51 protein-coding genes and 1 tRNA gene (1 of these 52 cut by a window edge) are annotated in these 53,844 nt (G+C 54.1%); 50 read left to right on the top strand and 2 right to left on the bottom strand.

Annotated features, from left to right (window positions below; all coding sequences use genetic code 11):
* The 26 genes from rplU to BLW59_RS04965 all read left to right on the top strand — a co-directional run.
* On the top strand, positions 1–289 hold the 3' portion of the coding sequence (gene rplU, locus BLW59_RS04845) for a 50S ribosomal protein L21 (protein ID WP_029545747.1). Its footprint begins 23 nt before the window's first position; 289 of the gene's 312 nt are visible here — the last part of the coding sequence; its start codon lies off the left edge, out of view; the stop codon is at positions 287–289.
* A 6-nt stretch (positions 290–295) separates the two neighbouring features.
* Positions 296–613: a ribosomal-processing cysteine protease Prp gene (locus tag BLW59_RS04850; RefSeq protein WP_029545746.1), complete on the top strand. Its 318-nt coding sequence runs from the start codon at positions 296–298 to the stop codon at positions 611–613.
* A 33-nt stretch (positions 614–646) separates the two neighbouring features.
* Positions 647–937 carry a 50S ribosomal protein L27 gene (gene rpmA, locus BLW59_RS04855; protein WP_029545744.1) on the top strand — a complete coding sequence of 97 codons (291 nt, stop codon included), beginning with the start codon at positions 647–649 and terminating at the stop codon, positions 935–937.
* Between the two features lie 162 nt (positions 938–1,099).
* The gene (obgE, locus tag BLW59_RS04860) at positions 1,100–2,380 is read left to right on the top strand and encodes a GTPase ObgE (RefSeq protein ID WP_074696687.1); all 1,281 of its coding nucleotides are present in this window, start codon (positions 1,100–1,102) and stop codon (positions 2,378–2,380) included.
* A gap of 28 nt (positions 2,381–2,408) precedes the next feature.
* Positions 2,409–2,714, top strand: coding sequence for a ribosome assembly RNA-binding protein YhbY (yhbY, locus tag BLW59_RS04865; protein WP_074696689.1), 306 nt, complete (start codon positions 2,409–2,411; stop codon positions 2,712–2,714).
* 267 nt (positions 2,715–2,981) lie between these two features.
* Entirely contained in the window at positions 2,982–4,118 is a 1,137-nt protein-coding gene (gene proB / locus BLW59_RS04870) for a glutamate 5-kinase (RefSeq protein WP_074696691.1), read from the top strand.
* A gap of 18 nt (positions 4,119–4,136) precedes the next feature.
* Complete coding sequence (locus BLW59_RS04875) at positions 4,137–5,402, top strand: glutamate-5-semialdehyde dehydrogenase (RefSeq protein WP_074696693.1); 1,266 nt, start codon at positions 4,137–4,139, stop codon at positions 5,400–5,402.
* The gene (locus BLW59_RS17685) at positions 5,399–5,545 is read left to right on the top strand and encodes a hypothetical protein (RefSeq protein ID WP_175463358.1); all 147 of its coding nucleotides are present in this window, start codon (positions 5,399–5,401) and stop codon (positions 5,543–5,545) included. The genes BLW59_RS04875 and BLW59_RS17685 overlap by 4 nt, the downstream gene beginning before the upstream one ends.
* 4 nt (positions 5,546–5,549) lie before the next feature.
* Positions 5,550–6,158 carry a nicotinate-nucleotide adenylyltransferase gene (gene nadD / locus BLW59_RS04880; RefSeq protein ID WP_029545737.1) on the top strand — a complete coding sequence of 203 codons (609 nt, stop codon included), beginning with the start codon at positions 5,550–5,552 and terminating at the stop codon, positions 6,156–6,158.
* Positions 6,159–6,166: 8 nt separating this feature from the next.
* A complete protein-coding gene (gene yqeK / locus BLW59_RS04885) occupies positions 6,167–6,760 on the top strand; it encodes a bis(5'-nucleosyl)-tetraphosphatase (symmetrical) YqeK (RefSeq protein ID WP_074696803.1) in 594 nt (197 codons plus the stop codon).
* Positions 6,760–7,872 carry an LCP family protein gene (locus tag BLW59_RS04890; RefSeq protein ID WP_051650424.1) on the top strand — a complete coding sequence of 371 codons (1,113 nt, stop codon included), beginning with the start codon at positions 6,760–6,762 and terminating at the stop codon, positions 7,870–7,872. Before yqeK ends, BLW59_RS04890 begins: the two co-directional genes overlap by 1 nt.
* A gap of 11 nt (positions 7,873–7,883) precedes the next feature.
* Positions 7,884–8,213 carry a ribosome silencing factor gene (rsfS, locus tag BLW59_RS04895; RefSeq protein WP_413778178.1) on the top strand — a complete coding sequence of 110 codons (330 nt, stop codon included), beginning with the start codon at positions 7,884–7,886 and terminating at the stop codon, positions 8,211–8,213.
* A gap of 2 nt (positions 8,214–8,215) precedes the next feature.
* Complete coding sequence (locus BLW59_RS04900) at positions 8,216–9,118, top strand: S1 RNA-binding domain-containing protein (protein ID WP_074696695.1); 903 nt, start codon at positions 8,216–8,218, stop codon at positions 9,116–9,118.
* A gap of 63 nt (positions 9,119–9,181) precedes the next feature.
* Positions 9,182–9,270, top strand: a tRNA-Ser gene (locus tag BLW59_RS04905).
* Positions 9,271–9,377: 107 nt separating this feature from the next.
* A complete protein-coding gene (locus BLW59_RS04910) occupies positions 9,378–10,061 on the top strand; it encodes a DNA alkylation repair protein (protein WP_074696805.1) in 684 nt (227 codons plus the stop codon).
* Positions 10,062–10,065: 4 nt separating this feature from the next.
* On the top strand, positions 10,066–12,864 hold the full coding sequence (locus BLW59_RS04915; protein ID WP_074696697.1) for a sigma 54-interacting transcriptional regulator: 2,799 nt from the start codon (positions 10,066–10,068) through the stop codon (positions 12,862–12,864).
* 344 nt (positions 12,865–13,208) lie between these two features.
* Positions 13,209–13,640, top strand: coding sequence for a PTS sugar transporter subunit IIA (locus BLW59_RS04920; RefSeq protein ID WP_029545724.1), 432 nt, complete (start codon positions 13,209–13,211; stop codon positions 13,638–13,640).
* A gap of 2 nt (positions 13,641–13,642) precedes the next feature.
* Positions 13,643–14,119, top strand: coding sequence for a mannose/fructose/sorbose PTS transporter subunit IIB (locus BLW59_RS04925; protein ID WP_029545721.1), 477 nt, complete (start codon positions 13,643–13,645; stop codon positions 14,117–14,119).
* Between the two features lie 268 nt (positions 14,120–14,387).
* Complete coding sequence (locus tag BLW59_RS04930; RefSeq protein ID WP_037377074.1) at positions 14,388–15,194, top strand: PTS mannose/fructose/sorbose transporter subunit IIC; 807 nt, start codon at positions 14,388–14,390, stop codon at positions 15,192–15,194.
* A gap of 18 nt (positions 15,195–15,212) precedes the next feature.
* Entirely contained in the window at positions 15,213–16,037 is an 825-nt protein-coding gene (gene manZ / locus BLW59_RS04935) for a PTS mannose transporter subunit IID (protein WP_029545718.1), read from the top strand.
* A 198-nt stretch (positions 16,038–16,235) separates the two neighbouring features.
* On the top strand, positions 16,236–17,201 hold the full coding sequence (gene pfkA, locus BLW59_RS04940) for a 6-phosphofructokinase (protein ID WP_029545716.1): 966 nt from the start codon (positions 16,236–16,238) through the stop codon (positions 17,199–17,201).
* A 315-nt stretch (positions 17,202–17,516) separates the two neighbouring features.
* Positions 17,517–18,185, top strand: a complete 669-nt coding sequence (locus BLW59_RS04945; RefSeq protein ID WP_051650423.1) for a hypothetical protein — start codon at positions 17,517–17,519, stop codon at positions 18,183–18,185.
* Positions 18,186–18,227: 42 nt separating this feature from the next.
* Entirely contained in the window at positions 18,228–19,061 is an 834-nt protein-coding gene (fliD, locus tag BLW59_RS04950; RefSeq protein WP_051650422.1) for a flagellar filament capping protein FliD, read from the top strand.
* A gap of 179 nt (positions 19,062–19,240) precedes the next feature.
* Positions 19,241–20,980: a sensor domain-containing diguanylate cyclase gene (locus BLW59_RS04955; protein ID WP_074696699.1), complete on the top strand. Its 1,740-nt coding sequence runs from the start codon at positions 19,241–19,243 to the stop codon at positions 20,978–20,980.
* Between the two features lie 143 nt (positions 20,981–21,123).
* Positions 21,124–22,188, top strand: coding sequence for an HD-GYP domain-containing protein (locus BLW59_RS04960; protein ID WP_318258334.1), 1,065 nt, complete (start codon positions 21,124–21,126; stop codon positions 22,186–22,188).
* 123 nt (positions 22,189–22,311) lie between these two features.
* A complete protein-coding gene (locus tag BLW59_RS04965; RefSeq protein WP_074696701.1) occupies positions 22,312–23,124 on the top strand; it encodes an amino acid ABC transporter substrate-binding protein in 813 nt (270 codons plus the stop codon).
* A 106-nt stretch (positions 23,125–23,230) separates the two neighbouring features.
* Here BLW59_RS04965 and BLW59_RS04970 read toward each other — a convergent pair whose 3' ends face one another.
* Positions 23,231–23,875 (bottom strand): YigZ family protein, encoded by a 645-nt coding sequence (locus tag BLW59_RS04970; RefSeq protein ID WP_074696703.1) that lies wholly within the window; start codon positions 23,873–23,875, stop codon positions 23,231–23,233.
* A gap of 231 nt (positions 23,876–24,106) precedes the next feature.
* Between BLW59_RS04970 and BLW59_RS04975 the strand changes: the two genes are divergently transcribed.
* On the top strand, positions 24,107–25,483 hold the full coding sequence (locus tag BLW59_RS04975; RefSeq protein ID WP_074696705.1) for an amino acid permease: 1,377 nt from the start codon (positions 24,107–24,109) through the stop codon (positions 25,481–25,483).
* A 66-nt stretch (positions 25,484–25,549) separates the two neighbouring features.
* Here the strand turns inward: BLW59_RS04975 and BLW59_RS04980 are convergent, their stop codons facing one another.
* Positions 25,550–26,236 carry a hypothetical protein gene (locus BLW59_RS04980; protein WP_074696707.1) on the bottom strand — a complete coding sequence of 229 codons (687 nt, stop codon included), beginning with the start codon at positions 26,234–26,236 and terminating at the stop codon, positions 25,550–25,552.
* 77 nt (positions 26,237–26,313) lie between these two features.
* Here BLW59_RS04980 and BLW59_RS04985 point away from each other — a divergent pair, with 77 nt between their 5' ends.
* From BLW59_RS04985 to BLW59_RS17690, 23 genes are all read left to right on the top strand, one after another.
* Entirely contained in the window at positions 26,314–28,023 is a 1,710-nt protein-coding gene (locus BLW59_RS04985; RefSeq protein WP_318258336.1) for an ABC transporter ATP-binding protein/permease, read from the top strand.
* Positions 28,024–28,172: 149 nt separating this feature from the next.
* A complete protein-coding gene (locus tag BLW59_RS04990) occupies positions 28,173–28,775 on the top strand; it encodes a peptidoglycan recognition family protein (RefSeq protein WP_074696711.1) in 603 nt (200 codons plus the stop codon).
* Positions 28,775–29,113, top strand: coding sequence for a hypothetical protein (locus tag BLW59_RS04995; RefSeq protein WP_029545696.1), 339 nt, complete (start codon positions 28,775–28,777; stop codon positions 29,111–29,113). Before BLW59_RS04990 ends, BLW59_RS04995 begins: the two co-directional genes overlap by 1 nt.
* Positions 29,114–29,460: 347 nt before the next feature.
* Complete coding sequence (locus BLW59_RS05000) at positions 29,461–30,615, top strand: glucose-1-phosphate adenylyltransferase (protein ID WP_029545694.1); 1,155 nt, start codon at positions 29,461–29,463, stop codon at positions 30,613–30,615.
* Between the two features lie 43 nt (positions 30,616–30,658).
* Positions 30,659–31,768 carry a glucose-1-phosphate adenylyltransferase subunit GlgD gene (gene glgD / locus BLW59_RS05005; protein ID WP_074696713.1) on the top strand — a complete coding sequence of 370 codons (1,110 nt, stop codon included), beginning with the start codon at positions 30,659–30,661 and terminating at the stop codon, positions 31,766–31,768.
* Between the two features lie 209 nt (positions 31,769–31,977).
* Complete coding sequence (locus BLW59_RS05010; RefSeq protein WP_081348393.1) at positions 31,978–34,452, top strand: glycogen/starch/alpha-glucan phosphorylase; 2,475 nt, start codon at positions 31,978–31,980, stop codon at positions 34,450–34,452.
* Positions 34,453–34,489: 37 nt separating this feature from the next.
* Positions 34,490–36,523 carry a 1,4-alpha-glucan branching protein GlgB gene (gene glgB / locus BLW59_RS05015; RefSeq protein WP_081348394.1) on the top strand — a complete coding sequence of 678 codons (2,034 nt, stop codon included), beginning with the start codon at positions 34,490–34,492 and terminating at the stop codon, positions 36,521–36,523.
* Between the two features lie 49 nt (positions 36,524–36,572).
* The gene (gene glgA / locus BLW59_RS05020) at positions 36,573–38,033 is read left to right on the top strand and encodes a glycogen synthase GlgA (protein WP_029545687.1); all 1,461 of its coding nucleotides are present in this window, start codon (positions 36,573–36,575) and stop codon (positions 38,031–38,033) included.
* A 94-nt stretch (positions 38,034–38,127) separates the two neighbouring features.
* On the top strand, positions 38,128–41,583 hold the full coding sequence (malQ, locus tag BLW59_RS05025; RefSeq protein WP_074696717.1) for a 4-alpha-glucanotransferase: 3,456 nt from the start codon (positions 38,128–38,130) through the stop codon (positions 41,581–41,583).
* A gap of 130 nt (positions 41,584–41,713) precedes the next feature.
* Complete coding sequence (locus tag BLW59_RS05030) at positions 41,714–42,409, top strand: DUF2225 domain-containing protein (RefSeq protein WP_029545683.1); 696 nt, start codon at positions 41,714–41,716, stop codon at positions 42,407–42,409.
* Positions 42,409–43,122, top strand: coding sequence for a hypothetical protein (locus BLW59_RS05035; protein ID WP_074696719.1), 714 nt, complete (start codon positions 42,409–42,411; stop codon positions 43,120–43,122). Before BLW59_RS05030 ends, BLW59_RS05035 begins: the two co-directional genes overlap by 1 nt.
* A 28-nt stretch (positions 43,123–43,150) precedes the next feature.
* Complete coding sequence (locus BLW59_RS05040; RefSeq protein WP_074696809.1) at positions 43,151–44,767, top strand: DUF4127 family protein; 1,617 nt, start codon at positions 43,151–43,153, stop codon at positions 44,765–44,767.
* A 184-nt stretch (positions 44,768–44,951) separates the two neighbouring features.
* Entirely contained in the window at positions 44,952–45,374 is a 423-nt protein-coding gene (flgB, locus tag BLW59_RS05045; protein ID WP_029545677.1) for a flagellar basal body rod protein FlgB, read from the top strand.
* 26 nt (positions 45,375–45,400) lie between these two features.
* Positions 45,401–45,847, top strand: coding sequence for a flagellar basal body rod protein FlgC (flgC, locus tag BLW59_RS05050; RefSeq protein WP_029545675.1), 447 nt, complete (start codon positions 45,401–45,403; stop codon positions 45,845–45,847).
* A 36-nt stretch (positions 45,848–45,883) separates the two neighbouring features.
* Complete coding sequence (gene fliE / locus BLW59_RS05055; protein ID WP_029545673.1) at positions 45,884–46,186, top strand: flagellar hook-basal body complex protein FliE; 303 nt, start codon at positions 45,884–45,886, stop codon at positions 46,184–46,186.
* A 42-nt stretch (positions 46,187–46,228) separates the two neighbouring features.
* Positions 46,229–47,818, top strand: coding sequence for a flagellar basal-body MS-ring/collar protein FliF (fliF, locus tag BLW59_RS05060; protein WP_074696721.1), 1,590 nt, complete (start codon positions 46,229–46,231; stop codon positions 47,816–47,818).
* Between the two features lie 15 nt (positions 47,819–47,833).
* Positions 47,834–48,853, top strand: a complete 1,020-nt coding sequence (fliG, locus tag BLW59_RS05065) for a flagellar motor switch protein FliG (protein WP_074696811.1) — start codon at positions 47,834–47,836, stop codon at positions 48,851–48,853.
* A complete protein-coding gene (locus BLW59_RS05070; protein ID WP_074696723.1) occupies positions 48,846–49,637 on the top strand; it encodes a FliH/SctL family protein in 792 nt (263 codons plus the stop codon). Before fliG ends, BLW59_RS05070 begins: the two co-directional genes overlap by 8 nt.
* A 25-nt stretch (positions 49,638–49,662) precedes the next feature.
* Positions 49,663–50,988, top strand: a complete 1,326-nt coding sequence (gene fliI, locus BLW59_RS05075; protein ID WP_074696725.1) for a flagellar protein export ATPase FliI — start codon at positions 49,663–49,665, stop codon at positions 50,986–50,988.
* Between the two features lie 6 nt (positions 50,989–50,994).
* A complete protein-coding gene (gene fliJ, locus BLW59_RS05080) occupies positions 50,995–51,459 on the top strand; it encodes a flagellar export protein FliJ (protein ID WP_074696727.1) in 465 nt (154 codons plus the stop codon).
* A 5-nt stretch (positions 51,460–51,464) separates the two neighbouring features.
* The gene (locus tag BLW59_RS05085; RefSeq protein WP_074696813.1) at positions 51,465–52,130 is read left to right on the top strand and encodes a lytic transglycosylase domain-containing protein; all 666 of its coding nucleotides are present in this window, start codon (positions 51,465–51,467) and stop codon (positions 52,128–52,130) included.
* A gap of 34 nt (positions 52,131–52,164) precedes the next feature.
* Positions 52,165–52,791, top strand: coding sequence for a magnesium transporter MgtE N-terminal domain-containing protein (locus tag BLW59_RS05090; RefSeq protein WP_074696815.1), 627 nt, complete (start codon positions 52,165–52,167; stop codon positions 52,789–52,791).
* A 99-nt stretch (positions 52,792–52,890) separates the two neighbouring features.
* Positions 52,891–53,844: hypothetical protein (locus tag BLW59_RS17690; protein WP_175463359.1), on the top strand; the 954-nt coding region annotated here is incomplete at its 3' end.

The following is a 53,844-nucleotide window of genomic DNA, read 5'->3' on the forward strand; positions in this document are numbered from 1 at the left end:
TGGCAAGCAGTACAAGGTTGCTGAGGGTGATGTCATCACCGTTGAGAAGCTGGCTCAGGCTGAGGGCGAAGCAGTTGTCTTCGACCAGGTTCTGGCAGTGGTGAACGATGGCGATGTCAAGGTCGGCAAGCCGGTTATTGAAGGTGCCAAGGTTACGGCTAAGGTCGAGGCTCAGGGCAAGGAGCGCAAGATTCTTGTCTTCAAGTACAAGGCGAAGTCCAACTATCGTCGTCGTCAGGGCCATCGTCAGCCGTTCACGAAGGTTGTCATCGAGAAGATCGAGGCTTAATCAAAATTGATTAAGGTAGAGATCTTTAAAAACGGAGAAGGGAAGATATCCGGCTACGAGGTCACCGGCCATAGCGGCACGGCGGCACACGGTGAGGATATTGTCTGTGCAGGGGTTTCGGCTCTGGCTCAGACCGCCCTGCTGGGCATAGGAAAGCATCTGCATCGCGAGACAGATTATGAGGTCGCGAGTGGTAAACTTTCGATGAAGCTCAAGGGCGCTCCCGATGATCTCACAGAGGCTGTATTACAGTCAATGCTTTTGGGGCTGAGGGAAATCGAGAAGCTCACTCCCAAGGCAGTTCGCATCAATGAAAGGCGATGAAAGTTGGCCTTTCACGCAATGGAGGTGAACTTGATGTTTACTTTTGACTTACAGCTGTTCGCTCATAAAAAGGGCGTTAGCTCCACCCGTAATGGTCGTGACAGTGAGTCCAAGCGCCTTGGCGTGAAGGAGCATGCTGGCACGATTGTGACCGCAGGCAGCATCCTGGTTCGTCAGCGCGGCACGCACTTCCATCCGGGTCATAACGTTGGCAGAGGCAAGGACGATACCCTCTTCGCAAAGGTCGCCGGCAAGGTGGCTATCGAGCGCAAGGGCCGTTACCAGCGCCAGATCAGCGTTTACACTGCTGAGGAAGCTATGTAATCTAAAAATATGGGGTACCTGCGCAGGGATACATCGGCGCAGGTATTCTTTATATTGTTGAAAAGAAGACGTTAGGTTGCGTTGTCAGGAATGAAAAGCCGGTGTTCATCGCAACGCCGGTTTTTCATTTTTGACAACGAGTTTAAGCTTGAAGGAGGAAATATGCAGTTCATTGACAGAACCAAGGTCATAGTCAAGGCCGGGGATGGCGGTCATGGCAAGAGTGCCTTCCGCCGGGAGAAATTCGTGCCCAAAGGGGGCCCCGCCGGCGGCGATGGCGGCCGGGGCGGTGACGTGATTTTCATCGTGGACCAGAATATGAATACCCTGCTGGACTTCCGCTATCACAGGAAGTTTGCGGCAGAAAACGGAGAGAACGGGGATATCAAGAACCAGTACGGTGCCAATGCCCCTGCCTGCTTCGTGAAAGTACCCCCCGGAACCATCGTCAAGGACGAAGCCACGGGAGAGGTGCTGGCAGACCTGACGGAAGTCGGCCAGCAGGCTGTGGTGGCCAAGGGCGGCCGCGGCGGCCGCGGCAATGCGAAATTCGCCAATTCTGCCAACCGTGCCCCGACTTTCGCCGAGTTTGGCGAGCCGGGTGAGAGCAAGCGCCTGATTTTGGAGCTGAAGCTCTTGGCTGATGTGGGACTGGTGGGCTATCCCAGTGTGGGCAAGTCCAGCCTGGTGGCCAGTTGCTCTGCGGCCCGTCCTGAGATTGCGGAGTATCACTTCACCACCATTACCCCTGTGCTGGGCGTGGTGAAGACTGATTATGAGAAGAGCTTCGTCATGGCTGATATTCCGGGCCTTATCGAAGGCGCTGCTGACGGCGTGGGCCTGGGCCACGACTTCCTGCGCCATGTGGAGCGCACGAAGCTGATCCTGCACATCGTGGATGCTTCCGGCCTGGAGGGCCGGGATCCTGTGGAGGATTATTACAAAATCAATGTGGAGCTGAAGAAGTACAGCGAGAAGATTGCCCGCCGTACCCAGATCCTGGTGGCCAACAAGATGGACCTGCCTGAAGCCCAGGAGAATCTGCCGCGCCTGAAGGAGCTGGCAGAGAAGGAAGGGCTGAAGCTCTTCGCCATTTCTGCTGCTACCCGGGAGGGGCTGACGGAGCTCATCTCCTATGTGGGCGAGTGGCTGGACAACTATGTGCCGGAAATCGAGACCGAGGAAGAGGTCAAGGTTTACGACGAGAACAAGGAAGATCCGGAGAAGATTACCATCAAGCGTGATATTTCCGGTGATTTCGTGGTGTCCGGCAAGGCTCTGGAGAAACTGGTGGCCATGACCAACTTCCTCAATGATGAGGCTCTGCGCCGCTTCCAGTACATCTGGCGCATCAAAGGCATTGATGAAAAGCTCAAGGCCCGGGGCATCAAAGAGGGCGACACGGTGCATATCGGCTCCATGGAGTTTGAGTGGAGAGAGTAATTTTCAATAGATATCGGAGGTAAGTTTTTTGATTCGCAATTCACTTACAGGCAAGCAGAAGAGTTTCCTGCGCTCCATGGGCATGAGTGAGGAGCCCATTGTGCAGATTGGCAAGGAAGGTGTCACCCCCACGGTGGTGCAGGCAGCCAGGGAAGCCATCAAGAAGAGGGAGCTCATCAAGGTGCGGGTGCTGCAGAATTCCCCGGATGAGCCGGCAGATGCCATCGAGCTGCTGGCAGAGCGGGCTGACGCCAACCTGGTACAGGTGATTGGGCGCAACGGGCTGCTCTTTAAGCGCAACTTTGAGAAGCCTAAAATAGAGCTGCCGAAGTAATTTATATGTGCTAAGGCGCTTGCGACTGATATTATGTCAACGCTCCGCAGGGAAAATTTGCTAAAAATATTTTTTGCTTTAATTAAGCCTTCAGGCTCCAAACAACGCACTTCGTTTGCGACACGAAGTTAGTCCCTTTAGGGGAACGAGTTTTCCGCCTAAAGGAAATGTGAAAGCAAAAAATATTTTCTTGACGCAAATTTTCCAAAGCTGCGCTTATGACATAATATCAGCCGCGCTTACGTTGGCGTTGCCGGGAGGGATTTGATGACTGCACGAGAAAGACTGCAAGAAGCAAAACGCATAGTAGTAAAGGTGGGCACCAGTTCCCTCACTCATAGCACGGGCCGTCTGAGCTATGAAAATATCGAGCGCCTGGTGCGCCAGATTGCTGACCTGCAGAATGCGGGCAAGGAAATGATACTGGTGACTTCCGGCGCTATGGCGGCGGGGCTGGGGCGCATGAATATGACGGAAAAGCCGGCGGAACTGCCCAAGAAGCAGGCGTTGGCTGCCGTGGGGCAGGGGGTGCTCATGCACATCTATGAGCGCTTCTTTGCCGAATATGGGCAGACGGCGGCCCAGGTTCTCTTGACCCGGGAGAATTCCCTGCGGCACAGCCAGTACACTCATTCCCGCAATGCCTTGCTGGCACTTATCCAGATGGGAGTTATCCCTGTCATCAATGAGAATGACGCCGTAGCGGTGGATGAGTTCAAGATTGGTGACAATGATACCCTGTCGGCGGTGGTGGCGGCGCTGGTGGATGCTGATGCCCTGATTATCCTGTCTGATATCGAAGGGGTCTACACAGCTAATCCCAATACAAACCCAGAGGCAAAGCTGATTTCGGAAATCAAGGAAATCACCCCGGAAATCGAGGCTCTGGCTGGGGGCGCTGGCACGAAGCTGGGCACCGGCGGCATGATGACGAAGATCGAGGCTGCCAAGATTGCCGGCGGTGCAGGCATTACCCTGGTGATTGCTCCCGGGGCACGTCAGCAAGTATTGCGGCAGGTGCTGGAGGGGGAGGAAATCGGCACGGTTTTCCCCGCCAAGGAGGAGCATCTGCGGGTGCGGAAGGGCTGGCTGGCCTTTGGCAAGCGGCTCTCAGGCGACATCACCGTGGACAAGGGCTGCGAGGCGGCCCTTTCCCGTGGCTCCAGTTTGCTGGCGGCAGGGGTTACCTCCTGCGAGGGGGATTTCGAGGCGGGCAGCAGTGTCCGGGTGCTTTCTGCCGACGGCAGGGAGATTGCCCGGGGACAGGTGAGCTATGGTTCGGAAATCCTCAGGAAGCTGGCAGGACACAGAAGCGAGGATTTCAAGGCGCTTTTGACGGATACTGACATTAAGGATTTACCTGAAGAAGTCATACACAGGGATAATCTTGTTTTGATGGTTTAAGAGGCAGGGGGAATCAGCATGTTGGCAGCAGGTATTGAGACAGTGGTAAAGAACAAGGCCAGGATGGCCAAGCAGGCAGCGGCAGCTCTGGGAATGCTTTCCAGCAGTGTGAAGGACAAGGCCCTGCTGGCTATGGCTGATGCTTTGCTCACGCACAGCGCGGAAATTCTGGAGGCTAATGCCAAGGATATGGAGGCAGCTAAAGCCAAGGGTACCAAGGCATCTTATCTCGACAGGCTCCAGCTTACGGAAGTCCGCATTGAGCAGATGGCAGAGGGCCTGCGCCAGACGGCTGCCCTGCCTGACCCGGTGGGGGAGTGCGAGTATGGCGCCCAGCGCCCCAATGGCCTGGAAATCCGCCGGGTGCGGGTGCCTTTGGGCCTTATCGGCATCATCTATGAGGCCCGTCCAAATGTGACGGCCGATGCGGCGGGGCTTTGCTTGAAGTCCGGCAATGCCGTGCTGCTGCGGGGCGGTTCCGAGGCCATCAATTCCAATACTGCCATCAGCAGGGTTCTGGCTGCCGCTGCCTATGAAGCCGGTATTCCCCAGGGGGTTTTGCAGTTCATTGAGGATACTGACCGGGAGGCAGTCACTGCCATGACCCATCTGAACGGCATCCTGGACGTGATCATCCCCCGGGGCGGGGCAGGGCTTATCCGCCATATTGTGGAGAACAGCTCCGTGCCTGTGATTGAGACTGGCACCGGGGTCTGCCATACCTTTGTGGACGAGTCTGCGGACCTTGACAAGGCCATAGCCATTGCCATCAACGCCAAGACCTCCCGTCCCTCTGTGTGCAATGCCATGGAAACCCTGCTGGTGCATCAGGCAGCAGCAGGGAAGTTCCTGCCCTTGCTGAAAGAGTCCATGGAAGCCAAGGGAGTTGAACTCAGAGGCTGCGAAAAGACTCTGGCCCTGCTGCCGGGGCTCAAGGCTGCCACGGAGGAGGACTGGAGCACGGAGTACGGCGATCTTATTCTCTCCGTCAAGGTGGTTGACAGCCTTGACGAAGCCATAGAGCATATCAACCGCTACAACACAGGCCATTCCGAGAGCATCGTCACGGAAAATCTGGTGAGTGCCCACCGCTTCCAGCAGGAAGTTGATGCGGCGGCGGTGTATGTGAATGCTTCCACCCGCTTTACCGATGGCTTTGAGTTCGGCTTCGGGGCGGAAATCGGCATCAGCACCCAGAAGCTTCATGCCCGTGGCCCCATGGGTCTCAGGGAGCTGACCAGCACGAAATACCTCATCTATGGGGAAGGACAGGTCAGAGGGTGATAAAGGGCTGGTACAGGGCCTTCCGGGAATATCTGGCCACCCCTAAAGGGGCCTTTGACTTCAAGGATTATGCCCGGGCTTTGCTGATGGTCATGCTGACCTGCGTTTTGCTGATTTTGCTTTTATACTGGGGAGGTGCATGAACCCATGAGAAAGAAAATAGGTATTATGGGGGGCACCTTTGACCCCATCCATGTGGGGCACCTGCTGACGGCGGAAGCCGTGCGGGAGCAGTTCGGACTGCACAGGGTGCTCTTCATTCCCGCGGCCCAGCCTCCTCACAAGCAGGGGCGGAAAGTGGCTCCTGCCTACTCCCGTCTGGTGATGACGGAAATGGCAGCGGCTGACAATCCCTGCTTTGAAGTATCGCGGATTGAACTGGAGCGCAAGGGCCCTTCCTATTCTGTGGACACCCTGCAGGATTTGCAGGCGGCCCACGGGCAGGAAGCGGAGTTCTACTTTATCACAGGCGCCGATGCCATCAATGAACTTTCCACCTGGCATGAGGCACAGCACTTGCTGGAAATCTGCCACTTCATCGCTGCCACCCGCCAGGGCTGCGCCCTGGATCTGCCCAGATTGCGGCGGGAGTTCGGCGAGGATCTGGTAGCAAAGCATATCCATGAGCTGCCCACCCCGGAGCTGGAGATTTCCTCTACGGACATCCGCAGCCGGGTGCAGGAGGGGCGTTCCATCAAGTATCTGGTGACGGCAGAAGTGGAAGCATATATCTATAAGGAAGGTCTGTATAGCTGATGTCAGGGATGAACTACGAAGAGATGAAAGCGGAGCTGCAGAAGCGGCTGAAGCCAGGCCGTTTCCGCCATTCTCTGGGGGTGGCAGAAACCGCCGTGGAACTTGCCCGCCGCTTTGGGGTGGATGAGGAGAAGGCCCGCGTGGCAGGACTCCTGCACGACTGCGCCCGAGAGTTTCCTAATGACTCCATGATAGCAGAGGCAGAGGCCCGGGGCATCGTTGTGGAGCCTTTGGAGCGTTCCATGCCCTTGCTCTTGCACGCCTATATTGGGGCTCAGCGGGTGCGGGAAATCTATGGGATAGAGGACGAAGAAATCTGCCAGGCTATCTACTGCCATACGGTGGGGGGCAGCAAGATGACGCCCTTGGACAAGATTATCTGGTATGCGGATATGATAGAGCCTTCCAGGGACTATCCGGAGGTGGAGTACCTGCGTCAGCTGGCCCGGGAAGCCAACCTTGACGAAATGGTGCTGGTGGGGCTCAGCGAGTCCATCATCTTTGTGGTGCGGAAGGGCCATCTGGTTCACCCTGCCACGGTGCAGGCAAGAAATGAGATTATTTTGGCCCGGGGGGTCAAGGGCAGTCAGGGGATGGGCTGATGAACAGAAACGATGGCGGGGACAGGCCAAGGACCAGAGTCCCCAAGAAAAGTACCACTCGTGACAATATCATCAAGAAGCGCAAGGCACTGGCCCGCAGGCGCAGAAAGGCCCTGTTCCGCCTATTGCTGATCTTGATTATCCTGGGGGCGGTGCTGACGGGGGTGGCTTTTGCGGGGCTGACTCTGGTGAGCTGGGGCCAGCACATCTACGGTGAGTACCAGAAGATGTATGCCGGCTACACAGAGAGACAGGAAGCACGCCGGGGCGCGGTTGACCCCCGCTTTGACGGCTACACCAATGTGCTGATTCTGGGACTTGATGACGGTGCAGGCGGCATGGAGGCACCTCTGGATGCAGAGGGGCAGCCCATCAGGATCAAGAAGGCTGACACCATACTGGTGGTGAGCATGGACAATGGCTCAGGCCGGGTGCGCTTCATCAATATTCCCCGGGATACCCTGGTGACGGTGCCTGTGTCCGGGGTGCAGGCAAGGTTGTCTGATGTTTACCCAGCCGGGGGAGCGCCGCTCATGGTGCGGCAGGTGAACAGCCTTTTGGGCATCTCCATCCACCAGTATGTGGTCATGGACATGAAGGCCTTTGCCCACTTCATAGACGCCCTGGGGGGCATTGATGTCTATGTGGAGACCAATATGGACTACCAGGACCCGGAGGCAAACCTGACAATCCATCTGGAGCAGGGCTACCGCCATCTGGATGGGGCAAAATCCCTGGAATACCTGCGTTATCGCGGGGAGGAACTGGGAGATGTGGGCCGCGTCCAGCGGCAGCAGAAATTCGTCAAGGCCGTCTACAGCAAGATACTGCAGTTTGAGACTTTGCCGAAGCTGCCCGCCATTGCTGATATATTCAAGAACGAGGTGGAGACCAGTGCCGAGGTCTTTGATTCGGCCCATCTGGCCAATGTCCTCAGGGGCATCAGCAGCGAGCAGCCCATCAGCGTCATGCTGCCGGGCACTACAGCAGAAAATGATTATACCATCTGGATTCCCGATGGAGCAGGCATCCAAAACAGGATGCAGGAGCTCTTTCGGCCCAGTGATATAGAGCAAGGAGAAAGTTCTACCGATAAGGAGGAAGCAAATTGACTGAGAAAGAAATGAGCCAGGCCATCTGCGCTGCAGCCAGCGACAAGAAGGCCAGGGATATCGTGGTCATGGATATGAAGAATCTTATGTCTTCTACGGACTACTTCATGGTATGTTCGGCACCTACCGCTACCCAGGTGCGGGCCATTGCCGACAACATCGAGGAAAAGATGGACGAGGCGGGCATCCACTTCAACCACAAGGAAGGCTATCGCGAGGGTGAATGGGTGCTGCTGGACTACGGCGATGTGGTAGCCCATATCTTCCGTCAGGAAGCCCGCGAATATTACGCTCTGGAGCGCCTGTGGGGCGAGGCTCCCCTCACCCCCTATGAGGACTGAGGATGGATAGCGACAAGCAGAGAAATGAAAGGCCCCGCCGCAAATACGGTCCCAGCACCGTAGCTGTCATGAAGGTGGCGCGCTTAGGGGAAATGGGTGCCTTTTTGGATGCAGAGACCGGCAATACCTCCGATGATATCCTGCTCCATACCACCCAGCAGACCCGCCCTGTGCAGGTGGGGGAGGAAGTTGAAGTATTCCTTTACCTCGACCCTAAGCGCCGCCTTACCGCCAGCATGAGAACCCCCAAGATGAAGGAGGGGCAGATTGCCCGGCTGAAGGTCATCAACACCAGCCGTGACGGTGCTTTTCTGGATGTGGGAGCCGAGCGCGGCATCTTCATGCCCTACGCTGGCATGAGGGGGCGTCCACAGGTAGGGGAAGTGGTCTGGGCCAAGCTCTACACCGACAAGAGCGGCCGCCTGGCGGTTACCATGGAGGTAGAGGATGAAATGCGCCGGGCCTCCCGCCCTGCCGAGGGCGTAAAGAAGGGCGACCTGGTGACAGGCGCCATCTACAACTTCACCGATGCAGGCGCCTTCCTCTTTTCCGAGGAGCGCTATATCGTCTTCATCGCCAACAAGGAAATGTCCGTGCGTCCCAGAGTGGGCGAGGTAGTCACCGCCCGTGTCACTTACATCAGGAATGACGGCAGGCTCAACGCCTCCCTGCGGGAAGCCAAGGAAAAGGCGCTGGTGACTGATGCGGAGCAGATCATGGAACTGCTCAGGAGCCGCGAGGGCCGTATGCCCTACAGCGACAAGACTTCCCCGGAAGTCATCAAGGACAAGTTCGGCATCAGCAAGGCAGCCTTCAAACGTGCCTTGGGACACCTGCTGAAAGCGGGACTTATCCGGGAAGAGGAAGGCTGGACTTACCTTACGGAGGCAGGCAGGGAGGCTTGACCGCTTCTTTACAAAAGTCATACTGATGTGGTAAAATACATGTGTTGCCTTGTGCAATAAACTGGAGAGGTGTCCGAGTGGTCGAAGGTGTCGCACTCGAAATGCGATAGGGTTAACAGCCCTCGTGGGTTCGAATCCCACCCTCTCTGCCATTGAAATCAAAGCCCTGCGGATTCCGCAGGGCTTTTTCTTGACAGTCAAACTCCAACCACTTAATATCAGTATCAAAGGTATTGATACTGATGGCGAGGTGTGGGCTATGGATATACGTGAGAGGCTGTTTGCCTTGCAGGATACAGGGTATCGGGATTTTCACAGCAAGCTGGTTCCTACGGTGCCTTTGGAGCGGATCATCGGTGTGAGGACTCCTGCTTTGCGGCAGCTGGCTAAGGAGATCATGAGGGAGGGCGGCATGGAAGATTTTCTTGCCGGACTGCCTCATGCATATTACGATGAGAACCAGCTGCATGCCTTCATTGTTTCCAATATCAAGGACTATGGGGAGTGCATGGCGCGTCTGAAGGAATTCCTGCCCTATGTGGACAACTGGGCTACCTGCGACCAGATGTCTCCCAAGGTTTTCAAGACGCACAGGCGGGAACTCTTAGGGGAGATAAGGAACTGGCTGGTCTCCCCAGAAACATATACCGTCCGCTTTGCCATAGGCATGCTCATGCAGCATTTCCTGGATGAGGATTTTGACGAGGAATATCTTTCCCTGGCAGCAGATTTGCGCTCTGAGGAATATTACATCAACATGATGACAGCCTGGTACTTCGCCACAGCCCTGGCCAAGCAGTACGAAGCGGTCCTGCCTTTCATAGAGGAAAAGCGTCTGGCTCCATGGACGCATAACAAAGCTATCCAGAAAGCCATCGAGAGCAGGCGGGTCAGCGTGGAGCACAAGGAGTATCTGCGGGGATTGAAGATAAGAAAAGGGTGAGATTTTGAAACGCAGCGAGAAGATATATGAGTATATACGGGAGTATTCACTGAGCCAGAAGAAGGAGGAGCTGCAGGGGGCTATCGGGCTGGATGCCCAGGAGATAGCTGATGCTTTGGGCATCCTGCGCAATAATGTTTCCAAGGAGCTCAATGAGCTGCACCGCCTGGACAGGATCGTGAAGTTCCGGGGGCGGCCGGTGAAGTATTTTGATAAGGCTGCCCTGGAGGAGATTTTGGGTACGGAGCTGGGGGAGGGACCCTGCCAGTATCTTGATGTATCCGAATGCCAGAGCCCTGAGGCAGCGGAGGAGGAGGTCAATCCCTTTGCCCGGCTCATTGGGGCAGAGCGCAGCCTCTCACGGCAGGTGGAGCAGGCGAAAGCCGCCATCCTTTACCCGCCTGATGGGCTTCATACCCTGATTGTGGGTCAGACTGGTGTAGGCAAGACCCTCTTTGCCCATATGATGTTTGCTTATGGCAAGGCCATGCACCGCTTCGGGGCCGAGGCTCCCTTCGTGACCTTTAACTGCGCGGATTACTACAACAATCCCCAGCTCCTTATCTCCCACGTCTTCGGCCATCAGAAAGGGGCTTTCACGGGGGCGGACAAGGACAAGGCTGGACTGGTGGAAGAAGCGGACGGTGGCGTCCTGTTCCTGGACGAGATTCACCGCCTGCCGCCTGAGGGCCAGGAGATGATCTTCTACTTCATGGATACGGGCACCTTCAACCGGCTGGGAGAGACTACTCGCTCCCGTAAGGCCAAAGTGCTGATTATAGGGGCCACCACCGAGGACCCTGATTCGGCCCTGACCAAGACCTTTGTGCGGCGCATTCCCAATATCATCAAGATCAAGCCCCTGTCTGAGCGCAGCCTGGTGGAGAAAATAGACATTATCAAGCTGCTGTTCAAGGAAGAGGCCCAGCGGGTGAAAAAACCTGTCCGCATTACCGTGGAATCGGTGAAGGCTCTCATCGGCAGCATCGGCAGCGGCAATGTGGGGCAGCTGAAGTCGAATATCAAGTTGCTGTGCGCCCAGGCCTTTCTGAATGGCATTGATAATCCTGATTTTATCGAGGTGGATTTCAAGATGCTGCCGGAGGGGCTGAAGGACGGCCTCCTGACCCTGTCATCCAACCGTCAGGCTCTGGCGGAGCTGGCTCAGTATATTGCAGAACCGCTGGTGATTTCTCCTGCAGGGGGCAAGAAGGCCACCAGTGACGAGGAGCAGGGGCCTGCCTCCTTCAATCTCTATCAGGTGGTGGAGGACAAGGTGGCTCTTCTGCGGAATGAGGGCATCAGTGCTGACCTCATCAAGCAGATCGTGGCCACGGATGTGAATGTGTATGTGAAGGAACTATATAATAAGAAGCATTCTGTCAATATGACCACCCGGGAGCGGCTGTTGAAGATTGTAGATGCTTCCCTGGTGGACTTTGCGGAGCAGATTGCCCTTTTCGTGCAAAAGCGCATGAACCGCAGCTACCGTGACCGCTTCCTCTATGCCTTCAGCCTGCATCTTTCGGCTTTTTTGAAGCGCATCAAGGCCAAGGAGGTCATTCCCTACACGGCGGAAATCGAGGGGGCAGTGCCCCAGGATTCCTTGTGCCTGCAGGTGGCCATGGAGATAGGGGAGAAGATTGAGGCTCATTATTTCCTCAAAGTGCCAAGAGTGGAGATTGAATACATCGCCCTGCTGTTGGAATCTGCAGAGGATGATGACCTCAGCGACAGGGTTTCCATTATCGTGGCCACTCACGGTACCAGCACCGCCACTTCTATGGTAGAAGTGGCCCAGAAGCTCTTCAGTTCTTCCGATATAAATATCATTGCGGTGGATATGCCTTTGGAAACGGGGCCACAGCAGATAATGGAGCAGATGACAGCCATGCTCCGGGCTATGGATTGCCGCCGTGGAGTATTGATACTGGCAGATATGGGCTCACTTTGCAACATCGGCTCCATTATCTCCGAGCGGTTGAAGATACCTGTGCGCACCCTGGATATGGTTTCTACGCCATTGATTCTGGAAGCCATGCGGAAAGTGGATATTGCAGGCATGGACCTTGACAGCATCTACGAATCCCTGAGAAGTTTCAGGGGGTATGACAGCGTGGATGCAGGCGGCCGGCGGCGGGAGGTGGACGGCAAGCCAGAGGCTATCGTCACCATCTGCACCACAGGCCAGGGGGCGGCCATGAAGCTGAAGGCTTTGGTGGAGGACATCCTTCACCATGCCGGCCGGGCTATCGAGGTTATTCCCGTGGGGCTGGTGAAACTGGATGAAACTTTGGAGGATCTGGCCAAGGATTACCACATCATCGCCGCCGTGGGCATGAAGAAGCCTTCGGCACCTATTCCCTTCATTCCCCTGGAACATCTCATAGACGGCTCCGGGGAGAAAATGCTGACGGAGCTGGTGCTGGACAGCGAGATTGCCATGGTGCCCAAGGAAAAGGGCAATATGGTGGTGCAGAAGCTATGCGAGGAGTCCCTGCAGAAGTTCCTCACCTATCTGAACCCCGCCAAGGTCATGGGAGTGCTGTTGGAGTTTGACCGACAATTAGAAGAAGATTTGAAACTACATCTATCAAATCCTCTGAAAATACGCCTGCTGGTACACTGCGGCTGCGCCCTGGAGCGCATCGTCACCAGGTCGCCATTGCAGTACAAAGAGGATAAGAGCAAAGTTGATACAGTTAAACTCGAGGCGATAAAAAAGGCCGCCCGCATCTTTGAAGACAGCCTGAAACTGCATTTCTCCGAGGATGAGTATTACTTTATGGCCAATATGCTCTAGGATAAGATGCATAAATGAGGCTGATAAGGCGAAAATATGATACAGAAAATACACTATGCCATGACAAATGTCATAGTGTATTTTTTTATTGCGATACAAAAAAGAGCGTATCAAAAGAGCTTTTTTTAGTATCAAAGTGTATCAAAAACGAAATTACTGTATTGACGGCGGTTTTTGAAGCATGAAAAGAATCTGTAAATTCAAGGCTTTCCAGACTTTTTTCGTTTAATACACAAAGTTGGCACGCTGCTTGCAATATATAAGGGCGTAAGGCAAAAAAGGCCAAAAGCAATCATATTCATTCAATGATGTAGGTTTTGTGTTTATTTCAAGGAGGTAACAAAATGTTTGGAATCATTGTTGGTACCCACGGCATTTTCGCTCAGGAACTGGTTAAGTCTTGCGAGATGATTTGCGGCGAGCAGAAGAACGTTCGCGCCGTGACCCTTATCCCCGGTGAGGGCCCCGATGATGTGGTGACCAAGTATGAAGCTGCTATCAAGGAGCTTGACTGCGATGGCGGAGTGCTCTTCCTGAACGACCTGTTCGGTGGAAGCCCCTACAATGCAGCTTGCCGTCTGGTAATCAGCAACGAAAACTATGGCATCGTCACTGGCGTGAACCTGCCCATGCTCATCGAGATGTGCAGTGCTCAGCTCATGGATGATGGTTCTGATATCAAGGATCTCATGCAGAAGGCTGTGGATGCCGGCAAGAACGGCACCCAGACTTTCCATGCCAGCTCTATTTCCGATGATGACGAGGAGGAACTTTAATCATGAATATCGTACTTGCACGCATTGATGACCGTCTTATCCATGGTCAGGTGGCAACTGTCTGGTCCAAGGTTACCGGCTGCAGCCGCATCATCGTCTGCGATGATGACGTTGCCAAGGATACCATCCGCGCCACTCTTCTGAAGCAGGTTGCTCCCGCTGGCATCAAGAGCCACGTGGTTGACCTGGAGAAGGCTGTTCGTGTTTACAACAACCCCAAGTATGAGAACGAGAAGTGCCTGCTGCTCTTCACCAACCCCACCAGCGTTCTCTACATGGTTGAGCATGGTGTTGACATCAAGAGCGTCAACATCGGCGGCATGAGCTTCAAGGAAGGCAAGCACCAGATCACTGGCGCTGTCTCCGTGGATGACAAGGACATCGAAGCTTTCAAGAAGCTCAACGAGAAGGGCATCGAGCTTGAGATCCGCAAGGTTGATACGGATTCCAAGGTTATGCTGATGGATGTGCTGAAGTAAGCTTGGTAAGTCGTTCGGGCCACAGGCGCAGCAACGCTTCACTTGAAATTTTTCCTTCGGAAATATTTCACGCGTTTCGCTTATGCTGTGCCTGCGCCCCTCACTTACAAGGTAGTGCTAACGCAAGCGAGCAGCTGATATTGTGTCAAAAGCGTAGCGTTGACATAACGTCAGATGTGAGCGAATTAGCAAGGTTTCTGAGAGACATAGTCTCTTGAAATATGGGAAGTTATATATAATGTAAGAGAATCAATGGAGGGAAAACACAATGGAAATCAGTGGAATCCAAATTCTTCTAGTTTTCATCTTCGCAACCATTGCCGGTATGGGCAGCTGCTTGGATGAATTCCAGACTCACCGCCCCTTGATTGCCTGCACGGCAACCGGTCTTATCCTTGGTGACATGACTTCAGGTATTATCATCGGTGGTACCCTTGAGATGATGGCTCTGGGCTGGATGAACATCGGCGCAGCTATCGCTCCTGACGCAGCTCTGGCTTCTGTCATTTCTACCATCCTGGTTGTGGCTGGTCATCAGGACATCTCCACAGGTATCGCTATCGCTATGCCTATCGCTGCTGCTGGTCAGGTTCTGGCTATCATTTGTAAGACTGTATCCGTGGTCTTCCAGCACTGGGCTGACGGCTATGCTGAGAAGGGCTCTACCTTCGGCATCGACCTCTGCCATTATCTCGCTCTGGTCTTCCAGGGCCTCCGCGTTGGCGTTCCCGCTGTCATCGTTGCTATGACTGTCGGCACTGATGCTGTCCAGAGCATGCTGGCAGCTCTTCCCCCGGTCATCACCGGCGGCCTGCAGGTTGCTTCCGGCTTCATCGTGGTCGTAGGTTATGCAATGGTCATCAACATGATGGGCGCAGATTACCTCATGCCTTTCTTCTTCCTCGGTTTCGTTGTCGCTGCTTTCACGGATTTCAACCTGGTTGCTCTGGGCGTTATCGGCCTCGTGGCTGCTATCGTCTACATCCAGCTCAATCCTAAGTATCAGGCTGTGGAAGCTGCACCTGCTGCCGCTGCTGCTGCATCTGCCAGCGACATGGACGACGAACTTGATTAATGGGGAGGTAGGAAGATAATGGAAAAGAAACTTACTAAGTCTGATTTTTTCTGGGCTTTTGTCCGCTCTAACTTCCTGCAGGCTTCCTGGAACATGGAACGTATGCAGGGTCTGGGATACTGCTTCGGCATGGTCCCCATCCTGAAGCGCCTCTATGAGGGCGAGGAACTCAAGCAGGCTCTGAAGCGCCACCTGGAGTTCTATAACACCCAGCCTTTCGTAACCGCTCCCATCATCGGCATCACCGCCGCTATGGAGGAGAAGAAGGCCAATGGTGCTGACATTCCCGACGGCGTTATCAACGGTATCAAAGTCGGTATGATGGGCCCTCTGGCCGGCGTGGGCGACCCGATTTTCTGGGGTACTCTCCGTCCTATCACTGCAGCTCTCGGTGCTTCCATCGCTATGAGCGGCAGCCTCCTCGGTCCTATCATCTTCTTCGTGCTCTTCAACCTGGTCCGCCTGCTGGTTCGTTGGTACGGCATCAGCTACGGCTATTCCAAGGGTACCGATATCGTGCAGGACGTGGCTGGCAACAAGCTGCAGAAGCTCACTGAGGGTGCTTCCATCCTGGGCCTCTTCGTCATGGGCGCACTGGTCAACAAATGGACCAGCGTCAACATCCCCATCGTGGTTTCCGAAATCACCAACGCCAAGGGCGAGCACGTGGTCACCACTGTTCAGGGCATCCTGGACAGCCTGATGCCTGGCCTCGTTCCCCTGCTCCTGACCTTCATGTGCATGGGTCTTCTCAAGAAGAAGGTCAACGCTATCTGGATCATCTTCGGTCTCTTCGCTCTGGGTATCATCTGCTTCGCTCTGGGCATCATGAACGTGAAGTAATTCTGGCATAAAACAGAATATCCGGAAGGGATTTTATGGGCGGCGGGCGAATGCCTGCCGCTCTTTTAATGTAGACTTCGCACGTGGGTTTGCCCATTTAGGCATTTACATTTCCAGTCTGTTTTTGTAAAATAGAGGCAAGGGAAAGAAACAGCAACCAATCAATCAGTTTCTATAATATAGGGAGAGATGTTTCAAATGATCAAGAAAGCGATTGCCGTAATGACTTCTGGCGGTGACAGCCCGGGCATGAATGCTGCTGCCCGCGCTGTGGTCCGCACTGCTCTCAGCGAGGGCGTGGGTGTCTACGGCATCTATAACGGCTATCAGGGCATGCTGGACGATGAAATCGTGGAGCTGGACAGCCGCAGCGTCAGCGACATGATCCAGCGCGGCGGTACCTTCCTGGGCACTGCCCGTTCCATGGAGTTCAAGACTCCCGAGGGCCGCAAGAAGGGCTTTGACAACCTGATGAAGCACGGCATTGAGGGCCTGGTCATCATCGGCGGTGACGGCAGTCTCACCGGCGGCTCTCTCCTGTCCAAGGAAACGGGCATTCCCATCGTAGGCCTGCCGGGCACCATCGACAACGATGTCTGGGGCATGGACTACACCATCGGCTGCGACACTGCTGCCAACACCATCGTGGATGCCATCAACAAGCTCCGCGACACGGCTTCTGCTCACCGCCGCATCATGGTGGTAGAGGTCATGGGCCGCAACTCCGGCTGGCTGGCCATGATGGCAGGCATCGCCGGCGGCGCCGAGTATGTGCTGGTGCCTGAGGTGAAGTACGACCTGGATGAGATGTGCCATGAGCTCAAGGCCATGTACGATGCAGGCAAGCGCTACAGCATCATCGTCATCGCGGAGGGCGCAGGCTCCGGTGTGGGCCTGGGCAAGGTGGTTGAGGAGAAGACGGGCATCGACACCCGTGTCTCTGTGCTGGGCCATATCCAGCGTGGGGGCTCTCCTACGGTGGAGGACCGCATGAAGGCCTCCATGCTGGGCGAGAAAGCTGCTCTGGCCATCATCTCCGGTGCTACCAACCTGGTCTTCGGCTTCAACGAGGGCAAGGTAGTAGGTGTCAACCTCTTCGATGCTGTCAACAACACCAAGACCCTTGACCCTGAGCTTGTGCGCCTGTCCCGCGTGCTGGCGTAAGCATACGTGAGTGAGGGACACAGGCACAGCATAAGCGGAACGTGTAAAACTTTGCCGCAGGCAAGATTTCAAGTGAAGCGCTGCTGCACCTGTGCCTCGAACGCCTTAGCATAGCATACAGTTTAGACATAGCAATTTTTGCCCTCGGCGGTTTATTCCCTGAGGGCAAAAATTTTTTATCAAACACTTAACTTTTCCTGGCAAGGTTACGATATAGATAGTGAGTGAATGTGCTTTTCAGCATTTTTCCTATGGGGCCTGTGGGGAGTTCGGGAAGATCTACTGCTTTCAAGGGAAGAAAAGGAGGTTATTAACATGGATGTTAATACGATGGTGAACGTATCCACCAACCTAAGCACCCTGAATGTGAAACAGGGGAGCAATGGGGCGGCAGCAGGCATGAAAGCCGTTGAGACTCAGCAAGAGACTCAGGCTCCTGCCGGCGCTTATGAGGTGAATGTATCGGATGCGGCGAAAAACCATGGGGAGGCTGTGAAGGGCCTGACTGCGGAGCAGATCGATATCCTGCAGCAGGGCATTGACAACTCCTACAAGATGATGATTTCCGTACTGACTGAGAACAACGCCAAGCTTCAGGGCTGGCTGGACGAGGGCATTGGCAAGCTGGCTTTTGGCGACCTGCAGATTGACAGTTCCAAGTTCGGGCTGCCCGCCGTGGGCACCACCCCCGAAGAAGCGGCTGCAGCTGTGGCCGAGGGCGGCGAGTATTCTGTGGATGCCGTGGCTGACCGCATCTTTGACATGGCCAAGGCTATCGCAGGGGATGACCCTGAAAAGCTCAAGGCTATGCAGGATGCTGTAGAAGAAGGCTTCAAGCAGGCAGGCGTTGCCTGGAAGGACACTATGGGCACCGACAAGATGCCTCAGATCACCCAGGATACCCATGATGCGATAACCAAGCGCTTCGATGAACTCTATGCCAAGCTCACGGGCACGGCAGAAGATGAAGGCAAGTCGGAGTAGCAGCCATATCAATCAAAAATCCAGGGAAAGGAGGTATGATTTATGGCTACCATCAGCTCAATGGCAAACAACACCTACACGATGCTGACCATGGCCCAGAACAACGGCCTGTCCCTGTTTGGCACAGATTATGCCAGCAGCTCGAAGTCCAGTGATATCTGGAGCAATTATGGCAGCAGTGCCAGCAGCAGCGCCAGTGCCATGATGGCCGGAGTTTCCGAGGTCAGCAGCAGCAAGCGTGAGCTCCTTGCCAGCTACGACAGCGCTGCCAAGGAATTCAAGGCAGAGTTCGGTTCCACCATGAAGGATCTCTCTGAATCCATCAAGGATATGAAGAAACTGAATCTCGATGTAGGAGAAAATGCCATCACCCAGAAGACCGTCACAGCAGAGGACGGTACCACGAGCCAGAAGACCGAATACAGCAAGTCAATGCAGGAAGCCTTGGATACTGTGGGCAAGTTCGTGGACGACTACAATTCTGCCATTGGTCTCTTCAAGGAGTATGGTGATGTGTCCAAGCGAATGTCCCACATGGCTTCTGTCTTTGGTGACACCACTGCCCGGGCAGAAAACTATGCCAAGATCGGCCTCACTGTGGGCAGCGATGGCAAGATCACCGTGGATGAGGAAAAGCTGGCCAAGGCTATTCAGGACACCCCCGGCCGGGTGGAGAATATCCTGGGCAAGGACGGCCTCACCGGCAAGGCGGAGAACCATGTGAACTTCGCCAAGGGCCAGGAAGACAAGCTCTTCCCCTCCGTAGACAGTATGTTTGGCAAGCAGCTCAAGCAGGCCAGCGTTTACAGCGGCAATTCCCTTCTCCAGCTTCATAGCTATGCGAACATGGGCAACTTTGTCAATATGATGTTTTGAATACTTCCCCAGCCCCAAATCATATTCCCGGCTGTTTCCAGCCGGGATATTTTTTGTCAGGTGCAAGAAAGGTTTAAGGATATATATCCTTGACTTTGCCGCTGGATAAGAGTAGACTAAGAGGAAATAAAATGAAATCGATTAGGACTTTTGTCCTAAATAGAAGCAGAGGTTTTTGGATGAATGTGAGATGGCATAAAAGCATAGCGAAAATAGTGCCACTGATGGTGCTGATGGCAATGGTGTGCTGTCTTGCAAGAGCAGAGGCGGCAGCCTGGCAGGGACCGTGGCTCTATCGTCCCGGTATGGTACCACAGGCTTACGAGCGCATTACTGATAAAGACTGGCTGGCTGAACCGGGATTGGTCTCCGAGTGCTGGCAGCCCTTTGACTGCCCGGGGAGCAGCACTCCTGTCAGTGGGGATTTGCACTGGGCGACTATCTCCCGCACCATCTCTCCTGCAGATGTGAAGAACAACACCCTGACCTTTTCTACCACCAATGAGTCTGTGAGGCTGTGGCTGGGGGAAAGGCTTATCTATGAATACGGCCATTTCAGGGATGTGCCCCTGGGGGATGGCTATCGCTGGCACATTGTAGTGCTGCCGGAGTTCTATGCTCCAACCCAGCTTACCTTTGAGCTCTATTCTAATTCCCCTTATCAGCTGGGCAGGGTGGAGAATCTTGAGCTCACTACGGAAATGGATGCGGTGCAGACCCTCTTTTGGCATGATGTGCCCAATCTCATGGCCATTCCCGTGTGCCTGCTGCTGATGGTCATCATGCTGCTTTACCATCATTTCACTTCCCGGAAGGCCAGGAAGCTTTACTTTGCCATTGTGGGCTTCCTCGGGGTGTTTGCCCTGTGGCTGCTCTGTGCCACCAAGCTCACCATGTTCATTTTTGATGCGCCGGTGTTCTGGTGGTATTCCCTGAGCATACTGGCCTATCTGTTGCCCATTTCTGCCAACCTCATTGTCTATGAGATGCTGAAAGGGGAGCCTGGTACCCACATGGATCTGGTGGTGGGGGTACAGGTACTGCTCTTCGTCATTGCCATGACAGGGGAGGCTTTGGGGTTCCAATTGATGAACAGGATGATGGCGGTGTATTATCCCCTGCTGCTCATCTGTGAGAGTGCAGCAGCCTTGTGGCTCTGGCGCAAGGGGAAGAAGGGTGACTACCGGGCCAGGGCTCTCCTGGCCTCTGTGGCAGCCTTCACTCTCTGCGGCGTGGCAGATGGATTGGCCGGGCATTTCCGCCTTTGGAACAGTTACAGCTATGTGACTCCCTTTGCGGTACTGGCTTTCTGCTATTTCATCTTCGTGATTATCGGCAGGCAGCTGGCTTACCAGCGGGAGATGGCTGCCCGGCAGGCCGACCTGGAATATGAGGCTGCTGTGGCGGCAGAACGAGCAGAAAGGGATCCCCTCACAGGCTGCTACAACCGCCAGCGCCTGGAGGAACTGGCCAGGGAAAGCCTGGCTGCAAGCCAGAAGGAGCATCTGCCCATGTCTGTGCTGCTGCTGGATATTGACCATTTCAAGCGGATAAATGACGAGTTTGGGCACAGCACAGGTGACAAGGTGCTGAAGGATTTCACCGCCGTCATACGCCAGGTTCTGGACAAGAACAAGCCCTTTATCCGCTGGGGGGGCGAGGAATTCTTGGTCTTCTGTCCTCATCTCAGCATGAAGGAGGCCATGGACTTTGCAGAGAAGCTGCGCCGCCTGGTTTCCAGCCGGAAGCTGGGCGGGCTGGACGTGACCTGCAGCATTGGCGTGGCCGTCTGGCACGGCCGGGTGGACAGCTTCCAGGCCATCTTCAAGCGGGTGGACCAGGCCCTCTATATGGCGAAGAACGCCGGGCGCAACTGCGTAAGGCTGGAGGGCGGCAAGCTGCCGGAACTGTATTGCTGATATCAAGCCGTTTCTTCCTTCGTGAAGGGACGGCTTTTTTGCATGCCTGCAGGGGGAGCTTTATTTTTCTCTGCGGCAGGTTTTAATCACCAAAGGTAGAATTATACCCTAAAAGAAGGGCGGATTTTAGGAGGGGATTTATCGTGCGTGCAGTATCAGTGGAAGATCTGAAGCCTGGCATGACGTTGGCAAGGACTGTGACCAATGACGAGATGATTGTGGTGCTGTCTGAAAATACCTTGCTGACCAAGGCGCATATCACCCGCCTGGGGTTTCTCAATATACCTGTTGTCTATGTGAAGGACGAATACGAACTGAGCCAGAACTATCTGGTGGCCACTTCCATCTTCAATCAGAGCAATGCCTTCCTGCAGGAGTATGAAGGGGTGGTGGACAGCGCCAAGCGCATTTTCGAGGACACCAACAAGACTGGTGCGGTGCCTGTGGAGGAAACTCATGCCATCATTGAAAATGATGTGGCGCCCATGGCCAAGAACAGCGGGGCCATTGACTATCTCTATGAGCTGAATCATCTGGCCAGCGACATTTACAATCATTCCCTGAGGGTGTCTATTCTGGCGGGGGTCATTGCCAAGTGGATGCGCTTTGACAGGGCCAAGACCCAGGATATCATTCTGGCGGGCTTCCTGCACGATATTGGCAAGACAAGATTCTCCCAGAAGCTTCTGGACAAGCACGTTTCCAAGCTTTCTGCTGAGGAGTACGAGGAGTATATCAGGCATACAGTGGATGGCCAGCAGGTGGTCAATTCTATTCCCAACCTTTCTGACGGCGTGAAGCTGGCGGTGCTGCAGCACCACGAGCGCATGGATGGCTCAGGCTTCCCCTTTGGTTCTACGGGGCAGGATATACATGAGTATGCCCGCATCATCGCCGTGGCGGATATCTACGACAATATCACCACGGAGCGGGAGGGCTTCGTGAAGGAAACTCCTTTCACTGCCATCGCCTATATCACTGAGCATATGTTCACCATCCTTGACCCCGGAGTATGCATGCCAGTGCTCACTCATATCACGGATGCTTTCCTGGGGTCCAGGGTCATGCTGAATGACGGCACAAAGGGGGTCATTGCCGCTTATCCCAAGGATTATGCGGGGCTGCCCATCATCAGCAATGAGGAGGAGCAGCTGGTGAACCTCAATGAGCACCCGGAGCTGAAGATTATTGAGTATAATCCGAAGTGAATGCAAAAAGCCTGCTTTGAGCAGGCTTTTTGCATTCACTCTTGACAACTTTACAACCCTTAGGTATAATACGTTTATATTAATACTTTAATGTGATAAAGCAAAGAGATGGGAGCGATACTTATGAAATGGCAGAGATTACTGGCCGCAGGCCTTGCGGTGATGATGATGGGACTGGCTGGCTGTGGCAGCCAGCAGCAGGCAACTTCTGGTTCGTCGGGGGCTGGTTCTTCCAGCGCCGGCAAGGCTATTGTGGTGGGCCTCGATGACAATTTCCCGCCCATGGGCTTCAAGGGCGAGGACGGGCAGATCACTGGTTTTGATATTGATCTGGCAAAGGAGGCTGCCAAGCGCCTGGGCCGGGAGGTGGAGTTCAAGGCCATTGACTGGTCCAGCAAGGAGGCCGAGCTCAAGAGCGGCCGGGTGGATGTGCTCTGGAACGGCCTGGATATCACCGAGAAGCGCAAGGAGAATATGCTTTTCTCCGACCCCTATATGGACAACCGCCAGATTATCTTCGTGAAGAAGGGGGAGACCTCCATCAAGGATGAGAAGAGCCTGGCTGGCAAGGTGGTAGGCACCCAGAGCGCCAGCACCTCCGAGGAATACATGGACGGCAACGAGTTTTTCAAGAAGGACGTGAAGGAAGTCAAGAAGTATTCCGACTTTGTTTCCGCTTTCATGGATTTGGAGAACGGCCGCATTGATGCCGTAGTGGGCGACGAGATTGTGGGCCGCTACTACATGAGCAAGCACGCTGACAAGATTGACGCCGTGGATGTGGCTGTGGGCCCCGTGAGCACCTTCGGCATTGGCTTTGCCAAGGACAACCAGGCGCTCAGGGATGAGGTGCAGAAGGTCTTGAATGATATGAAGGCCGACGGCACCATGGGCAAGATTTCCGAGAAGTGGTTCGGGAAGAACATAACTAAGTAAGGCCATGAAAAGACGCGGGTGGCCGATGTCATGCCAACGCTTCGCTTGAAAAATTGCTTCGCAATTTTTCACACGCTGCGCTTTTGGCACAACATCGGCCACTCGCTTACTTTGGTATCTTGATAGGCAGGCTTATGAGCCTGCCTTTTTTGTGCGTGAATCTGGCGGAGGTCAGGTCGGTGAGTTCGGTCAGGCGCTGTTCGACTTCGCCGGGGGAGAGCAGCAGGGGGATGGTCACGTTCTCTGCATATTCCGTCTCGCCAGTGCGGATTGATTCTTTCCTCAGGTAATTCTCGACGGTGGCCAGCAGGTCGTAGCTCAGGGTCACGTTGATTTCCTGGAAGGGAGTTATCTCCAGCTTGGTGGCGGCTTCCAGTCCCAGGACGGCAGCATGGCTGTAGGCGCGGATCAGCCCTCCTGCTCCCAGCTTGATGCCGCCGAAGTAGCGGGTGACCACCACCACAAGGTCCGTGAGGCCATTCTGCTTGATGGCTTCCAGTATGGGGGCCCCCGCAGTGCCTCCGGGTTCGCCGTCATCGTTTGACTTCTGCTTGTCCCCCCGCTCCCCCAGGATATAGGCGGAGCAGTTGTGCCGGGCGTCATAGTAGCGCTTCTTCATGGCCTGGATGAAGTCCCGGGCCTCTTCTTCGCTGTCCACATGGCGCAGGTGGGTGATGAATTTTGATTTCTGTATCTCATAGAGAGTCTCAAGGCTCTCGTCTGTTTCTTCAATGGTGCGGTAAGTTTCCATATAGGCCTCCTGTTCTGGGAAAGTATATTGGTATCATACCCCATGGGAACAATTTTTGCCACAGAAAAATGCAGCGATAAAATTTTTCAAAACTATAGTATTTGGAAGCTGTTTGTAGTATTCTTTAGGGAAGCAGTCAATTGCTATTTTAAGTCCCGCGGATGACCAGGATTTTCTGGTATGCAAGACGCATTACAGCAGCGGGGCTGGAAAGGTTGTGTTAATGAGGCCATGAACGAGTCGAAAATGAACAGAGGGCTGAAGAACCGCCATCTGCAGCTGATTTCCCTGGGGGGAGTCATCGGCAGCGGTTACTTCCTCGGCACAGGGTATGTGCTGGAGCAGGCTGGCCCGGCAGCGATACTTGCCTATCTTTTGGGAGGGCTCATCGTGCTGTGCGTCATGCTGTGCCTGGCGGAGCTGGCAGTGGAAAAACCCATTTCCGGTTCCTTCGTAAACTACGCCCGGGACAATATTTCCCCAACCTGGGCCTGTGGGGTGGGCTGGGCTTACTGGCTTACCTGGGTTTCCTACGTCCCTTCGGAGATGATTGCGGCGGGCATCATCATGGAGAATTTCCTGCCTCAGATCAGTCAGCTCTGGTGGGCGGTACTCTTTGGTTTGATTGTTACTGCCGTGAACCTCTTTCATGTGGACAAGTTCGGTGAAAGCGAATTCTGGCTTTCCCTCATCAAGATAGTGGCATTGGTGGCGTTCAGCATTGTGGCAGGCCTTATCTGCCTGGGGCTGATTGGCGACCAGGGTTATATCGGCTCACTGGTGCTTTTGGGCAGCGGCGGTTTTGCCCCTAATGGCTACTGGGCTATCGTCATGACCATGGTGATTATCCTGGTGAACTTCCAGGGTACGGAAATCATCGGCTTGGCAGCCGGGGAGTGCGAACGTCCTGAAAAGAGCATTCCCATTGCGGTGCGGAATGTGACCTGGCGCATCATTGCCCTCTATATCATTCCCATTACCCTGCTGATCAGCATCCTGCCCTGGGATAAGGCAACCCTGGAGGAAAGCGTCTTTGCGGCGGCCATGTCTGAGTACGGGCTGAACGGCTTTGCGGCTCTCTTTGCCATGGTAATACTCACGGCTGCCATTTCCTGCTCCAATTCCGGTCTGTACGGGGCCGCCCGCGCCCTGTACGCCCTGGGCAAGATGGATATGGCACCCAAGTCCCTGTCCCATATCAGCAGGAAGGGGATGCCTTCCCATGCCATCGTGCTTTCCATCTGCACCTGCTGGCTGGTAATCCTCCTGTACGCTTTCAATCCCGATTCCGCTCTCTACACTTATCTCTTGGCAGTGTCGGGCTTCACGGGAGCCATTGCCTGGATTTCCATCTGCTGGAGCCAGCTCAGGCGCCGCAGGGCGCTGGAGGCAGCAGGAGAGGTGGAGAAGCTGGCGTATAAAATGCCCCTGTTCCCCTATGTGACCTATTTCGGCATCTGGGCCCAGGTTTTCTGCCTGGCGGTGATGGCCTTCACCCCCGATTTGCGTGAAGCCCTTTACGCCGGTGTGCCCATGCTACTGCTGCCTATGGCCTGGTATCGCCTGAGAGCCCGTTTGAGGGCACGGCGTGCGGCCATGGCAAGATAAATGAGATGAAGAAAACTGCCGGCCTGTGCTCGTTGGGGCACGGACCGGCAGTTTTTTGATTTTCCTTCAAGGGGAAGGCTGGGCAGTTTCTTCTGGCAGGGGAGTCTTTTCTTTGGGCAGTTCCAGCTGGTGCCTGATGGCTTCGATTTCATCGGCGATGAAGAGCTTCACCGGGGATTCACGTATCATCACCGTCTGCAGGAGCTGGCTCTGCTGAGGCTGCTCGGCAGCGGGCATCAGGGCAGGGTCAGCTGCGGCCCGGGTGAGTGAGATGGCACGGCATTGAGCTCCTATGTAGTCATTTGTCTTGGACAGGAGCTGGGCTGTCTGGTCGTAGGTGTAGTCGGAAAGCTCCAGGGGCACCTTGCGGGCAGCCATGCGCTCTTTCAGCTGGTTGCTGTCCAGCTCCAGCTGCTTCAGGAGGGCGTAGGTGGTTTGCAGGCTGATGTTGTCTTCTTTGAAGCTTTCCAGGATGTGGTGGTACCACTGCCAGTTCCGGTCCAGCTCGTTGAGGTCCTTCTGGTAGTCTTCGTACCAGGCGGCAAAGACTTGCTGCTCCTGCATGACGGCATAGCGCTGCTCGTCAGTGATGCCCTCCTGGGGAGATTGGGCGGCAGGCCAGGCGAAGTAGGCAATGGCTCCTGCCAGTCCGATGGTAAGGGTGAAGCCGTAGAAGGCCTTGCGGCTGCGGGTTTTCTTGTATAAGATGAAAAGAAGTACAAGGGCAATGGCCCCTAAAGAGTAGATAATCATAAAAACCTCCTTGGAGGATAGATGTTACAATAGATATTCTATCATAAAGGCGGGAAAAGGGTAAGGAGTGGATGTTCGTGGCTAGGGAAAAAATCAGCTATTTCAAGACCTTCTGGCATTTGTGCCGGGGGTACTGGAAGTCGGAGGAGAAGTGGAAGGCTATAGGGCTTCTGGGGGTGGTCATTGCCCTGAACCTGGCCGCCGTGTATCTGCTGGTGCTGCTCAACGACTGGTACAACACCTTCTACAATGCCCTGCAGGGCTATGATGAGGATAGTTTCCTGCCGCTGGTGGGGCAGTTTACCGGCCTGGCTATGCTCTACATCATCATTGCGGTGTACGCTATTTACATCAGGCAGATGCTGCAGATCAAGTGGCGCAGCTGGATGACGGACAGGTATCTCACCGCCTGGCTGGCAGACCAGTCCTACTACCGCCTGCAGGTGCTGGGCAGTGACACGGACAACCCTGACCAGCGAATCAGCGAGGATATCAATCAGTTTGTCAGCCTTTCCCTGCAGCTCTTCGTGGACCTCTTGAAGGAACTCACCACTCTGGGGGCTTTCTCGGTGGTGCTCTGGAACCTTTCCGGAGCCCTCACGGTACCCTTTGGCGGGCATGAGTTCGTCATCTATGGCTATATGTTCTGGTTCTCCCTGATATATTCTGTTTTGGGCACCGGGGCTGCTCATCTGGTGGGCAGGAAGCTCATCGGCCTGGATTTTGACCAGCAGCGCTATGAGGCAGACTTCCGCTTCAACATGATGAGAGTGCGGGAAAACAGCGAGAGCATTGCTTTCTACCGTGGGGAAACTCCCGAGGGGGCGGGGTTCCGGGAGAGGTTTGGCAAGGTCATCGGCAATTTCTGGCAGCTCATGCGCCAGACGAAGCTGTTGAACTTTTACATCAACGGCTATGCCCAGCTGGCCATCATCGTGCCCATTGTGATGGCGGCTCCCCAGTATTTTGCAGGTACCATCGCTTTGGGCGGCTTCATGCAGACTTTGTCTGCTTTTGGCCGTGTGCAGGATGCCCTTTCCTATTTTGTCACCTCTTATGACAGCATCGCACAGTTGGCGGCGGTCATTCGCCGTCTGGGTACCTTCAGCCGCCACATGGAAGAAGTGGCGGCGGTGGAGAACGGTGTCAGGCGCCAGGAAAGCGGCGGAGAGATGCTGGCTCTCAAAGAGCTGACGGTGGCCCTGCCGGATGGCAGGCAGCTGGTGCAGGAGCTGGGGGCGGACTTTGCTGCCGGCAGCCGGGTGTTGGTCATGGGCAGCTCCGGCTGCGGCAAGAGCACTCTCCTGCGCACCCTGGCGGGCATCTGGCCCTATGGTACAGGGGCGCTTTCCCTGCCTGCGGATAAGGTGCTTTTCCTGCCCCAGCGTCCCTATCTGCCCCTGGGCAGCCTGGAACAGGCTCTTTCTTACCCTGGGGAAGTGACGGCTGACAGGGATACGCTGCAGCGGGTGCTGGAGAAGGTGGGCCTTGCTGCGCTGGCTGGAAAACTTGGGGAGACAGATGACTGGAGCCGCATACTCTCTCTGGGTGAGCAGCAGCGGCTGGCCTTTGCCCGGGTGCTCCTGGCAAAGCCCCTGTGGGTCTTCCTTGACGAGGCTACTTCTGCTCTTGACGAGGACAGGGAGCAGGAAATGTATGACCTTTTGAAAGATGAGCTGCCCGATTTGGGCATAATGAGCGTAGGCCACCGCTCCACTTTGCTCAGGCAGCATGAGGAAAAACTCCTGCTGGACGGCAGGGGAGGCTGGCAGCTTTCTCCTATTTGAAAGGGGAGAGGGGCAAAAGAATAAATTAGAAAAAGTTTATACGCACATAGAAATTCTTTCGGAAAAAACGTCAAGAATATGACTTTTTTCACTAGATTTTTTGCTTGATTTTGCCTATAATATATCTGTTCGTTGATAGGCGGTTGATAATGAAGCGTAGAGAATTCCTGAAAAACATTACATTTTTCACCCTGGGCGGCCTATTGCTGCCAGGGGCCATGGGAAGCGTGGAAGCTGCCTGGCAGGCCAGGAACCCATGGCTGGGGCTTCGCATCAAGCCAACCTATCTGCAATTCGGTTCGCTGGAGAATCGCGAGCAGACAGATGCCATAGTCATTCACCATATCGGCAACACTGACAAGGATGTTTCTGCCGCTACAGTGCATGGGTGGCATCAGGCTCAGGGATGGTCCGGCATAGGCTACCATTATCTGATTCGCAAGGATGGAACCATTGAGCAGGGACGCCCCCGGGATACGGTGGGAGCCCATTGCTACGGGGAGAACTGGCATACAGTGGGGGTGAATATAGTAGGCAATTTTGAGGAAGCGGAGCCAGAGGCGGCGCAGCTTGATTCGGCTGCGAAGCTGTTGGCGGCCCTCTGCAAGAATTACGGCCTGGAGCCGGGAGGAGATACCATCTTCGGTCACCGGGATTTCAATTCTACCGCTTGTCCGGGCAGGAACCTTTACAGGCAGCTGCCGGAGCTAATTGCAGAGGCCAGGAAGGTGTACTTTGGAGGTGCTTCCTGATGCGCTACAGATGGTTTGCCCATGAGGATGAAAAGGACGAGTTTGGCGAGCATGTCTCCCGGGCTCTCTGGCATGACAGGGAGGAAGGGGACAAGCAGGAAAAAGGCAGGTTTTCCATCGGAAAAGGAGCAGGCACTTTTCTTGCGGCTGCGGCTGCCTGCTATGCCCTCTGGTCGGAGGACTTGCAGCTCTTTCTTTTTTCTCTGGCGGTATTGCTTTATTTGCTCCATCCTCTGGCCAGGGGCCTGGGAGGGAAGCGGGGAACTTTTCTTGCCAACTTTTTGAAGGGATTCAGTCTGGCACTGGGCTGGGGAATCCTGATATGGATATTTCTTTGATGGCATAATTGTCAAAAAATAGCTTTTTTTCCAATCAGTTGTTTGATAGTGGCAGAATGGAAAAAAATGCGAAAAAATTTCTTCAGAAGGCAGGAGATTCCTGCCGAAGCTAGAATAAGTATTTATGCAGTAAAGCTGTTATCTCGTAATTTAGGGCTAAGGAAAACCTTGGATTATCGGCTGATATACGCAAAAGGATTACAATTTAAAATTAAATACTGTATACAATGCTTTAGTTGTGTAAATTATGTATACTAACAGAGAGTTTTCTGTTATTATAGAAGTATAAAGGCGAATTGGTCAAAATGGGGAGCCAGTCGTCACAAGATATCCAAGGGGGATTTTTTATGAGAAAGACAGAATGCTTAGCAATGATTCTAGCAGGCGGCCAGGGCAGCCGCCTGGGGGCTTTGACGAAGAAAATCGCCAAGCCGGCCGTGCCTTTTGGCGGCAAATATCGTATTATCGATTTTCCGCTGAGCAACTGTGCTAACTCGGGAATCGATAAGGTGGGCGTGCTGACTCAGTACCGTCCGCTGGAGCTGCACAACTACCTGGCTTCCGGCAGTGCCTGGGACCTGGATAAGAGTGACGGCGGCATCTTCATCCTGCCTCCCTATGCCCGCGAAAAGGGAGCAGACTGGTATCAGGGTACGGCAGATGCCATCTACCAGAACCTGAACTTCATTGACCTGGCAGATCCTGAGTATGTGCTCATTCTGTCCGGTGACCACATTTACACCATGGATTATTCCTGGATGCTGGAATCCCATAAGATGAACAAGGCAGAAGCCACTATCGGTGTCTTCGAGGTTCCTTGGGATGAGGCTCCCCGCTTCGGCATTATGAACACGGACAAGTCCGGCCGCATCCTCGAATTCGAGGAGAAGCCGGCTAAGCCCAAGAGCAACCTTGCTTCCATGGGCATCTACATCTTCAACAAGAGCTACCTCAAGAAGTACCTTGAAGAAGATGCCAAGGATGAGACTTCCGCTCATGACTTCGGCAAGAACATCATTCCGAAGATGCTCGCCGACAAGGGCCGTCTCTATTCGTACGCTTTTGATGGCTACTGGAAGGATGTGGGAACCATTGAGAGCCTCTGGCAGGCTAATATGGACCTTCTGCAGGACAAGCCACCGTTTGAGCTCAATGGCGACTGGAAGATTTATTCTTCCAACCAGCCCTTCCCGCCTCATTATATCGGCAAGGATGCCAAGATCAAGAAGGCTATGGTAAGCGAAGGCTCCATGATTCTGGGCGAGGTGGAGAACTCAATCATCTTCCCCGGAGTCCGCATTGGCAAGGGAGCCAAGGTCACCAATTCTGTCATCATGCCCTCCACCGTCATCAAGGACGGCGCTGTGGTGGATTACGCCATTGTGGCTCAGAACTGTGAGATTGCCGAAGGTGCAAAGGTCACGGGCGAGCTGGGTGCCATCACGGTTGTGGCTGAGGGCGAGACGGTTGAGGCAGCTGCCAGCGGCAAGCAGGCAGGCTGAGCCTTCTCACACAGGAAGACCATGAGATCGGAGTGAATAAAAATTGAAAACAGTAATGGGGATTATCAATCTTCAGGAAGAGAACAAGCTGATTCGCGAACTTACAGACCGTCGTGCTGTTGAGTCATTGCCTTTTGCAGGTCGTTACCGCTTGATTGATTTCACGCTTTCCAGCATGGTGAACTCCGGCATCCAGAATGTCGGTGTCATGTTGCCGGATAAGCCCCGCTCCGTGCTTGACCATCTGAGGTCCGGCAAGGATTGGGATCTGGCCCGCCGCCATGATGGACTATTTTATCTCCCTGCCCCACATGATGAAGCAATAGCAACACGCAAAGGCGATCTCAAGAACTTTTACCACAATCTGGATTTCTTTGAACACAGCTCCCAGAAGTATGTGCTTCTGACCAGCGGCAGTTTTGTTTACAATGTTGACTTCAGCCAGCTCCTCCGTTTCCATCAGAATACGGATGCTGACATCACCATGGTTTACTATACTTCCACCCATGAGACCCCGGGCCGCAACGTGGTCATTGAGACGGCGGAGAACGGCCTGGTGGAGGATATCTCTGAGAAGCAGGCTGTCTATGACGGCTCCAAGGTGGCCATGAGCGTCTACCTCATGGAGAAGCGCATTTTCGCCGAGATGGTGCGCTATACCTTCGAACATGGCGGCCAGGACCTCATGATGGATGGCCTTATCCGCAGGGCTTCCGAGTACAACATCTATGCCTGCGAGCATGATGGCTATGTAGCTCATGTGGATTCCACCACGGCTTTCTACAAGGCCAATATGGACCTCCTGGAGCCGGAGAACTGGGAAGAGCTCTTTATGGGCCGCAATTCCATCTACACCAAGGTGAAGGATGAAGTGCCTGTCCAGTACAAGGAGAGCGCTGATGTGAAGAATTCCCTCATTGCCAATGGCTGCGAGATTCGCGGCGAGGTGGAGAACTCCATCATCTTCCGCGGCGTCAAGATTGCCAAGGGCGTGAAGATCAAGAATTCCATCATCATGCAGAAATGCGACATTCAGGAAGGTTCTCTTATCGAGAATGTCATCTGCGACAAGAATGTGGTCATCACCAAGGACAAGTGGCTCAAGGGAGCCCCCAATTATCCCCTCATCGTCACCAAGAATGTAGTTATCTAAAGATAAGGCAAGCCGTTGTAAAGAGGTTCCAGCCTGCTTTTGGCGGGGCCCTTTATGACGGCTCTTTATATTGTGCAGTGAAAGTCCAGCAAGCCGGAAAGCGGCTGATGGGCTTTTTCACGCACTCAAGCTGTGCGAAATTTCGCACGAGGCTTTCCCAGAGGATGAATATGGCCTGGTTTTAGTTACACCGAAGGAGAGTGTTTTTGTTGGCAAAGGAAAAGAAAGGCAATAAGGTCAAGGATAAGGCTTATGAAAAGCTGAAGAACGAGCTCAAGACGCGTTTCATAACCACGGTGCACATCATGTGGGGGCGTGAGCTCCATGATCTGACCAAGAATGAGATTTACCAGACTGTGGCCTCTGTTGCCAAGCAGTACATTTCCGACAACTGGATCAAGACCAATCGCACTTATGACGAGCGTCAGGAAAAGCAGGTTTATTACTTCTCCATCGAGTTCCTGCTGGGCCGTCTCCTGAAGTCCAACCTCATCAATCTGGGTATTGAGGAGGCGGTGCAGGAGGTGCTCCAGGACGATTTCAAGCTGGAGCTTTCTGAGATTTACGAAGAAGAGCCGGATGCAGGTCTGGGCAATGGCGGCCTCGGGCGTCTGGCGGCCTGCTTCATAGATTCCATGGCAGCTCACCGCCTGGCAGGCCACGGCTGCAGCCTGCACTATCAGTTCGGCCTTTTCGAGCAGAAGATAATTGACGGCCAGCAGGCAGAGATTCCTGACAACTGGCTGAAGAACGGCTTTGCCTGGGAGTACCGCAAGGCTGATAAGGCTATCGATGTGAAGTTCTTCGGCAATGCCTATATGAAGGACCTGGGCAATGGCGAGCTGGAGCTGGTGTATGAGAACCCCACCACGGTCATGGCTGTGCCCTATGATGTTCCTGTGGTAGGCTACCATAACAATACGGTGAACAACCTGCGCCTCTGGAACGCAGAAGTAAACCGCGACTTCTCAGATTACGGCTTCATCACCCATGAACAGCTGCAGCAGAAGGAGCAGTACAGGCATTTCGTAGAGAATATAACCCGCTATCTGTATCCGGATGACAGCAGCTATGAAGGCCGCCAGCGTCGCCTGATCCAGGAGTACTTCCTGGTGTCTGCAGGGGTGCAGAGCATTGTCCGCCACTATAAGAAAACGGGTTCGGCTCTCAGCAACTTCCCCCAGAAGATCGCCCTGCATATCAATGATACCCATCCGGCTCTCATTGTGGCAGAACTCATGCGCATCTTTGTGGATGAGGAGAAGATGGAATGGGATGAAGCCTGGGCAATGGTGCGGAACACCGTGGCTTACACCAACCACACTATCCTGCCCGAAGCGCTGGAAACCTGGCCGGTGGATATGTTCAAGGAACTGTTGCCCCGCATCTACATGATCATCGAGGAGATCAACCATCGCCATCTGAACTTCGTGCGCAAGCGCTATCCCGGCGATGACAACAAGGTCCGGGCTATCTCCATCATCGAGGGTGGTATGGTGCACATGGCAAGACTTGCCATCATCGGCTCCCACAGCGTCAACGGCGTGGCGGAGATCCACTCCATGATTCTCCAGAACACCACTCTGCGCGATTTCTATGAGCTCTATCCCCGCATGTTCAACAACAAGACCAACGGCATCACCCACCGCCGCTGGCTGATGGGGGCAAATCCGGAGCTGTCTGACCTCATAGATGAGACCATCGGCAGCCGTCGCTGGCACCGTTATCCGGAGCAGTTGGACCTTTTGAACGACTATGTGGAGGACAAGCCTTTCCTCACCAAGCTGGGGGATATCAAGACCATCAGGAAGAAGAGGCTGGCTGACTACATCAAAGAGCACAACAACGGCCTGATCCTGGATCCCAATTCCATTTTCGATATCCAGGTGAAGCGCATCCATTCTTACAAGCGCCAGCTCATGAATATCCTGCATATCATGTATCAGTATGAGCGCTTGAAGAATGACACCACCTATGATATGGTGCCCACCACCTATTTCTTTGGCGGCAAGGCGGCTCCCGGCTACTTCATTGCCAAGGAAACCATCAGGCTCATCAACGCCGTAGGGGCAAGGATCAACAACGACCCTGTTACCCGCGACAGGCTGAAGGTGGCCTTTATTGAGAATTTCGGCGTGTCTTTGGGCGAGATTGTCTATCCTGCTGCCGAGATCAGCGAGCAGATCTCTACGGCTTCCAAGGAAGCTTCCGGCACAGGCAACATGAAGTTCATGATGAATGGCGCTGTTACCTTGGGCACCCTGGACGGGGCCAACGTGGAAATCCGCGAAGCGGTGGGCGGTGATGACCACTTCATCCTCTTCGGCCTCAGGGCTGAGGAAGTGCTGGCTTACTATGCCAACGGCAGCTATTCCGCCTGGGATGAGTTCAACCACAATGAAACTGTGCGCAATGTCATGAATCAGCTGGTGGACGGCAGGTATGGCGACTTCCGTTCCCTCTATGACTATATCCTGCACAGCAATGATGAATTCTTCATCATGAAGGATTTCTGCGCCTACAGCGAGGCACATGAGGAAGCTATGCGCCGCTATGAGCAGCGCTTTGACTGGCTGAAGTCCTCGGCGGTGAATATCGCCAACTCCGGCAGGTTCTCCTCTGACCGCACCATTGACGAGTACGCCAATGAAATCTGGCGCGTGAAGCCCTGCATGATCAACTGATGCCAAGGTTAGCCGGTCCATACAAGGGGGATTATCCGTGAAGACTTCCGAACTCAGCGAGTTTGACCTGTACCTGTTCCATCAGGGAACCAACTATCATGCTTATGAGATGCTGGGGGCTCACTTTGAGACCCGGGAGGGGAAGGCCGGAGTGCGCTTTGCCCTCTGGGCTCCCCATGCCAAATCAGTCAGTGTGGTGGGGGATTTCAACGGCTGGGATACCCGGGTGAACCACATGGAAAAAGTGGGGGACGGGGAAATCTGGCAAGTCTTCATAGCAGGGCTGTCTGAAGGCGGCATTTACAAGTACGCCATAGAGCCGCAGTGGGGGGGACCTCATATCATGAAGGCCGACCCCTACGGCTTCTATGCGGAAAAGAAACCCCGGACAGCTTCCCGCCTGTATGATATGAGCCACTACGACTGGCAGGATGGGGAGTGGCAGGAGCAGAAGAAAAATGAGTCTTCTTACAGCCGCCCCATGCTGACCTATGAGGTTCACGCCGGTTCCTGGCGGCGCCGGGAGGACGGGGAGTACCTCTCCTACCGGGAGATGGCAGATGAGCTCATTGAGTATGTGCGCGATATGCACTATACACACATTGAGTTCATGCCCCTTTGCGAGCATCCTTTTGACGGCTCCTGGGGCTATCAGGCCACAGGTTACTATGCGGTGACCAGCCGCTATGGCACACCTGATGATTTCCGGTACCTGGTGGACAAGGCCCACCAGCATGGCATCGGCATCATCATGGACTGGGTGCCCGGCCATTTCTGCAAGGACGAGCAGGGACTCAGGCACTTTGATGGCATGAATCTCTACGAGTCTGACAATGAACAGCTGGCTGAGAACTGGGAGTGGGGCACTACCAATTTTGACTACGGCCGCACGGAGGTACAGAGCTTCCTGATTTCCAATGCCATGTTCTGGTTTGAGGAATTCCATATTGACGGCCTGCGCATAGACGCGGTGGCCAATATGCTCTATCTGGACTACGGCAGGAAGGAAGGGGAATGGCAGCCCAATAAGTACGGAGACACCGGCAATCTTGAAGCCATGGATTTTTTGAAGAAGCTCAATGAAGCCATCTTCAAATATCACCCCCAGGCCCTCATGATTGCTGAGGAGTCCACGGCCTGGCCAAATATTTCCAAGCCTGTCTACATGGGAGGCATGGGCTTCAACTACAAGTGGAACATGGGCTGGATGAACGATATGCTCAGGTATGTCAGTCTGGACCCTATCTACCGCAAGTGGAACCATGACAAGGTGACTTTTTCCTTCATGTATGCCTTTTCGGAGAATTTCGTGCTGCCCCTGTCCCATGATGAGGTTGTGCATGGCAAGTGCTCGCTGATTTCCAAGATGCCCGGGGATTACTGGCAGAAGTTTGCGGGCCTCAGAGTTTTCTTTGGCTACTGGATTGCCCACCCCGGCAAGAAGCTGCTCTTCATGGGGGGCGAGTTCGGCCAGTTCATCGAATGGAACTATGATGAGGAATTGGACTGGCATCTGGTGCAGAAGTATCCCATGCACGAAGCCATGCAGACTTATTCCAGGACCCTCAACAAGTTCTACTGTGATACCAAGGCACTCTGGCAGGTGGACTTTGATTGGGAAGGCTTCAAGTGGATTGACTGCGATGACAATGAGAACAGCGTCATTTCCTTTATCCGCAAGGCCAAGGATAGCAACGACTTCATTATCGTGCTCTGCAATTTCACCCCTGAACTCCGTGAGAGTTACCGGGTGGGGGTGCCTTCCAAGGGAATTTATGTAGAGGTATTCAACTCCGATGACAAGGGGTATGGAGGCAGCGGTGTGAGAAATGCCGGTGACCTTCAGACAGAGGATGTGCCCTGGCACGGACGTGAGCAGTCCATCACTTTGACTCTGCCGCCTTTGGCTGCGATTTTCCTCAGGGTCAAGGGCCAGGCCGGAGCGGGCTACATAGCTCCGGAAATAGAGCGGGTCACAGAAGTGAAGGGACGGGAAGATAAGGAAGCCGTCAAGGTTTCCACCGAAGCTGCCCGGAAAGAAAGCGGCGGCAAGAAGATAAAGAGTGCTTGATGAAAAAATAAATTATACCAAGGTTTACCATAAAAGGAGGACACAAGGCATGAATGTACTGTATGTAGCATCGGAAGCGGTGCCTTTTGCTAAAACCGGCGGATTGGCTGATGTGGCAGGTTCCCTTCCCAAGGCTCTGCGCCTGGAGGGAGTTGATGTCCGGGTCATTATGCCCAAGTTTGGCAAAATCCCCGAGGAATACCGCTCCAAGATGGAACATGTCTATGATGGCGAGATAAACGTGGCCTGGCGCACGAAGTTCGTGGGCCTGGAGAAGCTGGAATACGAGGGTGTTACCTATTATTTTGTGGATAATGAGGAATACTACAACCGGGAAGGCTTCTATGGATACGATGATGATGCAGAAAGGTTCTCCTTCTTCTGCCGTGCGGTGCTCTGCCTCCTGCCTGCCATGGATTTCTGGCCGGACATCATCCACAGCAATGACTGGCACGCAGGCCTTATCAGCGTGTTCCTGAAGCTGGAGCATAAGGATGATGAGCGCTATGAGAGGATTCGCACCCTCTACACTATCCACAACCTGAAGTATCAGGGTGTCTTCCCCAAGGATGTCATGGCCGATGTGCTGGCGCTGGACTGGAAGTATTTCAACAATGGCGACCTGGAGTTCTACGATGCGGTGAACTTCATGAAGGGCGGCATCATTTATTCCGACTTCATTTCCACCGTCAGCAAGACTTATGCCCAGGAAATCCAGTACGGCTATTTTGGCGAGCATCTGGACGGCCTGCTGCGCAGCCGCAAGGATGACCTCTTTGGCATCGTCAATGGCCTTGACTATGATACTTACAATCCCCGCACGGACAAGAATCTCTTTGAGACTTACGATGTGGAGGATCCTTCCCGCAAGGCTGACAACAAGACGGAGCTCCAGAATCTCTTGGGCCTGCCCAACAAGCGTCAGGTGCCCATGGTAGCACTTGTTTCCCGCCTGGTGGCTGCCAAGGGCATGGATCTCATCGTGCGCATGATGGATGAGATACTCCTGCATGAGGATATCCAGTTCGTGCTTCTGGGTACTGGCGACAAGGTTTACGAGGACTGGTTCAAGGGGCTGGCATGGCGCTATCCCAACAAGGTTTCCGTGAACATTTATTTCTCCAACCAGCTGGCTCAGCGCATCTATGCGGCAGCTGATATCTTCCTCATGCCTTCCAACTACGAGCCTTGCGGCATTGGCCAGCTCATAGCCCTGCGCTATGGCGCTATTCCGGTGGTTCGTGAAACGGGCGGTCTCAAGGATACCGTAGTGCCTTATGATAAATATACCAAGCAGGGCAACGGTTTTGTCTTCTCGGATTACAACGCCCATGAAATGATGTATTCACTTAAACGTGCACTCTCAGCTTATGAGAATCCTGGGGAATGGCGCCAGATCGTGAACAACGCCATGACTTCCGACTACAGCTGGGCAGAGTCGGCCAGGGAATACAAGCAGCTCTATGAGAAGCTGCTGGCCAAGGAAGCTCCCGGGGGCAAGACGGAGTAAGTGAATCAGTGAAATACGGGGCGGTCTGCAGGCCGCCCTTTTTCGCATAAAGGTACCTGGCAGAGGTCTGGATAAGATAAGGGAGGGTGAGAGAATGCTGGATAGGCATAATGTCGAGCATAATTCCCATAACGTCTATTATCGTTCAACCATCGGGGCGGCGGAAGCCGGTTCCAAGGTGAAGCTGGGGATAAGGATACATACGGAGCTTGCCATCAAGCAGGTGCTGCTGCGCCTGTGGCAGGAGCGCAAGGGAGAGACTCTGGTCACTTTGCAGGACAAAAACCATGCAGAGGGTTCGGCGGATCATTTCTACAGCACAGAGCTGGAAATGCCCGAAAAGGGCTGTCTCCTCTGGTATTATTTCATTATCAATACCTCACAGGGTACCTGTTACTATGGCAACAATCCGGAGATGCTGGGGGGCAAGGGGGACGTCTATGACACGGTGCCCTACTCCTATCAGATCACGGTTTATAACAAAGGGGCAAAGACGCCGGACTGGTTCAAGCACAGTGTCATGTACCAGATTTTTCCGGACCGCTTCCACCGCCACGGGGACAAGCTAATCCCCAAGAAGGGGGCGGTATACCATGCCAACTGGGAAGACGAGCCATGTTACTACAAGGATCCGGATACAAAGGAAATCGTGGCCTATGATTTCTTCGGCGGGAATTTCAAGGGCATAGAGGAGAAGCTTGACTACCTGAAGGAACTGGGGATTTCCGTCATTTACATGAACCCGGTCTTTGAGTCGGAGAGCAATCATCACTATGATACTGGCGACTATCATAAGGTAGATCCGATTCTCGGCACCAACGAGGATTTCAGGCATCTCATCGAGGCTGCCAAAGAGAAGGGCATCCGCATCATCATTGACGGTGTTTTCAGCCATACGGGCAGCAACAGTCGTTATTTCAACCGCAAGGGTGAATACGATACAGTGGGGGCTTATCAGTCCAAGGATTCGCCCTATTATGACTGGTTCTGCTTCCGCAACTGGCCCCATGAGTATGACAGCTGGTGGGATTTCAATACCCTGCCCAATGTGCAGGAAACCACGCCTTCCTATATGGACTTCATTATCACAGGCAAGGACAGTGTGCTCCATCACTGGATGAAGGAAGGGGTAATGGGCTGGCGCCTTGATGTCATCGACGAGCTGCCGGAGCCTTTCTCCCAGAGCTTCTATGCGGAGCTCAAGAAAACAAATCCTGAGGCCGTGATGATTGGCGAGGTCTGGGAGGATTGCTCCCACAAGGTAGCCTATGGGGTGCCCAGGGAATACCTCTGCGGTCAGGAAATGGATTCTGCCATGAACTATCCCTTCCGGGAAATCATCTTCGATTTCCTGATGGGGCGGGTGGACGGAAATCTGGCGCTTCGCAGGCTTACCAGCATGATTGAGAATTACCCCAGGGAAAATCTATACGCCATGATGAACCTCATTGGCAGCCATGATGTGCACAGGGCCATCACCTATCTGGGCGAAGCTCCTTACTATGACGGTATGCCTGCCGTCGAGCAGTCCCGGGCCAAAATGGATCATGTCCACTATTCCCTGGGCAAGGCACGGCTCCTCATGGCAGCTGCCTGGCAGATGACCTATCCCGGGGTGCCCTGCATCTACTACGGGGATGAGATAGGCATGGAGGGGTTCAAGGATCCCTACAACCGCCGTCCCTACAAGTGGAGCGGGGGAGATGAGGAGATACAGGACTTCTACAGGAAGCTCATCAAGCTGCGCAATGAGAATCAGGTTTTGCAGACAGGGATGATCCTGCCTCTTTACGCTTCCGGCAACGTCATTGCTTATACCCGGGTCATACGGGGAGGCAAGGATGTGTTCGGGGCACCGGCAGAGGATGGCGTCTTCATCATCGCCTTCAACCGCAATGCAGAGTGGGAGCACATAGATATCGATGTCAGCGATTTCGTGTCCGGGGAACTGGAGGATGTGCTGTCGGAACGCAGGGAGCGCTATACCGTGGTGCGGGGACGTCTCCACCTGAAGCTGCAGGATCTGAAGCCGCTGGTGCTCAAAGCGGTCAAGCCTGTCAGGAAGTATCCCCGCCAGGCCGGCGTGCTCCTGCATCCCACCTGCCTGCCGTCCAAGTATGGCATCGGTGATTTTGGCAAGGAGGCTTACAAGTTTATCGACTTCCTGCATGAAGCAGGCCAGACTGTCTGGCAGATACTGCCGCTGGGGCCTGTGGGCTTTGGTTATTCACCCTACCAGTCACCCTCGGCTTTTGCAGGCAATCCCTTGCTGATTGACATCGACGAGCTCATTGAGAAAAAGTGGATTACCGCCAGCGAGGCCAAGCTACCTTATGCCGGAGGAAGTTCCTTCGTGGACTTTGAGCGGGTGCAGGCTTTCAAGGCCAAGTGCCTGAAGAAAGCCTATGCCAAGTTTGCCAAGGAAGCAGCCAAGGACGGGGAGTATGAAGCTTTCTGCCAGAGGGAGGCCTACTGGCTGGATGATTATGCCCTCTTCATGGCCATCAAGAAGGACCAGAAGGGAGCGGCCTGGATTGATTGGCCCAAGACACTGAAACACAGGGACAAGCAGGCTATGAAGGTCATAGCCGGAAAACTTCACGAGACTGTGGGCTACGAGAAGTTCCTGCAGTATATTTTCCATACCCAGTGGCAGAAGCTCCATGATTACGCCCGTGACCACGGCGTCTCCATCATGGGAGATATGCCCATCTTCATTTCCCATGACAGTGCTGATGCCTGGGCCAACCAGAAGCTCTTTGACCTGAATCCCGATGGCACGGCCAAGACCGTGGCGGGAGTACCGCCTGATTACTTCAGCGCCACAGGCCAGCTCTGGGGCAACCCCCAGTATAACTGGCAGGCCATGGAAGCTGAGAATTATGACTGGTGGAAGAAGCGCTTCAGGAAGCTTTACGGGCTGGTGGATATCGTGCGCATCGACCACTTCCGTGGCTTTGAGTCATACTGGGAGGTGGATGGCAAGGCGGAAACTGCCATCAATGGCCGTTGGGTGAAGGGACCTTGCAAGCCCTTCTTTGATGAAATCAAAAACAGCCTGGGCCATATGCCTATCGTGGCAGAGGATTTGGGCATTATCACTGATGAGGTGGAGGCCCTGCGTGATGCCTGCGACTTCCCGGGCATGAAGGTGCTGCACTTCACCCTGCACTTCGGTGAAATGGGCCGCTTTGGCTTTGTGGCTCCGGAGAACAGCATTGTCTACACCGGCACCCACGACAATAACACCACCGTGGGCTGGTACAACCATGATATTGATGATGCCATGAAAGTCGCCGTGGCATACCTTCTGGAGGCACGTCCTGACAGGCCCAGGGAAATCTGCGAGCGCCTGGTGGAGTTTGCCTACGCCAGCGATGCCCGCCTGGCCATGGTGCCCATGCAGGACCTGCTGGGACTTGATGAGCGCAACCGCATGAACACGCCTGGCACGGTGGGCTTCAACTGGAAGTGGTGCCTGAAGCCAGGCTATCTGATGGAAGTTGATGTAGAAAGGCTCAAAGAACTCTGTGTGCGCTATGAGCGTTGACAGGCTCCGGGCTTGAGGGATAGAGGATTGCTGCCAGCAGCAATCCTCTAATGCTCTCTAATTCAATTTTTCATGAATATGTGGTATGCTATTATGGCGGTGAAAATTTAATAGATGGGAGGTTCTTTTGATGAGCGAATATACCTTTGTGGTGGAGAAAAAATGCCCTATCTGTGGCAAGATGACCCGGGTTTCCAAGACCAAGGCACGGCTCATTACCCTCAGCACTGATGAGGATATGTGCGTCCACTATAGAGACTTCAATCCCTACTATTACAAAATCTGGTTCTGTGAGCACTGCGGCTTTGCGGCTGAGGAAAAAATCTTTGTGGGCAATATGCCTGCCAAGCACAAGGAAAAGATAGCTGAGTTCCTGGCCAACAAGAGGATGGCGCTGGAATTCATGGAGGAACGGGGCAAGGCCGAGGCGGTGGCTTCCTTCAAGCTGGGTATCTTCTACGCGGAAATGCTGGAGGCTTCCCTGAATCGCCGGGCAGGCCTCTATCTCATGCTGGCCTGGATCTACCGCGATGCCGGCGAACGTGAGAACGAGGTAGAAATGCTGGGGCGGGCGGCGGAACTTTACGACAAGTCCCTCACTACGGAAATGTATCCTCTGAATGGCATGTCAGACGGTCTTTGCATGTACCTCATTGGAGCCATTTATTACCGCATGGGCGAGATTGAGAAATCAACCCAGTATCTTTCAAGGATTATCGGAGACAATAACATCAGGTCTAATGACCCGAAACTTTACGACAAGACCCGCAACCTCTGGGAGGATGTGCGGGCTGCCAAGAAGGAGAGCAAGGAGGAAGGCAGTTAATGGATTTACCAGCAGCCTGGGTGGAGCAGGTTCAGAAGATTGATTGGGGAGAACTCAGGGAAAAGGTGCAGGATTACGGCCCCGCCCTCAAGGTGGTGCGCGGCACCTGGTCCAGGGAAAGTCTGAAGGAAATCAGCGAGGGCAAGCTCTTCGTGCCTGATGAGGTCATCAATGAAGCCCTCATGCAGGGATTGCAAAAGAAGCCTCAGCAGGGACTGGAAAGCTTGTCTCTTCATTCCCATGATGATGGGAAGCTTGATATCGAGGCTTCCACTTCGAAGGGAGAACTGAAGCTCTCCGGAAAGATAAAGGAGTTCGTTCATCAGGGGGATAAGACCTATATGGTCTACCAGGTCAAGCAGAAGAAGCTGCCGGGCCATGGCCTCATGTCCTGGATTTTCTCCCGGGTTTCCCTGTCCATGGTGGAGCGCATGGTGGGGAAGGCAGATACCTTTGACAATCTGCCTGTGGACATCCGCCACAATGATGTGAAGGTGGACTGCGGTCAGGTGCTGGCTGCTTCTACTTTTGGCCAGACCCGCTTCCACGGCCACAGGCTGCTGGATATGATTGAAATAAAAGGTGCCACTCCCAAGGAAAACGGCATAGAGTTCCAGACGGAACTGCATATACCGGATGATGTGAAGGATGACCTGAAGGGTCTTCTCAAAGGCAAAGGGGAGGAGATAAAGGCAGGAAATGATGGGAAGTAAAATGAGAAATACAGCAGGGAAAAATTTCATGAAGGCAGTGGCAACGCTGGTGGGCGTTGCCTTCCTTCTGATGCCTTTGGCAGGCGAGGCGCGGAAGAAAGTACAAAATCCCGTGCCCAAGATCATCTATGTGCCCCACGACAATCGCCCCATTTCCAACAAGCAGACGGCGGAAGTGGTGGAAAAAATTGGCTATCAGGTGGTGGTTCCTCCGGATGAGAAGCTGGGGAATCGCACCAATCTGGGTAATCCGGAAGTGCTCTGGAAGTGGCTGGAGGAAAATTCCGAGGAAGCAGATGCGGCGGTGATTTCCTCCGATGCCATGCTTTACGGCAGCCTGGTGGGCTCCCGCAAGCATAATTACTCCCAGGCAGAGGTGGAGGCCAGAGTCAGACGCTTCAGGGAATTCCGCGCGAATCATCCCAATATGCAGCTCTATGTCTTCAGTTCCGTCATGCGCACTCCCCGGAATGGTGAGGCCTCAGGTCATGAGGAACCGGATTATTACAGGCGTTATGGGGCTGACATCTTCAGGTATACGGGGCTGAAGGACAAGGAAGAAACGGAGGGCCTTACTTCCCGGGAACGCAAGGAAGTGTCATTCCTGGAGCGGCTGATACCCAAAAAAGACCTTCAGGACTGGCTGGGACGCCGGAAGAAGAATTACGCTGCCAATGAAAGCCTGATGAAACTGGCGGGCAACAACACCTTCAATTATTGGGTCCTGGGCAGGGATGATAACGCCCCCTTATCCCAGACTCATCTGGAAAGCCGTCATCTGCTGGCTGCTGCCGGAAAGCTGGACGGGTCGAAGTTCCAGGCCATGGCAGGCATTGATGAGATAGGCATGCTGCTCATGGCCCGGGCGGTAAATGACATCAGGCGTGAAGTTCCCTTTGTTTACGTCCGGTACAACTGGGGCCGTGGGGCAAAGACCATCCCAGCCTATTCTGACGAAACCATGGGGGCTTCCATTGATTCTGCCATCAACGCAAGCGGCGGCTTGCAGGTGAGTTCCCCGGAGAAAGCTGACCTGGTGCTGGTGGTCAATACCAATCCCAATGGCAAGACTTATGAGGCCAACTGGCGCAGCAATGACGGCAGTTCCCGGGAGGGCACTGACTACTTCATGGACCTGGTGAGTGACTATGTGGGCAAGGGATATCCGGTAGCCATAGCTGATGTGGCCTATGCCAACGGCTCTGACAACGCCCTTATGGAGAATCTCAGGAAGAAGGATATGCTCTTCAAGATCAAGGCTTATGGAGGCTGGAACACTCCTACCAACAGCTCAGGCTTTGTCATCGGCGAGGGCATGCTGGTGAAGTACATGAAGGAAGATGCGGTGACTGACCTGTTGCTGACCCGTTATCTGGATGATTGGGCTTATCAGGCCAATGTCAGGAATACCATTGCCCGCCAGCTCACCTGGCTGCGGGGTGACGGGGTCTACGGCAGTTTGGACAGCAAGCGCCAGGCAGTATCTGAAAGGTCCGCCCGCATGATGCAGCGCTTTGTGGATAGCAATTTTCCTCCCTTTGAATCCCTCAGGGAGATTGAGGTGCGCTTCCCCTGGAACCGCATGTTTGAGGCAGATGTCGTCCACGCCAAAGAACTTTATCCTATGGATTATCTGAAACATTGACGGAATTAAGGTTGTTCTCTTTGAGAATGGCCTTATTTTTTTACAAAAAAGGGATAAATCAAATATCAACAGGAAAAAAATCTTGCCTTGGGCAGGATAAAAGGGCATCGTGTAGAAAATAAATCCTTAGAAGTCTATACATGGGGGCACTTATGCGCTAAGATGAGAGGAAGTGAAGCTTGTCATGCTGGAACAGATCACCAATTCCCCCAATATGAACTACCTGTCCCGGGGGATGCAGGCAGCGACCATGAGGCATGAGGTAATCAGCGACAATATAGCCAACGTCAATACGCCTAAGTTCAAGCGCAGCTATGTGCGTTTTGAGGAGCTGCTGGCCAAGGAGCTTCATCTTGACGACGAGCAGGGAAAGCTGGATATAGTCCGCACCCATGACCGTCACCTGCCCATTCCTATGCGGGGGGCAGCGCAGCCTGTCATAGAGCGCGATGATACCACCACTATGAGAGTGGACCACAACAATGTGGACATCGATGTGGAAATGGCCAACATGGCCAAGAACCAGCTGTATTACAATGCCATGGCAACCCAGCTGGGAGGTTTTGTCACCAAGATGAAGAACGTCATTACCAGCGGGCAGAACTAAGCTGTAAGAAAGCAAGAGGTACTATCATGAGCATGTTCCTGGGGATAGATACGGCAGCCTCCGGCCTCACCGCCGAGCGGCTGCGCATGGATGTGATTTCCAACAATATCGCCAATGCCAACACCACCAGGACGGAGCGGGGAGGAGCTTACCACCGCCGCTTCGTGGTCTTTGAGCCCCGGGGGACGGGGAAGAAGACCTTCAATGATTTCCTGGAAAGGTCAATGGACAAGCTGAAAGCCGGCGAAGGCGTCAGGGCCGTGATGATCAGGGAGGATAATGAACAGGGACCCCTGGTGTATGACCCCGGCCACCCGGATGCCAATGCTGAGGGGTATGTGGAAAGGCCCAATGTGAACGTGGTGGCGGAGATGGTGGACATGATTACCGCCTCCCGGGCCTATGAAGCTAATACTACCAGTATCAACGCTGCCAAGTCCATGTACAGCAAGGCCCTGGATATGAGCAAATAACAGAGTTCCTAAGGTCCGAAGGGGGAGGGGATAGTTATGGAAATAGAGCCTTTGCAGATGACACCGGTGAGCATGCACGCCACCAGCCATTTAGGGGAAATGGAAAAGCCTGAGGAAGTGAAGAGCTTTGCCGAATACCTGAAGGGGGCCTTGAAAGAGGTAAACAATCTGCAAATAGAATCCGACCGCCAGAACGCCCTTCTGGCCGCTGGCAGAGCAGAGGATATATCGCAAGTCGTAGTAGCGGCCCAAAAGGCCGAGCTTGCCCTGCAGCTGACCCTTCAGCTGCGCAACAAGGCTACGCAGGCCTATCAGGAAATCATGCGCATGCAGGTTTGACCTTGTATAGGGCTTAAATGATGACGCGAAGGGATTGAGACCATGGGAGATTGGAAAGAGCGGTATCTGGCGCTGTGGGAGAAATTCACCAAAAGACAGCGTTATATCATGTTAGGATCCGCTTTGGCTCTCCTCTTTGTCATACTGGGGATAAGTTTCTGGTATGGCAGCAAGCCGGATATGGTGCCTTTGTTTACAGGCATGGAAACAAAAGATGCCGGCGAGGTGGCAGCAAAGCTTAAAGAAAGCAAAATAGAATATGAGATACAGGAAACGAAGCTGGGAACCAATATCCTTGTACCGTCCAAGAATGTGCATGATGCAAGGCTTGATCTGTCCACCCAGGGCCTGCCCCGGGGACAGAAGGGCTTTGAAATCTTTGATGACAGCAAACTGGGAGTCACAGAGTTCCAGAACAAGGTGAACTATCTGCAGGCCCTCCAGGGGGAGCTCACCCGCACCATCGAGCAGATTGCAGCGGTGGAAAAGGCCCGGGTGCACATAGTGCTGCCGGAGGACAGCCTCTACAAGAAGAATGAGAAGCCTGCCACGGCTTCCATCATGTTGAGGCTCCGTCCCAACATCGAGCTTTCCAAGAAGGAAATCAAGGGCATTGTGAACCTGGCTGCCCATAGTATTCAGGGCTTGCAGCCTGAGAATATCACCATTGTGGATGATACTGGGCAGATTCTCAATGACCCTGATGAAAATGAAGAGCAGAGCGTCAAGCAGAAAACCATGACCCAGCTGGAAATGACCAGGAAGGTCCAGGACAACATCCAGAAGAATGTCCAGAGCCTTTTGGATCAGTCCCTGGGCGAAGGCAGGGCTTTTGCCAGGGTCAGTGTGGAGCTTGACTTCGATGACAGGCAGACGGACCGCCAGACTTTCACCCCTGTGGTGGACGAATCCGGCATCATCCGCAGCCAACAGGATATCAACGAGACATATGAGGGTACTTCCAACAATCCGGGAGGCCCTGCCGGCGTTGAATCGAATGTGCCGGGCTATGTAGCCCAGGAAGGCACGGCCAATGCCAACTATGAGAAAAAGGAATCCACGAAAAATTACGAGATAAATGAAGAGAAGCAGCGCACAGTGGCTTCTCCCGGCTCCATCAAGCGCCTGACGGTGGCGGTGCTGGTGAATGATGACATCAATACCACTCAGCAGGAGAGCATCATGCGCAGCGTGTCCAGCGCAGCCGGCATCAATGCCGAGCGCGGTGACACCATCTCCGTGGAGCCCCTGCCCTTCAGCACCGAGGCCGCAGACCGCAGGGCTGCTGCCGAACAGGCTGAGAAGGACCGTCAGGACCGCATCTTCTACATGCAGGTGGGCATTCCCCTCCTCATCATCGCCCTCATTGCCTTCGCCCTTTACATGCGGCGCCGCAAGAGGCTGCAGGAGGAGGCAGCAGCTGCAGAAGCTGCCCGTCTGGCTCAGGAGGAAGAGGAGAAGCGGATTGCTGCAGAAAGGGCGGCACTGGTGGAAGCAGGAGAAATCGAGGAAGAAGAACTTACCGAGGAGGAGCAGAGGCAGCTCTCAGAAAAGCAGACGCTGCAGCAGCTTATCGACCAGAAACCGGCGGAGGTTGCTATGCTTATCAAGACCTGGCTTGCGGAGGAATGATGGCTTATGGCTGGTATGTATGATGATGAAGATGAAGGCGAACTTTCCAATCAGGAAAAAGCTGCCATCTTATTTATAGCGTTGGGGCCGGAGTACTCGGCCAAGCTGTTCCAGCATATGGATGATGAAGAAATTGAAAGGATTACCCTGGAGATTGCCAACCATAAGCAGGTCAGCGCAGAACAGAAGGCCGAGGTCATCAGCGAATTCTACCAGATGGCCATGGCCCGTGACTACATCTCCAGCGGCGGTCTGGAATATGCCCAGAACGTGCTGGAGAAGGCCTTGGGGGCCGACAAGGCCATGGATATCATCAACCGCCTTACTACCAGCCTCCAGGTGCGGCCCTTTGATTTCCTTAGGAAGACTGACCCGTCCCAGCTCATGAACTTCATTCAGAATGAGCATCCCCAGACCATTGCCCTTATCATGGCATATCTGGATCCGGATCAGGCCAGTACTATCCTGGGGTCCCTGCCGCCAGAATCTCAGGCTGATGTGGCCAGGCGCATTGCGGTCATGGACCGCACGTCCCCGGATATTGTCAGGGAGGTGGAGCGCGTGCTGGAACGGAAGCTGTCGGCTCTGGTTACCCAGGACTTCACTACCGCAGGCGGCATCAAGGCTGTGGTGGAAGTCCTCAACCGGGTGGACCGCACTACAGAGAAATCCATTATCGAGACCTTGGAAGTGGACAATCCGGAACTGGCCGAGGACATCAAGCGCCTCATGTTCGTGTTCGAGGATATCGTCCAACTGGACGACCGCTCCCTGCAGATGGTGCTCAGAGAGGTGGACACCAAGGATTTGTCACTGGCCCTCAAGGGCACTCAGGCAGAGGTGGCAGACAAGGTTTACAGGAATATGTCCAAGCGTGCAGCGGATATGCTGCGTGAAGAAATCGAGTTCATGGGACCTGTGAAGATCAGGGATGTGGAGGAAGCACAGCAGAAGGTCGTCAATGTCATCAGGGCGCTGGAGGACAAGGGCGAGATTGTGATTTCCCGCGGACAGGGAGACGAGATGATTGTCTAAGGTCATCAAATATGCCCAGTGGAAGGAAACTCCCCGATCCATCGAAGCGCCAACGGCTCCCAAGAAGCCTTTTGAGGCAGAGGCGGAGCCGGAAGTGGATGAGGAGGCTCTGGCCCGTATGCTGGAGGAAATCTCTTCCAGGGAGCAAAGGGCTAAGGAATTAGTCAAGGAAGCCGAAAAACAGGCTGCACTCTTGAAACAGGAGGGACAGGCTGAGTATGACCGGCTGATTGAAGAAGCCAGGGCAGAAATAGAGGCTGAAAAGGAAGAGGCCAGAAGCCGTGGCTATGAAGAAGGGCTGAAGCAGGGCAGGGAAGACGGTGAGAAGGAAATCCGCCAGAGCCTGCAGGACGAGCTGAACGCTGCCAACGCTAGGGCGGAGAAAACCCTGCGTGATGCAGAGGAAGCCACCTTTGACTACCTGCAGAAAGCCGAGGATGATGTGGTAGCTATAGCCATGGGGGTAGTTGAGAAGGTGCTGCCGCAGCACTTCATCGATGTGCCTCAGATGGTGCTCCCCCTGGTGAGAGAAGCTATCCTAAAAGTAAATGACCAAAAGAGGCTGGTGGTAAGTGTGCCACCCGCTTCTTATGATTTTGTGCTCATGGCCAGGGATGAGCTCAGGCAGATTATCACTGCTGGCGATGCTGTGCTGGAAATCCATGCCGATGAAGCTCTGAAGCCAGGCGACTGTCTGGTGGAGACGCCCAATGGCAGTGTGGATGCAAGACTGGCTACTCAGATGGAACTTATCCGCCAGGCAGTACTGGAAGTGAAGATGTAGATTTTCGGTATAAGGGGGGCTGGGCATGCAGGGGCCGGTGCAGGTCAATATAGCCAAGTTCAAGGAAGCCATTGCAGATTGCCACAGCATGAAGCTCACAGGCAAGGTTACTCAGGTTATCGGCCTGGTCATAGAATCACAGGGGCCCACCGTCAGCGTGGGGGAGCTGTGCTATGTCAGCTCCCACTTCCCTGATGTGCCCCCCATACCGGCAGAAGTAGTAGGTTTCAGGGAAGGATATGTCATGCTGATGCCCGTAGGGGAGATGCAGGGCATAGGCCCTGGCTGCGAAGTGGTATCTGCCCAGAAAATGCTGCAGGTGAAAGTTGGCCCGGAGCTTTTGGGCCGGGTGCTTGACGGCCTGGGCAATCCCATGGATGGCAAGGGACCGCTGCTGATGAAGAAGGAGTATCCCCTGCAGGCGCCGCCGCCACCTCCTCTTACCCGTCCCCGTATCAAGGACAGTCTTTATGTGGGAGTCAGGGCCATAGACGGCCTCATTACCATGGGGGAAGGCCAGCGCATCGGTATCATGGCAGGTTCCGGGGTGGGCAAGTCCACCCTGCTTTCCATGATTGCAAGAAATACCGAAGCTGATATCAGCGTCATCGCCCTGGTGGGAGAGCGTGGCCGTGAGGTGCGCGATTTCATTGAAAGGGATTTGGGGGAGGAAGGTCTCAAGCGCTCTGTGGTGGTGGTGGCTACTTCGGATACACCTGCCCTGGTGCGCATCAAGGGGGCAATGACCGCCACGGCCATTGCGGAGTATTTCCGCGACCAGGGCCACAAGGTCATCCTCATGATGGATTCTGTCACCCGCTTCGCCATGGCCCAGCGTGAGGTGGGGCTGACCATCGGAGAGCCGCCTGCTACCCGTGGATATACCCCTTCGGTCTTTGCATTGCTGCCAAGACTTTTGGAGAGGGCGGGTACCAGCGAAAAGGGCTCTATCACTGGCATCTACACAGTGCTGGTAGATGGTGACGACATGAATGAGCCCATTGCTGATGCTGTGCGAAGCATCCTTGATGGACATATTGTCCTTTCCAGGGCCATTGCTGCCCAGAACCACTTCCCCGCTATAGATATCCTGGGCAGCGTCAGCCGTGTCATGAATGAAGTGGTGGAGGAAAGGCATCTGAAGGCTGCCCAGTCCATGCGGCAGCTGATGGCTGTCTACAAGGAGGCAGAGGACCTCATCCATATCGGGGCTTATGTGAAGGGCTCCAGCAAGAAGATAGATGAAGCTGTGCAAAAAATTGACAGCATCAATGATTTTCTCTGTCAGGGCATTTTTGAAGTTGATTCTTTTGAAGTAACGGAACAGAAGCTGACAGGCATCTCAGGGTGATGTGCCATGAAAAAATTCAAGTTCCAGCTGGAGACTTTGCTGAAAGTAACCCGCATGAAAAAGGAAGATGCTGAGGTCAAGTTTGCAGAGGTTTCCAGGCGGCTGGAGGAACAGAAGGAACAGCTCCAACTCCTTATAAATGAAATGGAGCAGGGCCAGCGTGACTATGAAAATATCTCCCAGGAGGGAACTCGGGTCACCATTGGCAGGCTTATGAGCTATAACCGCTTCTTTGCCTGGAAGCGGGAGCAGATAGAGATTCAGAGGGGCATCATTCTCCAGACACGGGGGGAGAAGCAGAAGAAGCTCAAGATCCTGATGGAGGTCATGACCTACCTGAAGAGCATTGAGCAGCTCAAGGAAAAGCGCCTGAGGGAATACAATGAGCAGGTGATGTTTGAGGAGCAGAAGTTCCTCGATGAACTGGGACTGCAGCTTACTATGAGGGCCCGGAGGGAGGCAGCTTCATGATTTCGATGGACTTGTCAGGTGTAAGGCATATACAGGCCCGCATAGCGGATATTCAGGAGAGGTTCGGCATTCCAGGCGGTGTGCCTGGACTGGACTTTGACAATGTGCTGAATAAGGCCATGCATAAGGGGGAGAAGCCGGGCCAGGCTGCCCAAAAGGAGGAGGCAGCTGCTGCGGCTGCGGTGGAAGCAGCCGGTGCTGGGACAGGCGCGGAAAAGCAGCAGGAAGCCAGGGCTCCCAGAGAGGTAAAGCTTACGGGCTATGCTCCTCATACCAAAGGCGGGGGAATCCTGCTTTCTGATGCCTCCCTGAGCCAGATGGTGAAGGCGGCTTCGGAGAAGTATCAGGTGGACCCCAAACTTGTTTCTGCTGTGGCAGAGGTTGAATCAGGCGGCAATCAGGGGGCGGAATCTCCGGCAGGTGCCATAGGCGTCATGCAGCTGATGCCTGATACGGCAGCTTCCCTGGGGGTAAATCCCTATGACAAGCAGCAGAATATCGAAGGGGGAGCCAGATATCTCAGACAGATGCTGGACAGTTTTGGGGGAGATGTTAAGAAGGCTGTGGCAGCCTATAATGCAGGCCCTAATGCCGTGAAGAAGTACGACGGGGTGCCTCCCTATCCGGAGACGCAGAATTACGTGGACAAGGTTCTCGACTTGTATCGCTGAAGCAAATACACTATGAATGAAGGCAGGAGATAAGATGGCAGAGAAAAAAGGCGGGGGAAAGAAAATCTTCAAGGTCATACTGATGCTTTTCCTGCTCCTGGTGCTGGTCATAGGCGGCTTTGCCCTGGGGGTATATCTGCGCATCTTTGATACTGCGGAAATGAATGAAAAGCTGGGGCTTTATAACCTGCCGGTGGTGGGCCAGTATTTCGTGAAGCCGCCTCCGGAGCAGGAAGAAATGGAAGAAAAGCCTGTGGAGGATGTGAAGCCCAAGGCTGAGGAGAAGAAACAGTCCAAGAAAATAACCTTGTCAAGGAAGGAAATAGAGGAACAGATGCAGCAAAGAGAAGCTGCGGAGAAGAAACGTGTTTCAAAGCTGGCCCGGCTGTACAACGGCATGAAGCCCAAGGATGCGGCAGAGGCTCTTGATGCCCTGGATGACGACCTGGCTGTGACCATTCTCCAGAAAATGGATGAGGGCACGGCAGCCAAAGTCCTGTCTGAATTTGAGCCGGCCAAGGCTGCCCGCCTGACCCAGATCATCTACGAGGGCACCAAGAAGAATCTCCAGACTGCTGCGGATATTGAAAAGCAGCTGGAGCTTGAGGCTCGTCAGGGTGAAGGAGCAGAGAACAAGAGTGGGGAGGCTCCTTCTGAATAAAATGAAAAATAAGTGGCAAATTCAGGGACGGATTCCATTTTAGGCTTAAGGAATCCGTCTTTTTTGTCGATACATAATCTGAGAGGAGGTGTGAGCCGGATGACTAACACAAATGTTATGGCCATGGGGATGCAGGCAGGGGCTGCTCCTAAGGGCGGCAGCAGGAGCATTCTCAAGGGTCCGGACACATCGAAAGGGAATTTCGATGAAGCATTGGGTCGTCTGCAGCAAGAGGCCCAGGGAGAAATCACGTTAAGTGACAAGGATGAAGCTCCACAGGATATGGATGCACGGGATGGCGGCAGCAGCAGGGAAGGCGCACCCCATCACTCGTTGGTTATGGGGGCGGTGCTGCCAGTGCAGCAGCTTTTATCTGAAGATGTGCCTGTCGAGGCACCGGCTGCTGTGATAGAATTTTCCAGTGAAGCACCCCTGAGTGGAGATTTGATAAAGGCACAGGACATCATGCCGGAGAAATCGGGACAGAACCTTAGAAGCCTTCTGCCCCAAAGCGAAGAATCGGCAGTGAAGAATAGCGATTTTCTGGCCATGCTCTCGGGAGATCTTACCTCCAGCCAGAGGCAGGAAGCCAGGGGCAGGCTGTCAGCTGCCTTGCAGGCGCCTCAGGCACAGGAAGAAGGCGTTGCAGAAGTCAGCAGGCAGCAGTCTGAACCAGTGCCAGGCAAGATGTTTCAGCAGCAGGCGCTGCCCACAGATGTTCAGAACAGGCAGAATATACAGATCCTTGGTCGGCCATTGCAGGAAGCAGAACCAACAGATCCGCTGGCTCTGGCATTGAGACAGACCGCAAGAACCTGGCAGCAGGCTTCCCAGCCTGAGATGCAAGGACAGATGGAGCAGTCTGAGAGGGTGATTGCTTCTGCATTGCCGGACCGGACTGTGCAAGTTGGCCAAACCAGTCAGACTGTGCAAATGACTCAGCAGGTGCCTGCTCAAGCTGCCTCGCAGGTTATCCCGCAGGTGCTCCAGCAAGTGGCTTCGCAGGTGTCTCAGCAAATAACGCAGCAGTTACCCCAGCAAGCAGCGCAGCAG

Origin of the sequence: Selenomonas sp. KH1T6 (assembly GCF_900108415.1) — a bacterium.
Classification (GTDB): Bacteria; Bacillota; Negativicutes; order Selenomonadales; family Selenomonadaceae; genus Selenomonas_B; species Selenomonas_B ruminantium_A.

Coding starts and splice junctions, on each gene's coding strand:
- rpmA (WP_029545744.1), top strand. CDS start 647: ATGTTTACTTTTGACTTACAGCTGTTCGCTCATAAAAAGGGCGTTAGC.
- obgE (WP_074696687.1), top strand. CDS start 1,100: ATGCAGTTCATTGACAGAACCAAGGTCATAGTCAAGGCCGGGGATGGC.
- proB (WP_074696691.1), top strand. CDS start 2,982: ATGACTGCACGAGAAAGACTGCAAGAAGCAAAACGCATAGTAGTAAAG.
- BLW59_RS04875 (WP_074696693.1), top strand. CDS start 4,137: ATGTTGGCAGCAGGTATTGAGACAGTGGTAAAGAACAAGGCCAGGATG.
- nadD (WP_029545737.1), top strand. CDS start 5,550: ATGAGAAAGAAAATAGGTATTATGGGGGGCACCTTTGACCCCATCCAT.
- yqeK (WP_074696803.1), top strand. CDS start 6,167: ATGAACTACGAAGAGATGAAAGCGGAGCTGCAGAAGCGGCTGAAGCCA.
- BLW59_RS04890 (WP_051650424.1), top strand. CDS start 6,760: ATGAACAGAAACGATGGCGGGGACAGGCCAAGGACCAGAGTCCCCAAG.
- rsfS (WP_413778178.1), top strand. CDS start 7,884: ATGAGCCAGGCCATCTGCGCTGCAGCCAGCGACAAGAAGGCCAGGGAT.
- BLW59_RS04900 (WP_074696695.1), top strand. CDS start 8,216: ATGGATAGCGACAAGCAGAGAAATGAAAGGCCCCGCCGCAAATACGGT.
- BLW59_RS04910 (WP_074696805.1), top strand. CDS start 9,378: ATGGATATACGTGAGAGGCTGTTTGCCTTGCAGGATACAGGGTATCGG.
- BLW59_RS04920 (WP_029545724.1), top strand. CDS start 13,209: ATGTTTGGAATCATTGTTGGTACCCACGGCATTTTCGCTCAGGAACTG.
- BLW59_RS04925 (WP_029545721.1), top strand. CDS start 13,643: ATGAATATCGTACTTGCACGCATTGATGACCGTCTTATCCATGGTCAG.
- BLW59_RS04930 (WP_037377074.1), top strand. CDS start 14,388: ATGGAAATCAGTGGAATCCAAATTCTTCTAGTTTTCATCTTCGCAACC.
- manZ (WP_029545718.1), top strand. CDS start 15,213: ATGGAAAAGAAACTTACTAAGTCTGATTTTTTCTGGGCTTTTGTCCGC.
- pfkA (WP_029545716.1), top strand. CDS start 16,236: ATGATCAAGAAAGCGATTGCCGTAATGACTTCTGGCGGTGACAGCCCG.
- BLW59_RS04945 (WP_051650423.1), top strand. CDS start 17,517: ATGGATGTTAATACGATGGTGAACGTATCCACCAACCTAAGCACCCTG.
- fliD (WP_051650422.1), top strand. CDS start 18,228: ATGGCTACCATCAGCTCAATGGCAAACAACACCTACACGATGCTGACC.
- BLW59_RS04955 (WP_074696699.1), top strand. CDS start 19,241: ATGAATGTGAGATGGCATAAAAGCATAGCGAAAATAGTGCCACTGATG.
- BLW59_RS04965 (WP_074696701.1), top strand. CDS start 22,312: ATGAAATGGCAGAGATTACTGGCCGCAGGCCTTGCGGTGATGATGATG.
- BLW59_RS04970 (WP_074696703.1), bottom strand. CDS start 23,875: ATGGAAACTTACCGCACCATTGAAGAAACAGACGAGAGCCTTGAGACT.
- BLW59_RS04975 (WP_074696705.1), top strand. CDS start 24,107: ATGAACGAGTCGAAAATGAACAGAGGGCTGAAGAACCGCCATCTGCAG.
- BLW59_RS04980 (WP_074696707.1), bottom strand. CDS start 26,236: ATGATTATCTACTCTTTAGGGGCCATTGCCCTTGTACTTCTTTTCATC.
- BLW59_RS04990 (WP_074696711.1), top strand. CDS start 28,173: ATGAAGCGTAGAGAATTCCTGAAAAACATTACATTTTTCACCCTGGGC.
- BLW59_RS04995 (WP_029545696.1), top strand. CDS start 28,775: ATGCGCTACAGATGGTTTGCCCATGAGGATGAAAAGGACGAGTTTGGC.
- BLW59_RS05000 (WP_029545694.1), top strand. CDS start 29,461: ATGAGAAAGACAGAATGCTTAGCAATGATTCTAGCAGGCGGCCAGGGC.
- glgA (WP_029545687.1), top strand. CDS start 36,573: ATGAATGTACTGTATGTAGCATCGGAAGCGGTGCCTTTTGCTAAAACC.
- malQ (WP_074696717.1), top strand. CDS start 38,128: ATGCTGGATAGGCATAATGTCGAGCATAATTCCCATAACGTCTATTAT.
- BLW59_RS05030 (WP_029545683.1), top strand. CDS start 41,714: ATGAGCGAATATACCTTTGTGGTGGAGAAAAAATGCCCTATCTGTGGC.
- BLW59_RS05035 (WP_074696719.1), top strand. CDS start 42,409: ATGGATTTACCAGCAGCCTGGGTGGAGCAGGTTCAGAAGATTGATTGG.
- BLW59_RS05040 (WP_074696809.1), top strand. CDS start 43,151: ATGAAGGCAGTGGCAACGCTGGTGGGCGTTGCCTTCCTTCTGATGCCT.
- flgB (WP_029545677.1), top strand. CDS start 44,952: ATGCTGGAACAGATCACCAATTCCCCCAATATGAACTACCTGTCCCGG.
- flgC (WP_029545675.1), top strand. CDS start 45,401: ATGAGCATGTTCCTGGGGATAGATACGGCAGCCTCCGGCCTCACCGCC.
- fliE (WP_029545673.1), top strand. CDS start 45,884: ATGGAAATAGAGCCTTTGCAGATGACACCGGTGAGCATGCACGCCACC.
- fliF (WP_074696721.1), top strand. CDS start 46,229: ATGGGAGATTGGAAAGAGCGGTATCTGGCGCTGTGGGAGAAATTCACC.
- fliG (WP_074696811.1), top strand. CDS start 47,834: ATGTATGATGATGAAGATGAAGGCGAACTTTCCAATCAGGAAAAAGCT.
- fliI (WP_074696725.1), top strand. CDS start 49,663: ATGCAGGGGCCGGTGCAGGTCAATATAGCCAAGTTCAAGGAAGCCATT.
- fliJ (WP_074696727.1), top strand. CDS start 50,995: ATGAAAAAATTCAAGTTCCAGCTGGAGACTTTGCTGAAAGTAACCCGC.
- BLW59_RS05085 (WP_074696813.1), top strand. CDS start 51,465: ATGGACTTGTCAGGTGTAAGGCATATACAGGCCCGCATAGCGGATATT.
- BLW59_RS05090 (WP_074696815.1), top strand. CDS start 52,165: ATGGCAGAGAAAAAAGGCGGGGGAAAGAAAATCTTCAAGGTCATACTG.